The 49,752-nt window shown below is 56.9% G+C and carries 35 protein-coding genes, 2 rRNA genes and 4 pseudogenes (2 of these 41 running past the window's edge); 30 read left to right on the top strand and 11 right to left on the bottom strand.

Annotation, left to right across the window (positions count from 1 at the left end):
- Together DY250_RS12065 and rrf are read left to right on the top strand one after the other, a co-directional pair.
- A 23S ribosomal RNA gene (locus tag DY250_RS12065) occupies positions 1-1,177 on the top strand; it begins 1,682 nt to the left of the window's first position.
- 100 nt (positions 1,178-1,277) lie between these two features.
- Positions 1,278-1,393, top strand: a 5S ribosomal RNA gene (rrf, locus tag DY250_RS12060).
- A gap of 180 nt (positions 1,394-1,573) precedes the next feature.
- Here rrf and DY250_RS12055 read toward each other — a convergent pair.
- From DY250_RS12055 to queC, 4 genes and pseudogenes are all read right to left on the bottom strand, one after another.
- A complete protein-coding gene (locus DY250_RS12055; RefSeq protein ID WP_115612497.1) occupies positions 1,574-1,960 on the bottom strand; it encodes a transposase in 387 nt (128 codons plus the stop codon).
- A 9-nt stretch (positions 1,961-1,969) separates the two neighbouring features.
- Positions 1,970-2,320, bottom strand: coding sequence for an IS630 transposase-related protein (locus DY250_RS12050; protein WP_115612496.1), 351 nt, complete (start codon positions 2,318-2,320; stop codon positions 1,970-1,972).
- A 138-nt stretch (positions 2,321-2,458) separates the two neighbouring features.
- Positions 2,459-3,250, bottom strand: a pseudogene (locus DY250_RS12045) (IS5 family transposase).
- A 59-nt stretch (positions 3,251-3,309) separates the two neighbouring features.
- Positions 3,310-3,957 (bottom strand): annotated as a pseudogene (gene queC / locus DY250_RS14975) (7-cyano-7-deazaguanine synthase QueC).
- A 121-nt stretch (positions 3,958-4,078) separates the two neighbouring features.
- Between queC and argG the strand changes: the two are divergent.
- On the top strand, positions 4,079-5,416 hold the full coding sequence (argG, locus tag DY250_RS12035) for an argininosuccinate synthase (protein ID WP_115612495.1): 1,338 nt from the start codon (positions 4,079-4,081) through the stop codon (positions 5,414-5,416).
- 39 nt (positions 5,417-5,455) lie between these two features.
- Here argG and recO read toward each other — a convergent pair whose 3' ends face one another.
- Entirely contained in the window at positions 5,456-6,118 is a 663-nt protein-coding gene (gene recO, locus DY250_RS12030) for a DNA repair protein RecO (RefSeq protein ID WP_115612494.1), read from the bottom strand.
- 65 nt (positions 6,119-6,183) lie between these two features.
- On the opposite strand from recO, the gene DY250_RS12025 reads away from it, so the two are divergent.
- From DY250_RS12025 to DY250_RS11995, 6 genes are all read left to right on the top strand, one after another.
- The gene (locus tag DY250_RS12025) at positions 6,184-6,777 is read left to right on the top strand and encodes an anthranilate synthase component II (RefSeq protein WP_172542368.1); all 594 of its coding nucleotides are present in this window, start codon (positions 6,184-6,186) and stop codon (positions 6,775-6,777) included.
- The gene (gene pilB / locus DY250_RS12020; RefSeq protein WP_115612492.1) at positions 6,774-8,483 is read left to right on the top strand and encodes a type IV-A pilus assembly ATPase PilB; all 1,710 of its coding nucleotides are present in this window, start codon (positions 6,774-6,776) and stop codon (positions 8,481-8,483) included. The genes DY250_RS12025 and pilB overlap by 4 nt, the downstream gene beginning before the upstream one ends.
- A 16-nt stretch (positions 8,484-8,499) precedes the next feature.
- Positions 8,500-9,717: a type II secretion system F family protein gene (locus tag DY250_RS12015; protein WP_115612491.1), complete on the top strand. Its 1,218-nt coding sequence runs from the start codon at positions 8,500-8,502 to the stop codon at positions 9,715-9,717.
- Complete coding sequence (locus DY250_RS12010) at positions 9,717-10,595, top strand: prepilin peptidase (RefSeq protein WP_115612490.1); 879 nt, start codon at positions 9,717-9,719, stop codon at positions 10,593-10,595. Before DY250_RS12015 ends, DY250_RS12010 begins: the two co-directional genes overlap by 1 nt.
- Positions 10,596-10,600: 5 nt before the next feature.
- A complete protein-coding gene (gene coaE, locus DY250_RS12005) occupies positions 10,601-11,206 on the top strand; it encodes a dephospho-CoA kinase (protein ID WP_115612489.1) in 606 nt (201 codons plus the stop codon).
- A gap of 388 nt (positions 11,207-11,594) precedes the next feature.
- A complete protein-coding gene (locus DY250_RS11995) occupies positions 11,595-12,464 on the top strand; it encodes an IS4 family transposase (RefSeq protein WP_172542366.1) in 870 nt (289 codons plus the stop codon).
- A gap of 236 nt (positions 12,465-12,700) precedes the next feature.
- Here DY250_RS11995 and DY250_RS11990 read toward each other — a convergent pair whose 3' ends face one another.
- Entirely contained in the window at positions 12,701-13,420 is a 720-nt protein-coding gene (locus DY250_RS11990; protein WP_115612486.1) for an LOG family protein, read from the bottom strand.
- A gap of 109 nt (positions 13,421-13,529) precedes the next feature.
- Here DY250_RS11990 and polA point away from each other — a divergent pair, with 109 nt between their 5' ends.
- From polA to DY250_RS11940, 12 genes and pseudogenes are all read left to right on the top strand, one after another.
- Complete coding sequence (gene polA, locus DY250_RS11985; protein ID WP_115612485.1) at positions 13,530-16,232, top strand: DNA polymerase I; 2,703 nt, start codon at positions 13,530-13,532, stop codon at positions 16,230-16,232.
- Positions 16,233-16,295: 63 nt separating this feature from the next.
- Positions 16,296-16,469 carry a hypothetical protein gene (locus tag DY250_RS14095; RefSeq protein WP_006984598.1) on the top strand — a complete coding sequence of 58 codons (174 nt, stop codon included), beginning with the start codon at positions 16,296-16,298 and terminating at the stop codon, positions 16,467-16,469.
- Between the two features lie 160 nt (positions 16,470-16,629).
- Positions 16,630-18,654 carry an excinuclease ABC subunit UvrB gene (gene uvrB, locus DY250_RS11980; protein WP_115612484.1) on the top strand — a complete coding sequence of 675 codons (2,025 nt, stop codon included), beginning with the start codon at positions 16,630-16,632 and terminating at the stop codon, positions 18,652-18,654.
- 39 nt (positions 18,655-18,693) lie between these two features.
- Complete coding sequence (locus tag DY250_RS11975; protein ID WP_115612483.1) at positions 18,694-19,509, top strand: DNA adenine methylase; 816 nt, start codon at positions 18,694-18,696, stop codon at positions 19,507-19,509.
- A complete protein-coding gene (locus DY250_RS11970; RefSeq protein WP_218565591.1) occupies positions 19,499-20,314 on the top strand; it encodes a DNA-methyltransferase in 816 nt (271 codons plus the stop codon). The genes DY250_RS11975 and DY250_RS11970 overlap by 11 nt, the downstream gene beginning before the upstream one ends.
- Entirely contained in the window at positions 20,307-20,858 is a 552-nt protein-coding gene (locus DY250_RS11965) for a hypothetical protein (protein WP_115612482.1), read from the top strand. The genes DY250_RS11970 and DY250_RS11965 overlap by 8 nt, the downstream gene beginning before the upstream one ends.
- Positions 20,859-20,861: 3 nt before the next feature.
- The gene (locus DY250_RS11960) at positions 20,862-21,986 is read left to right on the top strand and encodes an NnrS family protein (RefSeq protein ID WP_115612481.1); all 1,125 of its coding nucleotides are present in this window, start codon (positions 20,862-20,864) and stop codon (positions 21,984-21,986) included.
- Positions 21,987-21,992: 6 nt separating this feature from the next.
- Positions 21,993-22,799: a phosphatase PAP2 family protein gene (locus tag DY250_RS11955; RefSeq protein ID WP_115612480.1), complete on the top strand. Its 807-nt coding sequence runs from the start codon at positions 21,993-21,995 to the stop codon at positions 22,797-22,799.
- Between the two features lie 83 nt (positions 22,800-22,882).
- On the top strand, positions 22,883-23,569 hold the full coding sequence (locus DY250_RS11950; protein ID WP_115612479.1) for a TIGR00266 family protein: 687 nt from the start codon (positions 22,883-22,885) through the stop codon (positions 23,567-23,569).
- Between the two features lie 117 nt (positions 23,570-23,686).
- Positions 23,687-23,914, top strand: coding sequence for a hypothetical protein (locus DY250_RS11945; protein ID WP_115612478.1), 228 nt, complete (start codon positions 23,687-23,689; stop codon positions 23,912-23,914).
- Positions 23,911-24,108, top strand: a pseudogene (locus tag DY250_RS15165) (PIN domain-containing protein); the annotation flags it as partial. The gene DY250_RS11945 and the pseudogene DY250_RS15165, both read left to right, overlap by 4 nt.
- Before the next feature lie 20 nt (positions 24,109-24,128).
- Positions 24,129-24,449, top strand: a pseudogene (locus tag DY250_RS11940) (transposase family protein); the annotation flags it as partial.
- 72 nt (positions 24,450-24,521) lie between these two features.
- Here DY250_RS11940 and DY250_RS11935 read toward each other — a convergent pair.
- Positions 24,522-27,935 carry a transferrin-binding protein-like solute binding protein gene (locus DY250_RS11935; RefSeq protein WP_115612476.1) on the bottom strand — a complete coding sequence of 1,138 codons (3,414 nt, stop codon included), beginning with the start codon at positions 27,933-27,935 and terminating at the stop codon, positions 24,522-24,524.
- Between the two features lie 385 nt (positions 27,936-28,320).
- Between DY250_RS11935 and DY250_RS11930 the strand changes: the two genes are divergently transcribed.
- On the top strand, positions 28,321-29,856 hold the full coding sequence (locus DY250_RS11930; protein WP_245951126.1) for a surface lipoprotein assembly modifier: 1,536 nt from the start codon (positions 28,321-28,323) through the stop codon (positions 29,854-29,856).
- Between the two features lie 4,603 nt (positions 29,857-34,459).
- Here the strand turns inward: DY250_RS11930 and DY250_RS11920 are convergent.
- Positions 34,460-36,952, bottom strand: a complete 2,493-nt coding sequence (locus tag DY250_RS11920) for a transferrin-binding protein-like solute binding protein (protein WP_147293519.1) — start codon at positions 36,950-36,952, stop codon at positions 34,460-34,462.
- Positions 36,953-38,241: 1,289 nt separating this feature from the next.
- Here DY250_RS11920 and DY250_RS11910 point away from each other — a divergent pair.
- Positions 38,242-38,484, top strand: a complete 243-nt coding sequence (locus DY250_RS11910; RefSeq protein WP_115612471.1) for a hypothetical protein — start codon at positions 38,242-38,244, stop codon at positions 38,482-38,484.
- Positions 38,485-38,695: 211 nt separating this feature from the next.
- Here DY250_RS11910 and DY250_RS11905 read toward each other — a convergent pair whose 3' ends face one another.
- Positions 38,696-39,715, bottom strand: a complete 1,020-nt coding sequence (locus DY250_RS11905; RefSeq protein WP_115612470.1) for an ABC transporter substrate-binding protein — start codon at positions 39,713-39,715, stop codon at positions 38,696-38,698.
- A gap of 136 nt (positions 39,716-39,851) precedes the next feature.
- Here DY250_RS11905 and DY250_RS11900 point away from each other — a divergent pair, with 136 nt between their 5' ends.
- From DY250_RS11900 to DY250_RS11875, 6 genes are all read left to right on the top strand, one after another.
- The gene (locus tag DY250_RS11900; protein ID WP_115612469.1) at positions 39,852-41,048 is read left to right on the top strand and encodes an efflux RND transporter periplasmic adaptor subunit; all 1,197 of its coding nucleotides are present in this window, start codon (positions 39,852-39,854) and stop codon (positions 41,046-41,048) included.
- Complete coding sequence (locus DY250_RS11895; RefSeq protein WP_115612468.1) at positions 41,048-43,012, top strand: MacB family efflux pump subunit; 1,965 nt, start codon at positions 41,048-41,050, stop codon at positions 43,010-43,012. Before DY250_RS11900 ends, DY250_RS11895 begins: the two co-directional genes overlap by 1 nt.
- A 21-nt stretch (positions 43,013-43,033) precedes the next feature.
- A complete protein-coding gene (locus DY250_RS11890; RefSeq protein WP_115612467.1) occupies positions 43,034-44,440 on the top strand; it encodes an efflux transporter outer membrane subunit in 1,407 nt (468 codons plus the stop codon).
- A gap of 22 nt (positions 44,441-44,462) precedes the next feature.
- Positions 44,463-44,705 carry an antitoxin gene (locus tag DY250_RS11885; RefSeq protein WP_115612466.1) on the top strand — a complete coding sequence of 81 codons (243 nt, stop codon included), beginning with the start codon at positions 44,463-44,465 and terminating at the stop codon, positions 44,703-44,705.
- Between the two features lie 140 nt (positions 44,706-44,845).
- Entirely contained in the window at positions 44,846-45,115 is a 270-nt protein-coding gene (locus tag DY250_RS11880; protein ID WP_245951125.1) for a PIN domain-containing protein, read from the top strand.
- A gap of 26 nt (positions 45,116-45,141) precedes the next feature.
- Positions 45,142-45,504, top strand: a complete 363-nt coding sequence (locus DY250_RS11875) for a copper resistance protein NlpE N-terminal domain-containing protein (protein WP_115612465.1) — start codon at positions 45,142-45,144, stop codon at positions 45,502-45,504.
- Between the two features lie 360 nt (positions 45,505-45,864).
- Here the strand turns inward: DY250_RS11875 and gcvP are convergent, their stop codons facing one another.
- Both gcvP and gcvH read right to left on the bottom strand, forming a co-directional pair.
- On the bottom strand, positions 45,865-48,699 hold the full coding sequence (gene gcvP / locus DY250_RS11865; RefSeq protein WP_115612463.1) for an aminomethyl-transferring glycine dehydrogenase: 2,835 nt from the start codon (positions 48,697-48,699) through the stop codon (positions 45,865-45,867).
- A 68-nt stretch (positions 48,700-48,767) separates the two neighbouring features.
- Positions 48,768-49,130: a glycine cleavage system protein GcvH gene (gene gcvH, locus DY250_RS11860; protein WP_115612462.1), complete on the bottom strand. Its 363-nt coding sequence runs from the start codon at positions 49,128-49,130 to the stop codon at positions 48,768-48,770.
- 129 nt (positions 49,131-49,259) lie between these two features.
- On the opposite strand from gcvH, the gene DY250_RS11855 reads away from it, so the two are divergent.
- On the top strand, positions 49,260-49,752 hold the 5' portion of the coding sequence (locus tag DY250_RS11855) for an adenylate kinase (RefSeq protein WP_115612461.1). The gene runs 44 nt beyond the window's last position; only the first 493 of its 537 coding nucleotides appear in the window; its start codon is at positions 49,260-49,262; its stop codon lies off the right edge, out of view.

The raw sequence follows: 49,752 nt of genomic DNA, 5'->3' as shown, positions 1-49,752 counted from the left end.
GTATGCCTCTGATGGTGAATAGCTGTTGGAGGCCGCAGAGAATAGGCCGCTGCGACTGTTTAACAAAAACACAGCACTCTGCAAACACGCAAGTGGACGTATAGGGTGTGACGCCTGCCCGGTGCCGGAAGGTTAATTGATGGGGTGCAAGCTCTTGATCGAAGCCCCGGTAAACGGCGGCCGTAACTATAACGGTCCTAAGGTAGCGAAATTCCTTGTCGGGTAAGTTCCGACCTGCACGAATGGCGTAACGATGGCGGCGCTGTCTCTACCCGAGACTCAGTGAAGTTGAAATCGCTGTGAAGATGCAGTGTACCCGCGGCAAGACGGAAAGACCCCGTGAACCTTCACTATAGCTTGACACTGAACATTGAAACAAGTTGCATAGGATAGGTGGGAGGCTAAGAAGCAGAGACTCTGGTTTCTGTGGAGCCATCCTTGAAATACCACCCTGCTTGTTTTGATGTTCTAACGCTAACCCGTGATCCGGGTTGCAGACAGTGTCTGGTGGATAGTTTGACTGGGGCGGTCTCCTCCCAAAGAGTAACGGAGGAGTGCGAAGGTGGGCTCGGTGCGGTCGGAAATCGCACCAAGAGTGCAAAGGCAGAAGCCCGCTTAACTGCGAGACATACAAGTCGAGCAGATACGAAAGTAGGTCTTAGTGATCCGGTGGTTCTGAATGGAAGGGCCATCGCTCAACGGATAAAAGGTACTCCGGGGATAACAGGCTGATTCCTCCCAAGAGTCCATATCGACGGAGGAGTTTGGCACCTCGATGTCGGCTCATCACATCCTGGGGCTGTAGCAGGTCCCAAGGGTATGGCTGTTCGCCATTTAAAGTGGTACGCGAGCTGGGTTCAGAACGTCGTGAGACAGTTCGGTCCCTATCTGCCGTGGGCGTTGGAGATTTGAGGGAAGCTGTTCTTAGTACGAGAGGACCGGAATGGACGAACCTCTGGTGTACCGGTTGTCACGCCAGTGGCACAGCCGGGTAGCTATGTTCGGAAGGGATAACCGCTGAAAGCATCTAAGCGGGAAGCCCCTCCCAAGATAAGATCTCCCTGAGACTGTAAGTCTCCTAAAGATCCGTTGTAGACTACGACGTTGATAGGCTCCATGTGGAAGTGTAGTAATATATGCAGCTAAGGAGTACTAATTGATCGTGAGACTTGATCATACAACGCTCAAGTTATTTTTAGTGCTCAATAAGTTTTAGATGATGGCTCTCTTAATTTAGATAAGAGAGAACGGTTTAATAATTGAATGTAACCGGTTTTCCTGACGGTCATAGAGCTGTGGTACCACCTGAACCCATGCCGAACTCAGAAGTGAAACGCAGTATCGCCGATGGTAGTGTGGGGTTTCCCCATGTTAGAGTAGGACACTGTCAGGGTCTTATCAAGCCTCCGTATCTAATGCGGAGGCTTTCTTTATTTAGTGATGTCTCTAAATATTGGGTAAAGGAAGTGTTATAATCGAATCGCTAATAAAGAGTAACGAGAGTAAAGAACCAAAACAGCAGGGCATTCACATCAGCCAACCGCCATTGTTTCCTCAACCGTTTGATCCATGCTCATGTCTTCTCTATCGGGTTGAAATCCGGGCTATAGGGCGGAAGCCACAGCACCGTATGTCCCTCAGCCTGCAATGCATCCAGCGTGTCCTGCCGTTTGTGGAAGGAGGCGTTGTCCATCACGATCACGCTGCAGGCGGGCAGTTCCGGCAGCAGTATTTCTGTCGCCCATGTATGAAAAACATCGCTGTCTATGCTGCAATCAAAGGCAGTGAAAGCAAATGGCACGGTGCCACACAGGGCGCCTATAACGTTGGTTTGTGCCTTGCTCCATCCCGGATACGCCTGCGCATTTTTGCCCGCGTGGTGCATAGCCGTAAGGACGGGAGATGTCTTTTCTGAAGCCGCTTTCATCGATATAAACGAATGGATGCAGGCGTGCTTCATAGACACTTTTTACTTCGAGGAATTCACGGCGTTTTTCTTCGTCTGCCTTGCGGTGGCGGAAGTCTTTTTTTTAACGGTGAAACGATAGCGCTTGAGCGCCTTGCAGATGCCGTTTTGCGAGCAGCCCAAACGTGCAGCCCTTTCCCATTGATAGTCATCAGGGTGCTCAGCCACGTCTTGCCGGATGACTTCTTCTGTGAGAAGGCGAGGCGTAGAACGGCGGCTGCCTTTGGGTTGTGGCTGTTTCTTCCAGGTAGCAAGGGTGTTGGGGCTGATGCGGTGTCCGGCTGCCACTTCGCGATAAGTGCTATCTTCGAGTTCTGCAAGGATTTTTTTACGGATATGGGCTGGATAGGTCATGATTTTGATGGTTACTGTTTTTTTGCTATTTAACTATATCGCTTGGGTAGGCTTTTTTGTTCATGCCCATAGCTTACAGCAGAGACGGAGACTATGAACACGTTCTTAGAGGCAACGTCGTGGGTTCTCAGAACGTGTTCATAGTCTTCGTAGCAGGACTCCTAAGAAAGCCAAAACGACCATTTGCAAACTGGTACTCAACTTACGCTCGCAGTTTTTCCAAAGCCGTCTGTTCTTTTCCAACCAGGAAAAACTGCGCTCTACTACCCATCGTTTCGGCAATACCGCAAAACGGTGCAATTCGTTTCGCTTGGCAATCTCTACCTCCGCACCCATCAACCCCTGTACCGATAAAGCAAATGCCTTACCCGTGTAACCACCGTCAGCAAGGACTTTTTGTACCGCACCAAGATTATCCCGCTCGCGTTCCAAGGCTAGCAGGCAGCCTTTTCTATCCGTAACATCCGCCGTCGTCACCGCAAGGGCATGCGGCAAACCCTGCATGTCAACCGCTATATGCCGCTTGATACCGCTCACTTTCTTGCCCGCATCGTAGCCTTTTTCCATGGCGGTATCCGTGTTCTTCACACTCTGCGCATCAATAATCAGGAAAGTGGTTTCTTAATGGCGTCCCTGCTTACGGCGCGCTGCTGCCACCTGATTTTTTTAACGCTTCCTCAAGGAGGCTAATGCCGTTTTCGCGGGGTTTGCTCCATCTCTGGAAGTAGGAATGAACGGTGCGCCATTTGGGGAAATCGCCCGATAAGGCACGCCAGGAACAGCCGGTACGCTGCAGATAGAGGATGGCGCAAAAGACATCGTACAAATCCACTTTGCGCGGTGCTGTGCGTTTACGGGCACTTTCCAAGAGAGGGAGAAGGGGGCAAATTGTGTGCGACTTATGTCGCTTGGATAGGCTTTTCTGTTCATACCGGTAGTTTACAGCAGAGACTATGAACACGTTCTCAGTAACGGTCCTATCCCCGCGCCTAGCGTAGAGTCTGATATTCACGCCAGCCGCGTTCTCGCAGTTCGCAGGCCGGGCATACGCCGCAGCCTCCGCGCACATCGCGATAGCAGCTGTGGCTGTATTCGCGGACGTAATCCAGTCGCCCCAGTTAGTCGACAAGCGCCCAGACTTCCGTTTTTTTGAGGTTCATCAGCGGTGTTTTCGATGCGGAAGTCGTAGGCCATCGCCAAGCTCAGACTGACGTTCATGGATTTGATGAAAATGTCGCGGCAATCGGGGTAGCGGAGAAATCTGCTTCCGATACGCCAATCATGATGCGGCGGATACCGCGCCCTTTGGCGTAAATTGCCGCATAGAGGAGGAACAGGGCGTTGCGCCCGTCCACGAAGGTGGTCGGCAGGCCGTCATCGCCTTGGGTAATCGCGGTGTTTTCATCCATCAGCGCGTTATGGGTTACGGCTTGCAGCTGAGGGATGTCCAGTACGGTTTGTCGTACCTGCAAATCAGCGGCTATCCGACGCGCGCATTCCAGTTCGATGGCATGTCACTGTCCGTAGCAAAAGGTTATTGTCTCGACTTGGGGCGCTCCATACGTCGCGATCGCTTGCAGTAGGCAAGTCGTCGAATCTTGTCTGCCGGAGAAAATGACCAAAATCTTCTCTTTCATGACGATTTTTCCTCAAAAAGTAGGTAATTATAGGGAATATATAATGTGCTATACGCTTTAGCTCTATCATCTGTGCCTTGTGGTGCTAGAATGCCCTTTCGTCTTTTTACCGGAATAATTCATGAGCCAAGCAACCATCCTGCAACGCCTGCCCGTCGGAGAAAAAGTCGGCATCGCTTTTTCCGGCGGGCTGGATACGTCCACCGCTTTGCTGTGGATGAAGCAAAAAGGCGCACGCCCTTATGCTTATACCGCTAATCTCGGTCAGCCCGACGAAAGCGATTATGCCGCCATTCCGCAAAAGGCTCTCACTTTTGGCGCTGAACGTGCACGCCTGGTGGATTGTCGTGCCCAGCTGGTGCGTGAAGGTATCGCTGCTATCCAGTGCAACGCTTTCCACATCACCACTGCCGGCAGTATTTATTACAACACTACTCCGCTTGGCCGCGCCGTGACCGGCACGAGGCTGGTCGCTGCGATGCAGGAAGACGGCGTCCATATCTGGGGCGACGGCAGTACGTATAAAGGTAACGATATTGAACGCTTCTACCGCTACGGTCTTTTGACCAACCCGCGTCTGAAAATCTATAAGCCCTGGCTGGATCAAGACTTCATTGATGAACTCGGCGGTCGCACAGAAATGTCGCAGTTCCTCAACGCCAACGGCTTCAACTATAAGATGAGTGCGGAAAAGGCGTATTCCACGGATTCTAATTTGCTCGGCGCCACCCATGAAGCGAAAGACCTGGAATATCTGAACAGCGGCATCCGCATCGTCGAGCCGATTATGGGCGTAGCCTTCTGGCAGCAGGATGTCGCCATCGCGCCGGAAGAAGTGCGCATCCGTTACGCTGAAGGGGTGCCGGTCGCCCTGAATGGACACGAATACAGCGATCCGGTTGAGCTGATGCTGGAAGCTAACCGCATCGGCGGGCGTCACGGCCTCGGCATGAGCGACCAGATTGAAAATCGCATTATTGAAGCGAAATCACGCGGTATCTACGAGGCGCCCGGCATGGCACTGTTGCACATCGCCTATGAACGTCTCGTCACCGGCATCCACAACGAAGATACGATTGAGCAGTACCGCATCAACGGCATCCGTCTCGGTCGCCTGCTCTATCAGGGTCGCTGGTTCGACCCGCAAGCACTGATGCTGCGCGAAACTGCGCAACGCTGGGTCGCTAAAGCCGTCACGGGTGAAGTTACCCTCGAACTGCGTCGCGGCAACGACTATTCCATCCTCAATACCGAATCGCCAAACCTTTCTTACGCGCCGGAACGTCTGTCGATGGAAAAAGTGGAAAATGCCGCATTTACCCCCGCCGACCGCATCGGCCAGCTGACCATGCGCAATCTCGACATCAGCGATAGCCGCAGCAAACTGGCGCTTTATCTCAAAACGGGGCTCATTGGTGATGGCAATGACAGCCCGATTCCGCAAATTGGCCACGAATAAATCATTGACCCTGGCGAAAGATGAGCGCCTTTCCAGCGCTTACCTTTGCAGGAGCTGTTTTAGCGCGATGGTGGTTTTACGGGTATTGCCGCGCCGTTGACTATAGAGATGCACAAGTTGCTGTAATAAATGTCGCGTATCCGGATGGGACCAATTAGGATCCCCCTGCAATAATCCCAGCAATATCTCACGGCGATAGCCCTGCGCTGCGGCACACAGTATCGCCGTATCTCCGCTGCTATCCAGGGAATAATAAGGTGCATGCCCCTGCATCTCCGGCAGCAAGCCCAAGTGCATCAACAAGGCGTATTCAAAGCGGCGCAACGCAGAGGCGTCTGGAGACTGCAGGGCTTGGGCATATTGATAAAACAGTTGCGGCGCAGGATCGTCCATCGGCAACAGGCCCAAAAGAATTTCGTTCAGGTAGTGAGCGTTTAGCAGAGGCTGACCGATCGGCGGGATAAAACTGCCCTGGATCTCCGCCTGCCACAAACAGGCAAGCTCCCCCTTACGCTGTCCTGATACTGCTAATAAGTGAAAAGGGGCATAAATATGGGTCTGGCGGTGCGTTCGCTGCTGCGGGATGCGCACACTGGCGCGAAAACAGCCATAATGCACGCTAAACACGTCAATTAAATAATGATTTTCCTTATAAGGACGGCGGTGCAAGATGAAGGCGGGTTCCTGTTCGATATGTATCATTTGCACAAAAGATGGTGCTATAATTGCAATTTGTTTAGATAGGGCGGGATTTTGCTGTGCTTTTGATGGTAGATAATTACGATTCGTTCACTTATAACCTCGTACAGTACTTTACTGAACTGGGGCAGGAGACAGTTGTCTATCGTAATGATGAAATTACCCCGGAACAAGCACGTACACTGTCGCCCGATTACATCGTTATCGGCCCCGGCCCCTGTTCCCCCGCTGAAGCGGAAGGGGCAAACGCCATCATCCGTGCCTTTGCCGGAAAAATTCCGATATTTGGCGTGTGCTTGGGTCACCAATGCATGGGGTATGTGTTTGGTGGCACGGTCACAAGAGCACCGATGGTGATGCACGGAAAAACCTCAACGGTTTTCCATAAGGGCGAGGGGGTTTTTCATGATTTGCCCAATCCCGTGCAAGTCGTGCGCTACCATTCATTAGCAGTACCGCCGCAGCAATTACCGCAGGGTTTCATGATGACCGCCTGGTCTTTCGATGGTGACCAGCAAGTCGTGATGGGAATGCGGCATCCCTCACTCTTGATGGAAGGTGTGCAATTCCACCCTGAATCGTTTATGACCGAATGCGGCCATCAAATGCTGGGCAACTTTCTTAAAACATTCGCAGGCGACAACAGGAAGGTTATGGCATGAGCGATTATGATCCCTTAATTGGTTATATAGTGCAGCACAAAATCTGTACCCCCGAGCAAATCAGAGAAGTACAGATTAGCGTGCAGAAAAAACGCGGCAATTTTCTCCAACAATTACTTAGTGATGGATTGCTGGACAGTTCACGTCTATCGAGGATTAACCGGGAAGTCTATAACCTTCCCTATGTCATGTTGCGGGAAATGGATATCCGCCGGGAATTAACAGCACAATTCAAAGAAGCCATTGTCCGCAAACATATGGCTCTACCGTTTTACGCAGCAGGCGGCCGCCTGTTTATTGCCACTTTTGATCCATCCAACCGCATGATGCTGGATGAATTCAAATATCAAGGAAAATTCACTTCCGTAGAACCCATTATTGCCGATATGGGCGTAATTGAAGCGCTCATCGAGGATCACTATGCCGGTGTGGGCGGTATGGAAGATATCCTCATTGAGGACGGGGACGCGAGTGATTCCGCCGCAAAAATTAACGAGGCCATCAGCGCAGCAGGCGTAGCCGGTGGCGATGGTACTGATGAAGCACCAGTGGTACGTTTCGTTTCAGGTATGCTGCTGGACGCCATTCGCACGGGCGCCTCGGACTTGCATTTTGAACCCTATGAAACCAGCTATCGGGTCCGTTTTCGTCGGGATGGCGTGTTGCAGGAAGTTGCCGCACCGCCACCCAATATCGCCAACCGGATTACCGCCCGCTTGAAAGTTATGGCCAGCCTGGATATTGCGGAAAAGCGGGTACCGCAAGATGGCCGGATCAAACTGCCGGTATCTGACACCAAAGCGATCGACTTCCGGGTCAGTTCACTGCCTACCTTGTGGGGGGAAAAAATCGTATTGCGTATTTTGGATAGCTCGGCTGCAAAACTGAATATTGATGTTTTAGGTTTTGAGCCCGATCAAAAACAGCATTATCTGGATGCGATCAGCAAGCCGCAAGGATTGGTACTGGTTACCGGTCCGACGGGTTCCGGTAAAACTGTATCCCTCTATACAGGTCTGTCTATCCTGAATAAGCCAACCGTTAATATCTCCACTGCAGAAGACCCGGTGGAAATCAACCTGCCCGGTATCAATCAGGTCAACGTCAATCCCAAAACAGGACTCGATTTCGCCGCTGCCCTCAAGGCTTTTCTGCGACAAGACCCCGATATCATTATGGTCGGGGAAATCCGGGATATTGTGACGGGTGAGATCGCTGTAAAAGCGGCGCAGACAGGACACTTGGTGCTTTCCACCCTGCACACCAACGACGTGCCGCAAACGATCGCCCGCCTCGTTAATATTGGCATTCCGTCCTATAACATCGCGGCGAGCGTCAACCTGATCATGGCGCAACGTCTGACTCGCCGCTTGTGCGGTAATTGCAAAATACGCGATCGTCGGCATAGCCATGACGAACTGGTGGCTTTGGGATTTGCCGAAGATGAAATTGATGATTTGCGTATTTATGCTCCCAAAGGCTGCGAGCGCTGCAGTTATCAAGGGTATCGCGGACGTGCAGGTATTTATCAGGTAGTCCCCATTTCAGAATCACTATCGGAAATGATCTTGCACAATGCATCAGCCGCCGATATAGCCGAACAATGCCAGAAAGAAGGATACTGGGATTTGCGCCAATCTGCGCTTAATAAGGTACGCCAAGGCCTCACCAGTATTGAAGAAATTTTACGCGTCACCACAGACTAACAGTTAAGGAGTCACCATGGAAACGAAAAAAGAACTAAAGACCTATCAATGGAAAGGCAGAAACAAACTGGGAAAAGAAATTTCCGGTGAAAACGATGCTAAAAATGATGCTGTATTGAAGGCATTTTTAGCCAAACAGGGATTGGTTAACGTCTCGGTTAAAGAGAAACCCAAACCTCTGTTTGAGTCCAAAGGAAGAATTAAAAGTAAGGATATTTTATTTTTTACCCGCCAGATGGCGACTATGCTGCGAGCAGGGATGCCGGTTTTGCGCGCCTTGGATCTGGTCGGTGAAAGTATTGAAAAGCCTTTGGCCATGCGGGAAATGGTTTTTGATTTGTACGAACGTATTCAGAACGGTGCAACTTTGGCAGAAGCGATGCGGGCACACCCCTTGCAGTTTGACGATCTTTATACGAGTTTGATTGCTGCCGGTGAAGATGCTGGTATGCTGGAATCTACCATGGACAATATTGCCCTGAACCTGGAAAAAGGTGAAGCTACCAAGAAGAAAATAAAGAAAGCATTAACATATCCATGTATAGTCTTGGTATTTGCTGCCGTAGTAACTGCAATTTTGCTAATCAAAGTGGTTCCTGTATTTGCTGAATTCTTCTCTGCCAATGGCGGCGAGCTGCCGGGATTGACGCAAATGGTTGTGGGAATGTCCAACTTTATGGTGCAAAAAGGAATTTACTTCTTTATTGCCTTCATCTTCTTCTGCTACCTGTTTTTCTATATGAAGCGGCGTAATAAGAACTTGCAGGAAAAAACCAATATTGTCATGTTCAAAACGCCCGTTATCGGTGGCATTTTGAAATGCGGCGCCAATGCCCGTTTCGCCCGTACCATGTCCACTTTGTTTAATGCCGGTGTCCCGTTAATGCGTGGCTTGCAGGCAACGGCGCCAGCAACCGGCAGTGTCCTCTTTGAAAGAGCGGTTTATGAAATTCGTGATGACGTGCAAAACGGTCAGCAAATGAGCTTTGCCATGAAAAATACCGGTTTATTCCCAACGATTGCCGTACAAATGACAGCTATCGGTGAGGAATCCGGTAACTTGGGGGAGATGCTGGGCCGGGTTGCAACTTATTATGAAGAAGAGCTGGATTGGCGTATTGATAACCTGACCGCCATGATCGAACCGGCAATTATGGCATTCATGGCGGTTGTCATTGGCGGCTTGATTATCGCGATGTACCTGCCTATCTTCAATTTGGGAACGCTTTTCTAATGCTGTCTTTGGACGCTGCTTTTTTCCAAACGCCTTTCGGCATTGCGCTGATTGGCGTTTGGGGTTTGATGGTTGGGAGTTTTCTCAACGTCGTTATCTATCGCCTACCCGTCATGATGGAGCGTGAAGAGAAAATGTACGCTTGGGAGATCCTGCATGGTGAAACGGAAGGTGGAGACAATAATCCTTTCAAAATAACAGAAACCTTTAATCTGATGTTTCCGGGGTCGCATTGTCCGAGTTGCGGTACCCACATTCGTTTTTGGCAGAATATTCCTATCGTGAGCTATCTCTTGCAACGCGGTCATTGTGTCGGCTGTGGCACAAAAATATCCATCCGTTATTTATTGGTGGAATTGCTGTGCGGCGTGCTGAGTATTCTGGTCGTGCTGCGTTACCCCGATCCATGGCAACTGATTTTTGCCCTGCTGTTGACATGGGCACTGCTCGCCATGATTTTCATTGATGCGGAAAAACAGCTACTACCTGATGTGATAACTTTGCCGTTTATGTGGCTTGGTATTATGGCAGCCTGCATTCAGGGTGGTCTCTTTGTCAGTTTGCATACCAGTGTGATTGGAGCCATTGTTGGCTATCTTTCATTGTGGTCGGTATATTGGGTATTCCGCCTGATAACCGGTAAGGAAGGAATGGGCTATGGTGATTTCAAACTGCTGGCGCTGCTTTGTGCCTGGCAGGGGATTGCCATGCTGCCGTTTATTCTGTTCTTCTCGGCAGTGACCGGGCTTATCTTTGCCATGATTAATCGTATTGGCCGCAGTATCCCGATGGCCTTTGGTCCTTATCTAGCCATCGCCGGCTGGCTTACTTTCATGTATGGCGGACGAATTGCAGCGGTAACCGGCCTGTCCCTCTAGCATTCATGATTATCGGATTAACGGGCGGCATAGCCAGTGGCAAGACTTTATGTAGCGACTGGTTTGCCGCCCGTTCTGTTACCGTAATTGATGCCGATATCATTGCGCGGGAAGTCGTCGCTAGCGGCTCTCCGCTGTTGCAGGAACTGGCCGACGTATTTGGCCGCGATATTCTAACCGCCGATGGCGATCTTAACCGTGGTGTGCTGCGGGTGCGCGCCTTTGTAAACGATGCTGCCCGCAACCGCCTGAATGCCATCATGCAGCCAGCCATTCATAGCCGCTTGCTGCAACAATTGCAGGCTGCACCGCCTAAACCTTACCGCTTGCTTAGTGCTCCCCTGTTATTGGAAAACGAACTGGATGTACTCTGTGATCTTGTCCTGGTCGTGGATGTCTCCGCAGCCACACAGCTGTCGCGCGGCAGTCAGCGTGACCGGCAAAGGCGCGACGCTATCGCCGCCATCATCGCCGCACAAATTTCACGTGAAGAACGCTTACGTCGCGCCAATTTCATCGTCAACAACGAAAGCGGCATCCCCGCAACTTATCGCCAACTCGCCGCGCTACATCAGCGCTTTCTTGGTTGGGTGCAGCAGCACGATTCCTGAAACCTGCGCGTAAAATCTCATACCAACCTCCCTTCGCATACGGCAAGAAAATCGCCCTCGTGGATGCTTAGCGGAGTCAATGTTTTCGTTGCTTGGCAAGCCCAGTATTTCCGCCGCTTGGCTGGTCCAGTGTTTATGCTGCTTGGCCATTGGTATCTACACATCTCCACCCTAAACAACCCATGCGGCCCCCCTTTATCTCTTCCGGTGTCATAAACTCCAATAATTCCTGTGCTGACAACAGTCTAAGCATCCCTTCCAGAAGCGCAGGGGCGGTAATCTCACGCCCCTTCTTCGTCTGTCGGCCCGATAGCCGCATCAGAAACTCACACAGCCGCCGCCCCGCTTCGCTCCGGTCACTTTGCAGCCGCCATACCTGCAGGCAGCTTTGCGCCACAATCAGCAACCGCTTGCAAATCCTTTCCCCTGTCTCCTGCTACCAGCCCTCCACCCGGTAGCCCGCTTCGTCTTCCCGGTTTTCGGCTGGCAAAACGTCCGCCTCACCCTCGACCGCACAACATGGGAATACAGCAAATCCTGTATCAACATCCTGGTACTGGCCGTCGTCTGGCGTGGTGTCGCTATCCAGGTACTGTGGGAAACACTGGATAAAAAGGGGAACTCCAACACAGGCGAACGAATGGTTTTGCTGGAACTTTTCCGTGAGACCTTTCCCGAAGTCCATATCGAAACCCTCTATGCTGACCGGGAGTTCATTGGCAATGGATGGCTGGCGTATCTGCGTCAAGCAGGGATTTCTTACTGCATCCGCTGCAAGGAAAACGCGCAGATAGCGGGAAAAGGTGGCACAAGGCAGGCGTTGAATAGCCACTTTCGGGCGCTGAAAACAGGTGAAGGGAAAAGATTGGGGCCGGTGATGCTGTATGGGCAACAACACTATCTTGAGGCGACCCGTCTGACCGACGGGCAACTGCCGGTGGTTTGCAGTGAAGAGGGCAAGGGGATTGAAGCATACGGCGAGCGTTGGCAGATAGAGACACTGTTTGGCAGCCTGAAAAGCAAAGGGTTCAACTTGGAAGACACACATATGACCGCACCGGCGAAGATAGACAGGTTGATGTCAGTGCTGGCGATAGGCTTTGTGCTGTCCTGCCGCGCGGGGGAAGCAGAAGATAAACGGCGACCGATCAAGGTGAAGAAGCATGGCAGACCTGCGCAAAGTTTATTCCGGGCGGGATTGGACCGGCTGGTTTCTGTGTTATTCAGGGGGATCAGGCTGTTGGAGTTCAGGCGGTGAGGTGATGGATTTACTGGCGGTCAAGGAGGATGTGGGATGAAGGTTTTTTTGTCGTGTACGAAGTATCAAGGGTAGGCTTTAGCTCACCGAGCAGGTACAGCCTGCTTTTTGCAATCTTTACCGTAGCCTGGAAGCAATGCCGTCAAGCGGCATAAACACAGGGTTCACCAAGTGGGAAAACCTCACGCTTTCGCCGCCCGCAAAAAAGCCCGCTGTAGCGGGCTTTCGCAACGGCATCACAAATGCCGCAGCAAATGCTCCTCCTCCGCGCTGGGGGCAAACTCGCGATCTGCATAAAAATCGCGGATGACCTGAATCACCGCTTCCGTGTCATCGACCAGTGACACCAGCGCCATATCCTCGGCGGTAATCAGCCCGCCGGCGACCATCGTTGTTTCCATCCAGGCAAGCAGCCCGCGCCAGAAATCGCTGCCGACGAGAATCACCGGAATCTTGCGCGATTTCCCCGTCTGAATCAGCACCAGGATCTCCGCCAGCTCATCGAGCGTGCCAAAGCCGCCCGGCATCACCACATAAGCGTTGGCATAGCGCACAAACATCACCTTGCGCGCAAAAAAATGGCTGAACAGCAGCGAAATATCCTGAAACTCGTTTGACGACTGCTCATGCGGCAACACGATATTCACCCCCACCGATAGCCCCTTCTCACCCGCATACGCCCCCTTGTTTGCCGCTTCCATCACGCCGGGGCCACCGCCGGAAACTACGGAGAACCCCGCATCCGACAGGCGTTTCGCAATCTCCTGCGTCTGCTGGTAGACCGGATGATCCGGTGGGATGCGCGCCGAGCCGAAAATACTTACCGACGGCGGAATCACCGCGAGGCGCTCAAAACCTTCCACAAATTCCGACATAATGCGGAACACCCGCCATGCTTCCCCATCCATCGCGTGCCGTTCGCCGTGCAAATCCTTTGGCGGATGACGTTTACTCATTAAATAGCCCTCTCACAAATTGACAACACCCGCTGCCAGCGCCTATAACGCCGCGCAACAGAAAAGCGCGCATTGTGCCGCAAAGCCCGCATCACAACCAAGGACACCCATGCAACACCCCGACCCGAACCACCTCGTCGTCCTCGTGGACGGCTCGTCCTACCTCTTCCGCGCCTTCCACGGCCTGCCGCCGCTCACCACCCGCGACGGCCACCCCACCGGTGCCCTGCATGGCGTCGTCAAAATGCTGGCCAAACTCTACGACGACCACCAACCCGCCTACATCGGCGTCGTCTTCGATGCTCAGGGCAAAACCTTCCGCCACGACCTCTACCCCGCCTACAAAGCGCACCGCCCGCCGATGCCGGACGATCTGCGCGCGCAAATCGGGCCGCTGCACCGCCTCATCGAAGCGCTCGGCTTCCCGCTCATCATCGAAGACGGCGTCGAAGCGGACGACGTCATCGGCACCCTCGCCATGCAGGCGCTGGCGCAGCACTACCAGGTCGTCATATCGAGCGGCGACAAAGACATGACGCAACTGCTCGTCCACGCCGACATCACCCTGCTCGACACCATGAAAAACGCCATCACCACCGCCGACGACGTGGCGGCGCGCTTCAAAGTCGATGCCCTGCGCGCCGACCAAGTTATCGACTACCTCGCCCTCGTCGGCGACAGTGCCGACAACATCCCCGGCATACCCAAAGTCGGGCCGAAAACCGCCGCCAAATGGCTGGCCGAATACGGCAACATCGACAACCTCATCGACAACGCCAGCAAAATCCCCGGCAAAATCGGCGACAACCTGCGTGCCGGCATCCCCACCCTGCACCTCGCGCGTGAACTCGCCACCATCAACACCCGGCTCGAACTCAGCACCACCATCGCCGACCTCGCCCTGCAACCGCGCCAGCCGGACAAACTCGCCGCCCTCTGCGACACCTACGAACTCGCCAGCATCAAAGCCCAATACCTCAACACCACTACGCCTGCCGCGCCGCCCGCGACTGTCACCACCCACTACCGCGCCATCACTACCCTGGCAGACCTCGACGCCCTCCTGCCGCAACTCGCAGGCGGCTTCGCACTCGACACCGAAACCGACAGCCTCGACTACATGCGCGCCCGCCTCGTCGGCATCAGCATCGCGGTGCAGGCGGGCGAAGCGTACTACCTGCCGCTCGCGCACCAGCTCACGGCAAACCTGCCCTGGGACGCCACCCTCACCCGCCTCAAACCCATCCTCGAAAACCCCGCCATCGCCAAAACCGGCCAGCACCACAAATACGACCGCCACATCCTCGCCCACGCCGGCATCACCCTGCGCGGCGTCACGGACGACACCATGCTGATGAGCTACACCATCAACAGCACTGCCACCCGCCACAACCTCGACGATCTCGCCGACTACTACCTCAACCACAAAACCACCACCTACGAAGACCTCGTCGGCAAAGGCGCCAAACAACTCACCATCGACCAAATCCCGCTGGAAGCCGCCAGCGACTACGCCTGCGAAGACGCCGACATCACCCTGCGCCTGAAAGAACACCTTGCGCCCAAACTCGCCGCCGCACCGCGCCTTGCAGCCCTCTACCGCGACCTCGAACTGCCGCTGGCCGAACAGCTCTACCGCATCGAAGAACGCGGCGTGCGCATCGACCCTGCCGCGCTTGCCGCCCACAGCGCCGAAATCAGCGACCGCCTCGCCACCCTCGAACAACAGGCGCACGACCTCGCGGGCGAAGCCTTCAACCTCGGCTCACCCAAACAACTGCAAAAAATCCTCTACGAACAACAAAACCTGCCCATCATCCGTAAAACCCCGAAAGGCCAGCCCAGCACCGACGAAGAAACCCTGGCCGAACTCGCCGAAACCCACGGCGCCGAACTACCGCGCCTCATCCTCGAACACCGCAGCCTCGCCAAACTGAAAAGCACCTACACCGACCGCCTGCCCGAACTGGTGAACCCGCAGACGGGGCGCATCCACACCAGCTACCACCAGGCCGTAACCAGCACCGGCCGCCTCTCATCGAGCGACCCCAACCTGCAAAACATTCCGGCGCGCAGCGACGAAGGCCGCCGCATCCGCCAGGCCTTCATCGCCGCCGACGGCATGCAAATACTGGCCGCCGACTACTCACAAATCGAACTGCGCATCATGGCGCACCTCTCGGCCGACCCCGGCCTGCTCGCCGCCTTTGCCAGAGGCGACGACATCCACCGCGCCACCGCCGCCGAAATCTTCGGCGTCGCGCCGGATGCCGTCAGCCGCGAACAGCGCCGCGACGCCAAAGCCATCAACTTCGGCCTCATCTACGGCATGAGTGCCTTCGGCCTCGCCCGCCAGCTCAACATCCCGCGCGGTCAGGCGGCGGACTACATCGACACCTACTTCGCGCGCTACCCGAAAGTGCGCGACTACATGGAAATGACACGCGAAACCGCGCGTCGTCAGGGCTACGTCGAAACCCTCCTGGGACGCCGCCTCTACCTGCCGGACATCAACAGCAAAAACCCGCAACGACGGCAGGCCAGCGAACGCCTCGCCATCAACGCGCCGATGCAGGGCAGCGCCGCCGACATCATCAAGCGCGCCATGCTCGACCTCGACCGCGCCCTCGGCAGCAGGGACGACCTGCACCTGATCATGCAGGTGCATGACGAACTCGTCTTTGAAATCGCGCCGGAAAGCAGCGCCGCCCTCATCCCGCAAATCAGGACACTGATGGAAAATGCCGCACAACTGAGCATCCCGCTCATCGTCGATACCGGCCTCGGCGCCAACTGGGATGAGGCACACTGACTGCCTGGAAGACATATCGTTTTGGACTGCAATCACCCTTCAGAAACCACCCGGAGAACCCATATGACGGATTTACTACACTTCGTGCATGACAAAACGCGCCCAGGCAAACGCAAGGCAACATTGCCGGAGACCCCCAACCCATTAACCGCAGAAACCCTGACCAAAGCCGAACGCGGCGAAGAATTGCTTGCGGCAGAAAATGCCGAGGACCTGTTCAAAAAGCTGGGGATTTAATGGCGCTGTGACCGCTACGCACAAAACAATTCGGCAGACATGCCGATTTATTCGGTTAGGGAAAACCAACCTGCCTGAAGTGCGACTTTTCCCCGCTTGGCGGTAACCCGCCCACAGCCCTCGTATAATCCCCCGCCAATCCCATTCCCTGCCCCACACCATGCGCGACCCCAAACCCGCCGCCAGCGGCGACCTTTTCCAACTCGTCAGCAACTACCAGCCCTCCGGCGACCAGCCGACCGCCATCGCCCAACTCCTCGAAGGGCTGGAAGACGGCCTTGCCAAGCAGACCCTGCTCGGCGTGACCGGCTCCGGCAAAACCTTCACCATGGCGAACGTCATCGCCCGTGCGCAGCGCCCCGCGCTCATCCTCGCGCCGAACAAAACCCTCGCCGCGCAACTCTACGGCGAAATGCGCGAATTCTTCCCGCATAACGCCGTTGAATACTTCGTTTCCTACTACGACTACTACCAGCCGGAAGCCTACGTCCCCGCTTCGGACACCTTCATCGAAAAAGACGCCTCCATCAACGAACACATCGAGCAGATGCGCCTTTCCGCCACCAAAGCTATCCTGGAGCGGCGCGATACCATCATCGTCGCCTCCGTCTCCTCCATCTACGGCCTCGGTGACCCCAGCCAGTACCGGCAAATGCGCCTGCACCTCTCCAGAGGCGAACGCATTGACCCGCACGACGTACACGCCCACCTTGCCGAACTGCAATACACGCGCAACGACATCCAGCTCGCGCGTGGTACCTTCCGCAGCAAAGGCGACACCATCGACATCATGCCTGCCGAATCCGACTGGTACGCAGTGCGCATCGAACTCTTCGACGACACCATCGAAAACATCCGCTACTTCGACCCGCTCACCGGCGAAATGCTCGACCCCGTGCCGCGCGTCACCATCTACCCGAAAACCCACTACGCCACACCGCGCGACACCATCCTCGCCTCCATCGAACTCATCAAGGTAGAACTGCGCGAACGCGTTGCCGCCCTCGTTGAGCAGAAAAAACTCGTCGAAGCGCAGCGCCTCGAACAGCGCACAAGATTCGACCTCGAAATGATGAACGAACTCGGCTACTGCTCCGGCATCGAAAACTACTCGCGCTACCTCTCCGGACGACAAGCGGGCGAACCGCCGCCGACCCTACACGACTACCTGCCTGCCGACGCATTGCTGATGATTGACGAAAGCCACGTGACCATCCCGCAGCTAAACGGCATGTACAGGGGTGACCGCTCGCGCAAAGAAACCCTGGTTGATTACGGTTTCCGCCTGCCATCCGCGCTGGACAACCGCCCGCTGCGCTTCGAAGAATTCGAAGCCCTCGCGCCGCAGACCATCTACATCTCGGCCACACCGGGCGACTACGAACGCGAGCACAGCGGCCAGACCGTCGAACAAGTCGTGCGCCCGACCGGCCTGCTCGACCCCGAAGTCGAAATCCGCCCGGTAGAGAGCCAGGTTGAAGACGTGCTCGGCGAAATCCGCACCCGCGTCGCTGCCGACGAACGCGTCCTCATCACCACCCTCACCAAAAAAATGGCGGAAGACCTCACCGACTACCTGATGGAACACGACGTGCGCGTGCGCTACATCCACTCAGACGTCGGCACCGTCGAACGCATGGAAATCATCCGCGACCTGCGCCTCGGCACCTTCGACGTCCTGGTCGGCATCAACCTGCTGCGCGAAGGGCTGGACATGCCGGAAGTCTCGCTGGTCGCCATCTTCGACGCCGACAAAGAAGGCTTCCTGCGCGGCGAACGCGCCCTCATCCAGACCATCGGCCGCGCCGCGCGCAACGCCAAAGGCAAAGCCATCCTCTACGCGGCGCACATCACCCGCTCCATGCAGGCAGCGATGGACGAAACCAGCCGCCGCCGCGAAAAACAGCAGGCCTACAACGCCGCGCACGGCATCACCCCGCAGACCATCCGCAAAAAAATCACCGACGTGATGGAAGGCGCGCACGTCGCCATCAAAGCCAAAAAAGCGCACCGCGAACGCGACAAAGAAACGATGCCCGCCGACCCGAAAGCCGCCGCCAAACTCATCAAACAACTCGAAAAAGAAATGCTCACCCACGCCAAAAACCTCGAATTCGAACAGGCCGCTGCCCTGCGCGACCGCATCAAGCATATCGAGCAGACGGTGTACATCGAGCAGGCGTGACAACATGCACACCATTCCCTCCCTCTCTTTCTGAACACCATGTCAAGCAAACCCTTCCTCAAATGGGCAGGCGGCAAGCACAAGCTTGTGCCCTTCCTCACCTCCCACCTGCCGCAGCAACGCAGCGGGCGGCTCATCGAACCCTTTGCCGGTTCCGCCGCCCTCACCCTCGCTACCGACTACGACGCCTACCTCATCAACGACACTAATCCCGACCTCATCACCCTTTACACCATCCTCAAACAGGAAAAACAGGGCTTTATCGACTACGCTCGCCGCTACTTCATCCCGGATAACAACGAAGAAAGCCGCTACTACGCCCTGCGCGAGCAATTCAATGACAGCCACGAGCCCGCTGAACGCGCCGCCCTCTTCATCTACCTCAACCGCCACGCTTTCAACGGCCTGTGCCGCTACAACAGCAAAGGCGGCTACAACGTCCCCTTCGGCCGCTATCGCGCCCCCTGCTTCCCCGAAAAAGAAATGCAGGCCTATCTCGGCAAAGCCGGACGTATCGAGCTCAGTTGCGGCGACTTCCATGACGCTCTCGCCAAAGCGACGAATGACGACACCATCTACTGCGACCCGCCCTACGTCCCGCTCAGCGATACCGCCTCATTCACCGCCTACCACAAAGACAGCTTCAACCGTGACGAACAACAGCGTCTCGCTGACACTGCCCGCATCATCGCCCCGCGCACACGCGGCATCCTCATCTCCAACCACGACACTGCTTACACCCGTGCCCTCTACCACGATGCCCGTCTCGCTACCGTCCACGTCCAGCGCAATATCGCCGCAAGTGGCGCCAGCCGACAAAAAGTTGGGGAAATCCTCGCCATCTATGCTCCCTGAACCCCTCACCCTCGCTGAAGAAGCGGCAGCCTACGGCAATCTGAACAAACAGTACGGCCCCGGCTACATCACCTACAACGCCGACGCCCTGCACCTCATGCGCCGCATCCTCGACAAACACCCACAGGGCCGTTTCGACATGATCTTTGTGGATCCGCCCTACTACCTGTCCAACGACGGCATCACCTGCCACAACGGCCAGGCCGTGTCCGTCAACAAAGGGAACTGGGACAAATCACGCGGCATTGCCGCCGACATGGAGGCCTACGAAGAATGGCTGCGTCTGTGCTATGCCCTGCTACGCCCCGATGCCACCATCTGGGTCTGCGGCACCCAGCACAACATCTATCTCATCGGCTACCTCATGCAGACCATCGGCTACCACATCCTGAACAACATCACCTGGGAAAAGCCCAATCCGCCGCCGAACCTGAGCTGCCGTTATTTCACCCACGCTACCGAAACCCTGCTCTGGGCAAAAAAACACAAAAAAGCGCGCCACACCTACCATTACGAGCTCATGCGCGCCGAAAACTACGGCAAACAAATGAAAAGCGTCTGGCGAATTGCCCCACCGCCACGTGCGGAAAAACAATACGGCAAACACCCGACACAAAAGCCGCTGGCACTCGTCGAACGCTGCATCCGCGCCGCCAGCAATCCGGATGACCTCATCTTCGACCCCTTCATGGGCAGCGGCACCACTGGCGTCGCCGCAGTACGTCATGGCCGCCGTTTCTGCGGCTGCGAACGCGATTCCATCTACTACGAACTGGCCAATCAAAGGATAAAACACCATGATTAAAGACGGCATCGGCGGGGCAAACACCCGCACTGGTTTACAATTCGAAGCAAAGGCAGACCTACGCCAACTCTTTACCGCCATTCCGGGCTACGAACTGCGCGAAACCGCTGATAACGCCGGATACGAAGTCTGGTTTGCCGGAAAACTGTTGGCTCACTGCTTCAAGAAGCGCGAGTTCTACCGTTTCCTGAAACGCTACCAAATCAACTGGCAAGACCACCTATCGAAGCGGCTGGAACCCGATAACGGCCTCTTCGTCATTGTGCGCGATACTCTGTTTATCATCGAAGTTAAATACCAAAAAGTTGAAGGCTCCGTTGACGAAAAACTGCAAACCTGTGATTTCAAGCGCAAGCAATACACCAAACTAGTACACACACTCGGTTGGCGGGTGGAATACGTTTACGTTCTGAATGCCGAATGGTTCGACAAACCCAAGTATCGCGATACATTGGATTACATCCACAGCGTCGGCTGCCATTATCTGTTTGACCAAATCCCCCTAAAATGGCTGGGACTGCCCGACGGCACAACAGAGGACTAGTCCATGCCCATCCTCACCCTGCGTAACCGCGAACACCCCTTCCGCCTTTTCTTCCCGCTCGCCTGTCTCGGTGCCTGGGTTGCCCTCCTGCCGTGGCTGGCGCTCCTGCTTGCCCCCGCACACGCCGCTTATCCGCTGCACTGGCACGCTTTTGCCTTCCTGAACCTCTGCGCCGGGGCGGGCTTTGTCGGTTTCCTCATGACCGCCCTGCCTGCCTGGACGGACGACCCTGCGCCGCGCCGCTACCACAGCACCATCCTGCTCGTCCTCTGGGCCGCCATCCTCGTCGCCCTGCCTTACCCCGCGCCTGCCGCCTGGACCAGCGGCGTTTTCTGGCTCTATCTCACCGCTTACACCGCGCTGCGCGTCATCCGTAACCGTAACAGCCGCCTCATCAGTTTTATCCTCATCCTCACCCTGCTCACCACCTGCGCCGTTGCCTACAGCCTGCGGCCCACAGGCGACATCCTGCACCGCATGGTGGACGTGATGCTCATCGCCGTGGCGCTGGTCAACTTCCGTGTTGGCCGTGCTATCGGCAACCAGGCGCTGGAAGATGGCGGTCACAGCGCCCTGACCTTCCTACCCAATCCCTATACCAAAAATATCAGCGCCCTCATCCTCGGCCTTTATGCCGCCGTTGCCACCTGCGGTGCCGCTGAACCCATCCAGGGCTGGCTGGCACTCGCCACCGCCGCTGCCTTTGCCGCCCGCCTGCAAGAATGGCACAGCCTCATGCTGCTGCGCGCGCACTACGTCCGCGCCCACTACGCCGTCAGCCTGGCGCTGGTCGCGGGCTATGCCCTGCTCGGCGTCGCCCAGCTCGGCCTGCCCGTGCTCTTCAGCCCGGCGCGGCATTTGCTCGCCATCAGTGCCATGCTGGCGATGGTGCTGGTCATCATGAGCATCGCCGGCGTGCGCCACAGCGGGCTGGATCTGCGCTTCTATCCGGATACCCGCCTCGCCCTCGTCCTGATTCTTGCGGGCGGCATCAGCCGCTGCCTCGGCGCCCTGCTGCTGCCGAACCTCATCACCATCTACGCCATCCCCACCGCCTGCATCGCTGCCGCCTTTACCCTCTACGCCCTGCGCTACCTCGGCATCTTCCGCCGCACCGAACCGCATTGACCACCCATGAACCGCACCCTTATCCATCTCCACCTCGCCCTGCTTGCCGTCATCCTCGCCCTTGCCGCCTGCGCCACCCTCCGCGCTGCCGACAGCGGCAGCCTGCCACTCTTCGCCGCCTGCCTCATCTTTTGGGGCTGGACGGCGTATCACCGCCGCAGCGACTGGGTGGGCAGCAATCTTTTCCTCCTCACCTGGCTCGTCTTCCCGTTGCTGAAAGACATCAACCGCCACCTCCTGCCCTGGCACGCAGACACCCTGCTCACCACCATTGACCGCCATCTCTGGGGCGGGCGCATCCTGCCCGCCTATTTCCGCTATGAAACGCACCCGCACCTCACCGACCTGCTCGCCGCCTGCTATTTCAGCTTCTACGCCATCGTCCTCGGCAGCGTCGCCTGGTACGCCTACACGCGGGCAATGCCGGCTGCGCGCCGCTATTTCAACGGTCTCATCTTCCTCTACAGCGCGGGCTTCATTGGCTATTTTCTTCTGCCCGCTGCCGGTCCTGCCTTCACTACCCATCCCGACGGCGGCGCAGGCGGCATCATCGCGCCGCCGCTCATCGCCATCATCAAGGACGGCGTGACCGGCATGGACGTCTTCCCCAGCCTGCACACCGCCCTCACCCTCTACATCACCACCTACCTGTGGCGCGACGGCAAACACACGGCGGCGCTCATCTGTGCTCCGCTCACCGCCGGCACCATCGCCGCCACCATCTACCTGCGCTACCACTATGGTGTGGACGTCCTCGCCGGCATCCTCCTCACCATCCTCACCCTCGTGCGGCAGCAGCGGCAAAAAGCCTAGTCCGACAACTTGCCGCCCATTCGGTACAATCCCGCCTAGATCCGCCACCGGGCGGGAAACCCGCTTATCCATAAGGAACCCCCATGCCTATTTTTACCCCCACCGGAGAACAAGACCCTTTCCTGCACGTCCACCTGCGCCGTGGCGAAGAAATCTACTGCGAAAGCGACGCCATGGTCATGATGGACAACACCCTCGAACTGCGCGGCAAAATGCAGGGCGGCTTCATGAGCGCGCTGGTGCGTCGCCTCGCCAACGGCGAAAGTTTCTTCCAGCAGCATATCCGCGCCGAACGTGGCGACGGCGACTGCCTGCTCGCCCCGCTCATGCCGGGCGACCTGGAAATCCTCGACATCGGCAAAACCCAGTACAACCTGAACGATGGCGCCTATCTCGCCGCGACCAGCGGTGTCTCCCTCACCGCACGGATGCAGAACATCGGCTCGGCGCTCTTTGCCGGCACCGGTGGCTTCCTCATCGGCCAGACGGCGGGCGAAGGGCAACTGGTGGTCAACGGCTTCGGCACCCTTTTCACCCTGGATGTCACGGCGGACAACCCGGTCATCATCGACAACGGCCACGTCGTCGCCTGGGACAGCCGCCTGCACTACGAAATCTCGGTAACCACCGGCAACAGTCGCGGCCTCATCGGCAACCTCGTCAACAGCGTGACGAGCGGCGAAGCGGTAGTACTCAAATTCAGCGGCAACGGCAAAGTCATCCTCAGTTCGCGCAACCCGACAAGTTTCCGCGCCTGGGTCAAGGCCTGAGGGCATACAAAACATTTCAGGAGAGCAGTATGCACACCATCACCGCACAACAACCCCGATGCCGCGCAACAGGCAGCAGACAACATCACCCGCGCCGGACAACCACCGCAAGTTCTGATGCGCTACGACGAATATCAACGTATCAGTGGTGAGCGACACACCATCGCCGACGTCTTGCGCGGCCTCGAAAGTAAGCTTGATATCCCGCCGCACCGCAGTACAGAGAAAACCGCACTGGAAGCGCTGACGCCACCGCCGGAACTGGCAGCGGCACTGAACGATATCGAACTCGAAATCCCGCCGCGCAGCAAGGCGCAACGCCGCCCCGTGGACTTCGAGGAATGAACGTGTATTTGTTGGATACCCATATCATCAGCGAAACACGCCGTCCCGAACGCATCAATACCAATGTGGAAAAATGGTTAAGCAAAACTGATTCCGGCGCGCTCTATACCAGCGCCATCAGCACAATGGAACTGGAGCGCGGTGTGTTGCGGATGGAGCGTAAAGACGACAAACAAGGGCGCATATTGCGCGCATGGCTGAGAAGCACCGTTAAACCAATAGAAAAGGCTGCCTGCCGGCATTGGAACGTGACAGGGATAAGCTTGGCGCGGTACAAAAAATCCTTGCGGACGGTGGTTACACGGGTAAGGCATTTGCTTTGTCGGTACAGGGGTTGATGGGTGCGGAGGTAGGGATTGCCAAACGAAACGAATTGCACCGTTTTGCGGTATTACCGAAGCGGTGGGTAGTAGGGCGCAGTTTTTCCTGGCTGGAAAAGAACAGGCGGCTTTGGAAAAACTGCGGGTGTAAGCTGAGTACCGGTCTGCAAATGGTCGTTTTGGCTTTCTTGGGAGTCCTGCTACGAAAACTATGAACACGTTTCTAAAGCGTCCATAAAAACAGCCGCCCGGAGGCGGCTGTTTTGCGGATCCACGACGGTGTCGCGTTACGGTGCGTAACGGTCGGCGACGTTGGGAGTTTGTGCCGGGGCACTGCCTCCGCCGTAGCTTTGGCCGCCATCATCACCCTGGAAGGTGTTGGTGCCGACTTTGGTGGCGCCGAATACGCCGCCCCAATCGCCCACTTCGTAAGCAGAGCCGTATTTATTGGTGGCTTTCACGGAGTTGAAGCTGCCGCCCATTTCATCCGCCTGGCTGCCGTAGAAGGCGGCGCGGAAGTCTGCCTCATCGTTGCCGGGGGCATAGGTGCGGTCGGCGGTGCCGATGACGGTGTTGCCGATTACATTCCCGCTGAAGGTGACGAGTTTGTCTTTATACACGCCGGGTTTGTCCAGTTGCTCCAGCCAGGCGTTATAGACATCGCCGGTCACTTTCTTGGTACCGAAGTTCACCTCTGCTTCAACGAAGTTACCCAAACCAAGGGTGTGAGCGGTCGCGTTCTGGCCGCCGGTACCGTCGAAGGCGTTCGGCAGGTCTTTTTGACTGCGATTGGTGCGGATGCCGTGGAAGCTGTTGTCAATGCCGTACATCAGCGCGTGGCCTTCGTAGCGCGCGACCTGGTTGGACGGCAGAGCATTCATTTGCTCAATGGTGGTTTCATCCACACCACGGAAGAAGTAGTTATCAACGCTGTCGCCGGTGCCTTTCTTCTCAAACGGTGCACGCAGGAAGCCGTTCGGCAGGAGTTTGGTACCACTCGCGGTGAGGTCGAGATTGGTGGTTACCCGGCCATATTGCACTTTTTTCAGGGTGATCGGTTTCGCGCCGAGGCTGTATTGGGTCGGCTTGCTGTCCAGATCCGCACGGTAGCCTTGCGCTGTGGGCGTTGCCAATGTGCCTTCCACTTTGGAGACAAACGAGCGTGCGCCCGAATAGCTGTTCATGCTCATCGCCTTGACGGAGCGGTCGTCCTGGTCGGCGTAGGCAAGGTGGTAGTGGCCGAAGATGCGGGTCGTGGTCTTGTGGTGATCGTTCCAGCGGGCGCCGTCAAACGTCAGCTCTTCGCCGAGGGTTTTCATTTGCAGCGCCCCATTCCCTGCCGACGGCTGGCCTTCGCCATGATTGCCGTAGCCACCGATACGGATCAGGCCGTTGGTGATGTCGCCGGTCGGCTGGATTTCCACATCGCGGTCGCGGGCGTTAACGCCGCGTGGGAATGTGTCTTTACCCCAGACCAGGTCTTCTTTACCCTCGCCGCATTTGTCACCGCCGGGGCAATTCTCGGTATTGATATCGACACGACGGGCGCGCGGGTTCCAGCCTTCACTGGTTGCCCAGTTTTCAAAGGCGCTGTCCTGGGTGCTCCACCAAATGAGGTTGGCGCCGTATTTATTTTCATATTCGGGCTTGTAGCCGGGGGTACCCGGTTTCCAGATGCGGTTATCGGCAAAACGGACGACGCGGTCATCTTCTTTCCAGCCGATGTAGGGCGGGCCACGGAATTCGCCGCGCACTCCGCCGCCGGTGTTGATGGGCTTAATCCATTCGGCGCTGATCAGGTGCTTGACCCAGCTCTTCTCTTCGCCTTCGCCACCTGGACGGATCGTGCATAAGATTGCCCCGCCGTCACATACCGTACCGTCAGTTAACGTCCTATTGTTGAGGTTTGACACGGTTCCGTTTGCAGTGATAGTGGTATGCGCATTATCTTCGACAGGTGGTTTAACCTCTTCAGACAGTGGCGTCCCTTCTTTAACCGTGCGAGAAGCACCATCATTTTCCCACCTATAGTAACCATCTCCAGGATTTGGACCATTCTGCACCCACACCTGTTTCCTCTTCTGCACATCTATATTGTAGGTAACCCCCCACACCTGCTTCAGCGTCCAATCCCATTCATTCGGGACGGGATTCACCAGCGGGCGAATGCCTTTTATTTGACGGATGGCGGTATATTCCTCGCGTTCCAGATAGATATGTTCGTGATCCATCGGGTTGGTATCTGCGCTGCCCCTTTTCCTGGTATCAATGGCATTGTTGTTTGCTTCGTCATAAGGTCTGTTCGGATAGGCAAACAACGTTTTTGGATGTTTGGGGTAAGCACCGTTGGGATAAGCCCGCCTGTAATCTGGCTCCGCGTCCTGCGGGGTGATGCCGCCGGCATCAATACGTTTATCACCCCGTTGCGTACCGGCGTAAGCGCCCCAATGATCGGGATCTTTGGAGTCGTTTGCACTGCTACCGTTCCAGTCCACCCGGTTATATTTGCGCGCAGTGTCGTCAATATTACCGGTATCATCGGCGATATTGCCGCCGTTATATTTGTATGACCAGTGGTTGATGTCGTTGTTGGGTGTTCTGTCCGGAAGTTGCGTCAGGTTGTTGCGCCATGAAGTTGCCGGGAAATGACCGTCTCCGGCGGTAGGGCTGTCATCATAGTGATTATCGGCAGCTGGATTGGGGGAACCGGTTGCCGGGAAATTACCGTAACGGTCTTGGTCGTTATAGATCTCCCCACTTGCATAGGTAGTGCGGGTGCCGATATTGGTGATCCAGCGGGAATTGTCGTTCACGTTGCGAGTTGCCCATAGAAGATCGCCTTTCAGTTTTTTTTCTAGATCGTTAATGGAAGTAACCCTGTCTTCCGGTCGTTTTTCCGGGTTATTAAAAATCGGCGGTGGTGGCGCGGTGGTGAAGCTTGTGCCTTCCGGACCGATCCGGTTTTCCGTGTGTTCTTTGTCAATATCCTCCCTCTTTTTAGCGTGGGGATAATCCACATAGGGCTGGCGGTATTCGTAACGCGGGGTATAGACGTGGGTGACCCGTTCGCGGGTAAATTCGCCGTCTTTATCGGTGTTGTTCTGGATATGGGTATCAATGTTATGGGTGGTGCCGTTAAGGCGGTTATTCGGATCACTGAATACCGCCGAGCCAACCTGCTTGAATGCCCCGGCGAGGACATCCACGTTTTTGAAGTTTTCTACCTGCAAGCTATCGTCTTCACGCGGCTTGCCTGCAGCGGTTAGCGGCTCAACATCGGTGCCGCCGGCAAATTGGGCGCGGACGGCCCGGCCATCGTGATAGTCAAGGTCCCGGCGGGCGAGGACGATGTTGGTCAGTTTCGGGTTCTGTCGGTTCAGGGAAACGCCGAGCAGCGGGGTGGCGGATGCCATTTTTTCGGGGTTGTTGGCGCGGTCGTATCCTGAGCCATCGCGGCGGATGTATTGCAGCCCGCCGACGGTGCTTTCTTTGCTGAGGTCGCGGTTATCCACCACGTGGGTATTGGTCGGGTCAACCAGGGCTTTGTCATCGCGGCCCGGCTGGTTCTTGCCGTTATCCGGCTGCGGGGCCGGCTTCGGCTGCGGGTCAACGTGGGGTGGTTTGGCGGCATCACCACTGCCACCGCAGGCGGCGGTGCCGAGTGCGATGAGGACGGCAATAGTCAGGTTGTTTAGTTTCATTATGTTCTTCCATTTGATTAGGTTTGTCCCGCAATGGCGCGGGCTCCGGTTTGAACGCCGGCAAGCGGCGCGTGCGCTGTCCGTTATTTTGTATTGCCCTGTTTTGGCGGCATACGCTGCCAATCCCGGACTCCCTCCTCTTATATAATTAAAAGAGTTTTACATGAACATTCAGCCATATGATTATAACGCCTTTGTCATGTTTTAGGTGTTTTGTCTATGTTCCGGCTTTGCCCCGATTTTGCCGCTCTTGTCACGAAGACCACTTTCCCACGGCCTGATTGCCACGATACGAACAGCAGGCCGCGCACGCGTGGCGCCCTTGTGCAGCCCTATGAATTGAAACATAATGCCGCGCTTTCATCGCCAACACAGGAATCTCAAGATGACCACAAAAACCACTATAACCCTGCAACTCACACTCGCTTCCGGCATCCTTTTCGCCGCTATGCCTGCTGTTGCCCAAAACGCGCCTCCGCCATCGCGCGCCCTCCCGGTAGATATTGACCGGGGCAACGAGCGCCTGTCCGAGGATGATGTCGGCAAGAATGTACGGCTGCCACAAGTGCCTGCTGTCAAACCCGCCGCCCCCACCACCCTGCCGAGTGATGCCCAGGCTGCCAAAGAAGATGTCGTTTACACTCCCGAAGAACTCGTCAACAACCCGGAACAACTGGAAAAACTCCTGGTTGAGGCTATCCGTCTCAACGAAGTCGAAGGCCTGAAGGTACTACTGCCGCTGTACGCTAAAGTGGATGCCGGCCGCCGTGATGATTCCCTCATTGACTGGGGTAATGCCATCATCGCCATGAACGAGGGCCGCACCGCCGAAGCTGTTACCCTTTACCGCAAACTTATCGCCAACCTGCCGGATAACCGCATGTTGCGCTTCCAAACGGCCCTTGCGCTCTACCGCAACAACGAACTCCTCGCCGCCAAAGAGCAACTGCAAAAACTGCGCAGTGGCGATGTTTCCGAAGCCGACCGCAAAACCCTGGATGAATTCATCGCCGCCATCGACCGCCGTGATTCCTGGTCGTTCAGCGGCAGCCTGAGCTACATTCACGACAACAACGTCAACAACGTCGCCCCGAAAGGCACCCGCTTCCGCCTCAGTAATGGCCGTTCCCTCGAGAGCAATCGCGATCAGGAAAAGGCCAACGGTATCAGCTATAACCTGGATGCAGACAAAAAATGGTCCATTACCGACAACTACTACGCCTCATTGCACGGCTCGCTGAGCGGCTCCTACTACTTCCACAAAAGAAACTATAACGATGTGACCACACGCGTGGCAGCCGGCGGCGGCTTCCGCAACAACAAAATTGACCTCGAAATCACCCCGTTCGTGCAAAAACGCCTCTACGGACGCGGCAGCAACGGCGACAACAAACTGCATGCGTATTCCAACAGCGCCGGCTTGAGCGCCTCCAACTCCTACTGGATAAACCCCAAATGGCGCCTGAACACCAACGCCGAATTCAGCTACGACAAATACGTCAGAACCTATGACTACCTGGACGGTAAGCGCATCAGCCTGAGTAACACCCTGACGTACACACCCAACCAAAAACAATACTGGTTCGCCGGGCTTGACCTCAGCCACAAAGGCGCACGCAGCGCCAGCGATGCCTATGACCGCTTCAACACCCGTCTTGGCTGGGGACAGGAATGGGGCAAAGGCGTCTCCACCCGCCTGATGGGCAGCTACGGCAAGCGTTACTCCAAAGGCGTGGATTTCTTCAACATTGACCGCGAAGACAAAGAATACAACGCCAACCTGTCCGTTTGGCACCGTGGCATCCACTTCTTCGGCATCACCCCGCGCCTCGTCTTCTCGTACAGCAAAATTGACAGCAATAACCGCTTCTATAGCTACGACGCCAGCAAAATCTATATGGACTTCACCAAGACCTTCTAGGGGGCTCTGGACATTCGGCTTGCGTGGCCGGATTTATCAAAACAAAAACGGCAGAGGCGGGAATCTGAACAAAAACCCACCGCTCTGCCAAAGATAATAAACCCTGAAAATCTGCTGCCCGGCAAGGATCTGTGTCCTGACGCTTTATCCGGCGGCGCGATTGTCGGGGTTTATTGCTATTGCGGTTTGTTCCAATGTTCTCCCCGCCCAAGGCGTATGGACCGGACACTTTATCCGTGTCAACCAACGATAACCCCGCGTCCTGGAGAACCATATAACGTTGCCGATCTGCTTGGAGTGCAAAGACGTACCACTTGCGGCACAACCACGAACACTCGGATCAGGCATGGCGGCGCCGACGGAAAGCTACCGGCGCAGTTAGCTGCAGCAGAAGCCCCAGGCGATAATTTTATGCGCAGAGTGCAGTAACGTGATTGAGTGAGCTTTCAGGAAAAGGAACTGCCTACTAGCAGCGCGCTGGTAAGCCAGTTGCCCTGTGACCGGTGGTTGGGGAAGGCGGAGTTTTTACCCCGTATTTTTATCCTTCGACTTCGTACACGACAAAAAACGCCCCCAGCGGCCACTTGGTGGGCCCAGTGTTTACGCCGCTTGACGGGCGTAGGGCGGGCTTCAGCCCGCCGCAACAACTGCTTCATCTTCATCATGAGGCTGAAGCCCATCATGCGCAAAATCCAGTAGTCACGCCGCTTGGCGGGCGTAGGGCGGGCTTCAGTCCGCCGCAACAACTGCTTCATCTTCATCATGAGGCTGAAGCCCAGCATGCGCGAAGCCCAGTAATCACACCGCTTGGCGGGCGTAGGGCGGGCTTCAGCCCGCCGCAACAACTACTTCATCTCTATAGGCTGAGGCCCAGCATGCGCGAAGCCCAGTAATCACACCGCTTGGCGGGCGTAGGGCGGGCTTCAGCCCGCCGCAACACAGCTTCATCTTCGTCATGATAGGCTGAAGCCCATCATGTGCGAAACCCAGCAACCACGCCGCTTGGCGGGAGTAGGGCAGGCTTCAGCCCGCCGCAACAACACAGCTTCATCTTCGTCATGATAGGCTGAAGCCCATCATGCGCTAAACCCTGCAATCACGCCGCTTGGCGGGCGTAGGGCGGGCTTCAGCCCGCCGCAACAACACAGCTTCATCTTCATCATGAGGCTGAATCCCATCATGCGCGAAACCCAGTAGTCACGCCGCTTGGCGGGCGTAGGGCGGGCTTTAGCCCGCCGCAACAACTGCTTCATCTCATCATGAGGCTGAAGCCCATCATGCGCGAAACCCAGCAACCACGCCGCTTGGCGGGCGTAGGGCGGGCTTCAGCCCGCCGCAACAACTGCTTCATCTTCATCATGAGGCTGAAGCCCATCATGTACGAAACTCAGTAATCACGCAGCTTGGCAGGCGTAGGGCGGGCTTCAGCCTGCCGCAACAACTGCTTTATCTTTGTCATGGTAGGCTGAAGCCTATCATGCGCGAAACCCTGCAATCACGCCGCTTGGCGGGAGTGGCAGGCTTCAGCCCGCCGCAACAACACTGCTTCATCTTCATCATGATAGGCTGAAGCCCATCATGCGCGAAACCCAGTAATCACGCCGTTTGGCGGGCGTAGGGCGGGCTTCAGCCCGCCGCAACAACTGCTTCATCTCTATCATGAGGCTGAAGCCCATCATGCGCGAAACCCAGTAATCATCCCCCCTTCCGCCCTTCGGGCACCTTCCCCCGCAAGCGGGGGAAGGTGTTTGGGGCTTGTCCATGGGTATCTACCCATCTCGCAACAAGAGGAAATTTTTTAGAAGACAACTAACCATCCCTTCTCCCACCTGCGGGAGGGCGGGGTACCCATGAAGAAATGCTCACATTTTTTCATGGGTACCCGGTAGGTGTCGCGATGCGACGGAGGAGGACAAAAAACACCTGTCTATCCCGCTTGATGAGATTCATCCTGCGGATGAACGCCCTTACCCCTGCCTCTTTCTCGCTGCGCGAGCTGCTCCAGTCCCGCAAGCGGGTGGGGGGAGTTCTCTCTGTTTTTTCAGCCATTTTGCAACTATCGAGATGGGTAGATACCTATGACCAAGCGGTATAGACACTACGCTCGCCAAGCGGTGTGATTGCAGGGTTTTGCGCATGATAGGCTTCAGCCTCATGATGAAGATGAAGCTGTGTTGTTGCGGCGGGCTGAAGCCCGTCCTGCGCCCGTCAAGCGGTGTGATTGCTGGGCTTCGCGCATGATGGGCTTCAGCTTCATGATGAAGATGAAGCTGTGTTGTTGCGGCGGGCCGAAGCCCGCCCTGTGCCCGTCAGGCGGTGATGGCTGGGTTCGGCGGGCTGAAGCCCGCCCTACGTCCGCTAAGCGGCGTGATTACTGGGTTTCGCGCATGATAGGCTTCAGCCTCATGATGAAGATGAAGCCGTGTTGTTGCGGCGGGCTGAAGCCCGCCCTACGTCCGTCAAGCGGCGTAGTGGCCGGAGTTCGCACATGATGGGTTTCAGCCTATCATGATGAAGATGAAGCAGTTGTTGCGGCGGGCTGAAGCCCGCCCTGTGCCCGTCAGGCGGTGATGGCTGGGTTCGGCGGGCTGAAGCCCGCCCTACGTCCGCTAAGCGGTGTGATTGCTGGGCTTCGCGCATGATGGGCTTCAGCCTCATGATGAAGATGAAGCAGTGTTGTTGCGGCGGGCTGAAGCCCGCCCTACGCCCGCCAGGCGGCGTGATTACTGGGTTTCGCGCATGATGGGCCTCAGCTTAATGATGAAGATGAAGCAGTGTTGTTGCGGCGGGCTGGAGCTTGCTCTGCGCCCGCCAAGCGGTGTGATTGCAGGGTTTCGCGCATGATAGGCTTCAGCCTCATGATGAAGATGAAGCAGTGTTGTTGCGGAGGGCCGAAGTCTGCCCTGCGCCCGTCAAGCGGTGTGATTGCTGGGCTTCGCGCATGATGGACTTCAGCCTCATGATGAAGATGAAGCAGTGTTGTTGCGGCGGGCTGGAGTCTGCCCTGCGCCCGCCAAGCAGCGTGATCGCTGGGCTTCGCGCATGATAGGCTTCAGCTTCATGATGAAGATGAAGCTGTGTTGTTGCGACGGGCTGAAGTCCGCCCTGTGCCCGTCGGCGGTGATGGCTGGGTTCGGCGGGCTAAAGCCCGCCCTACGCCCAGCAAGCGGCGTGATTACTGGGGTTCGCGCATGATGGGATTCAGCTTCATGATGAGATGAAGCAGTGTTGTTGCGGCGGGCTGGAGTCTGCCCTGCGCCCGTCAAGCGGTGTGATTGCTGGGCTTCGCGCATGATGGGCTTCAGCCTCATGATGAAGATGAAGCTGTGTTGTTGCGGCGGGCTGAAGCCCGCCCTACGCCCGCCAAGCGGCGTGATTGCTGGGTTTCGCGCATGATAGGCTTCAGCCTCATGATGAAGATGAAGTAGTGTTGTTACGGCGGGCTGAAGCCCGCCCTGTGCCCGTCGGCGGTGATGGCTGGGTTCGGCGGGCTAAAGCCCGCCCTACGCCCGTCAAGCGGCGTGATCGCTGGGTTTCGCGCATGATGGGCTTCAGCTTCATGATGAAGATGAAGCTGTGTTGTTGCGGCGGGCTGAAGCCCGCCCTACGCCCGTCAAGCGGTGTGATTGCTGGGCTTCGCGCATGATGGGCTTCAGCCTCATGATGAAGATGAAGCTGTGTTGTTGCGGCGGGCTGGAGTCTGCCCTGCGCCTGTCAAGCGGTGTGATTGCTGGGCTTCGCGCATGATGGGCTTCAGCCTCATGATGAAGATGATGCAATATCGTTGCGGCGGGCTGGAGTCTGCCCTGCGCCCGCCAAGCGGCGTGATTGCTGGGCTTCGCGCATGATGGGCTTCAGCCTCATGATGAAGATGAAGCTGTGTTGTTGCGGCGGGCTGAAGCCCGCCCTACGCCCGTCAAGCGGCGTGATCGCTGGATTTCGCGCATGATGGGCTTCAGCCTCATGATGAAGATGAAGCTGTGTTGTTGCGGAGGGCCGAAGCCCGCCCTACGCCCGCCAAGCGGCGTGATTGCTGGGCTTCGCGCATGATGGGCTTCAGCCTCATGATGAAGATGAAGCAGTGTTGTCGCGGCGGGCTGAAGTCCGTTCTACGCCCGCCAAGCGGTGTAAACACCGGCCTGCGCGAAGTTTATTCCGCGCGGGGGAAGTTATAGTTGAATAGATAAAAGAACGTAGCAAGACACGTCGCCGCAGACGGTACAGTTAGTACGACGAGTTCCCATAGGAATCGCGTAGCGATTTTTATGGGGTCCAGTCAGGCGATGCAACGCCGTTACGATTTTTGGTGGTGTTCTAAAAAGTATGCTCGGCAAATCTGTCAATAGTGCAGAAAGATAAATATGAAGGAGAATTTCCTTTGTTTTCACTGTTGGGAGAATCTGTCAGACCTGCTCGAATTCTAAGCAGCATACATTTCAGGCCACCGATTTTTTAGATGTTTGACTATAGGAAAGGGCGTTTTCGCGGTAGCACCCATGGGTTTCTCCGCGTGCCGCATTCATGTATAAAAAAACGGCTACTTGCGTAGCCGTTTTTCTGGGTAACAATCAAGCTGTAAGAATGGCTTGATATATTTTGGCGATTAGTCGGTGTATACGTTTTTACCGTCATCACCTTGGAAGGTGTTGGTTTCGCCACGGGTTGCACCGAATACACCACCCCAGTCGTTAGTGCCGTAAGCGTCGCTGTATCTATCGGTATCTTTGACGCTGTTGAAGGAACCACCCATTTCTTGGGCTTTATCACCGAAGAAGGAGGCCTTGAAGGTTGCATTGTCATCACCAGCGAGGTACGCACGGTCAGCAGAACCAACCACGGTGTTACCGGTAATTTTACCCTGGAATTGAACCAATTTGTCTTTGGTCGTTACGTTCTTGGTCGGGTCAAGCAACCAGGTGTTATAGACTTCACCGGTAACCCGCTTGGTGCCAAAGTTAACACGGGCTTCGACGAAGTTACCCAAACCGATACCTTTCGCGGTGCTGCCGGCAGGGGCAAAGGCGTTCGGCAGATCGCGGCCTTTGTTGCCGGTGCTGCCGTGGAAGCTGTTGTCAATACCGTACATGAGGGCGTGGCCATGATAAACAGCACTTTGGTTGCTCGGCAATGCAGCCATTTGTTCAATAGAGGTCGCATCAACACCACGGTAGAAGTAGTTATCTACACCACCGTCATTGTTCTTGCGAACAAAGTCGCTGCGCATAAAGTTATCCCGATATCCGGTTTGTCCGGCATCCAGGTCAAGGTTGTTGCTGACACGGCCATACTGGACGCGGGTCAGGGTCATCGGCTTCGCACCCAGGCTGTATTGGGTCGCGCGGTTTTCATTTTTAGCATCGTATTCGGCAACGAAAGTTCTCGCACCGGAGTAGCTGTTCAGCGATACTTGCTTGGTGGTGTTATCTTTGGAATAGGCCAAGTGATAACGACCAAAGATACGGGTCGTGGTATTGTGGTGGTCTTCCCACTTGCCGGTTGCCGAGTTAAATTTGGTTTCCTCGCCCAGGGTTGACAGACCGCCACCGATACGAACCAAACCGTTGGTTGCTGCGCGGCTATCGCCTTTCAATTCTGTTATACCGGCATTATCTTTACCGAGCAGTTTGTTAGCATCATCTAGATCGTTAGTTGCTATTCTGTCAGTACCGCGACGGGTAAATTCGTTTTCGAACGCGGTTTCCGGGGTACTCCACCAAACCAAACCTTTACCATAACGGCTGCCGTTTTGGTGAGTGTGGGCAAATTTTGCCGTTACTGTTTTTCTTATCGGCTCAAGTTTATTTCCGTCTTTATTTGCTGCTTGTGTTATACCTCTGTAATAGTAGATATCTTGACCTTTACCATCTTTCGTGTTGACGCCACTTTCCAGCGTCTTTTCTGCTATAGCTTTTTTCCACGTCGCCGGATCAATAATTGCGGTATAGCCTTCTTTTCCGTCAGTAGAGTACACGCCCGGACCTTTATATTTATCCAAAGGACTATTCAAGGTAGACCACTCTCTTGGGCTCATGTTGTAGGCTTTATCTTTATCACCGGCTGCGATATTACTTATGTCATCAGGTTTAATTGGTGATGTTAGATCTGAAAATTTCCGTGGATAATTATCCCCTGCAGGTGAACCAGTAGTTGTTACTACCGCATTAAAAACTTTCTTACCATCTGTTAAGGGACGAGTATTAATTGCGCCGTTTGCATCTACGTTATTGGTAACTTGCTTGCCTGCTTTTCCTTCATCTGGCGATCCAACAGCAGTAACGCCATCGCGTGCTTGGTACATACCGGCCAGTACGTCAACGTTCTTGAAGTTTTCTTCTTGCAAGCTGACGCTGCCCAAATCGCCTTGTTGGAATTCGCCGTTAGACTTCAGCGGGTTCGGGTTACTGCTACCGGCAAATTGTGCTTTTACCGGCTGGCCATCGGCGCGGGTCAGTTCCTGACGGGCAAGGACAATGTTGGTTAGGCTCGGGTTTTGGTTATTCAGGGTTACACCCAGGAGCGGAGAAGCCGAAGCTGCTTTGCTCGGGTTGTTGGCGCGGTCGTACTGGGAACCTTCACGACGGACATATTGCAGGGTACCGACGGTAGAGACTTTGGTCAGGTCTTTGTTATCCACAACGTTGGTACCGGTCGGGTCAACAGTCTGTTTGCTATCGGCCTGGTTGTTCTTATTGTTATTGTTGTTACGCGGATTTGACGGGGCTTTCGGATCCATCGGACGGTTGCTGTTGTTGTCATCGCTGCCACCGCAAGCGGCAACGCCTACTGCTACCAAGATAGCGAGAGAGAGATTAGTCAGTTTCATACAGGATGTACCTTCTTGAACTTGAGTTGAAAGAAAATTTTCCATAGCCACAACTTGGCTGGCGAGCATATTAGCGAAAGCGTTTTTGCTTTGCAAGTTTTCCGATGGGGTTTTTGTAGTTTTTTTGAGACGTGTCGTCTGGCAAGGCGGTGGGTTTTGTTGTTTTTCAGCAGGGTAGCTTTTGTTGTATCCGGCTTTTTGCTGTCGCATGACGGATACAGGCCGAGGCCATTCGGGTGCGGCAATTGCGTTTTTCGCCAGAATGGGGGGCATGCGCGCTTGGAATGGTGTCGGCAGATGGCATCTGCCCGGCGGGCTGAAGCCCGCCCTACGTCCGTCAGGCGGCGTAGTGGCCGGGGTTCGCGGATAGATGGGCTTCAACCTCATGATGAAGATGAAGCTGTTGTTGCGGCGGGCTAAAGCCCGCCCTACGTCCGTCAGGCGGCGTGATGGTCGGGTTTCGCGTACGATGGGATTCAGCCTCATGATGAAGATGAAGCAGTTGTTGCGGCGGGCTGAAGCCCGCCCTACGTCCGTCAGGCGGCGTGATGGTCGGGTTTCGCGTACGATGGGATTCAGCCTCATGATGAAGATGAAGCAGTTGTTGCGGCGGGCTGAAGCCCGCCCTACGTCCGGCAAGCGGTGTGATGGCCGGGTTTCGCGTATAGATGGGATTCAACCTCATGATGAAGCAGTTGTTGCGGCGGGCTGAAGCCCGCCCTACGTCCGGCAAGCGGCGGATGGCCGGGTTTCGCGTATAGATGGGATTCAACCTCATGATGAAGATGAAGTAGTTGTTGCGGCGGGCTGAAGCCCGCCCTACGTCCGTCAGGCGGCGTGATGGCTGGGTTTCGCGTATAGATGGGATTCAGCCTCATGATGAAGATGAAGCAGTTGTTGCGGCGGGCTGAAGCCCGCCCTACGTCCGGCAAGCGGCGTAGTGGCCGGGGTTCGCACATGATGGGTTTCAGCCTATCATGATGAAGATGAAGCAGTTGTTGTGGCGGGCTGAAGCCCGCCCTACGTCCGTCAGGCGGCGTGATGGCCGGGTTTCGCGTATAGATGGGATTCAACCTCATGATGAAGATGAAGCAGTTGTTGCGGCGGGCTGAAGCCCGCCCTATGTCCGTCAGGCGGTGTGATGGCCGGGTTTCGCGTATAGATGGGATTCAGCCTCATGATGAAGATGAAGCAGTTGTTGCGGCGGGCTGAAGCCCGCCCTACGTCCGGCAAGCGGTGTGATGGCCGGGTTTCGCGTATAGATGGGATTCAACCTCATGATGAAGATGAAGCAGTTGTTGCGGCGGGCTAAAGCCCGCCCTACGCCCGGCAAGCGGTGTGATGGCCGGGTTTCGCGTATAGATGGGATTCAGCCTCATGATGAAGATGAAGCAGTTGTTGCGGCGGGTTGAAGCCCGCCCTACGCCCGTCAAACGGCGTGATAGCCGGGTTTCGCGTATAGATGGGATTCAACCTCATGATGAAGATGAAGCAGCTGTTGCGGCGGGCTAAAGCCCGCCCTACGCCCGTTAAGCGGCGTAATGGCCGGGTTTCGCGTATAGATGGGATTCAACCTCATGATGAAGATGAAGCAGTTGTTGCGGCGGGCTGAAACCCGCCCTACGCCCGTCAAGCGGCGTGATGGCCGGGTTTCGCGTATGATGGGCTTCAACCTCATGATGAAGATGAAGCTGTTGTTGCGGCGGGCTGAAGCCCGCCCTACGTCCGTCAGGCGGCGTGATGGCCGGGTTTCGCGGATAGATGGGATTCAGCCTCATGATGAAGCAGTTGTTGCGGCGGGCTGAAGCCCGCCCTTGTTATAAGCAAATACAGGTAAAGAGAGGCCCCGTCAAAGGGTTGCCACGACGGGGCCGGATAAGGCGGAGCTGAGCCCACCCCGGTCGCTTACAGACACGAGACGTAGATGTAATCCGCCTTGTCCGTCCATAACAAACCCCGAATGGTCTCTACGCGAACTACGCAAGAATTCGGTAATTACGCCGCTTGGCGGCTGTTTTATTCCCCGTCTTTCACTTCCCGCTGCCATTTGTCGGTGAGGCGTTTGCCTTCTTTGGCCGCGCCAAAACGGTCGATGAAGTCAATATCAATCAGTTGCAGTTCGGCGGCAGGGTTCATTTGCGGCGGAGCTTTGGCGTGGCGGTTGGTCGGCAATTGGTAGTAGTTTGTTTCGCGCCAGGCGAGTTCCTGCGCTTCAACGCCGAGTGCCCAGTCCACGAATTTCACCGCGTTGTCACGGTTACGCGCACCTTTGATGATGCTTACCGCGCCCAGGCCGTAGCCCACGCCTTCGCAGGGGAGGATGCCTTCAACCGGCGCGCCTTGTTCTTTTTCGTGCATGTAGTTGTGCAGGAAGCCGATGTCCACCGCAACTTCGCCTGTCGCGAGGTTTTTGGTCGCAAGCCCGCTTTTGACGTATTCGGCGATGTTCGGGCGCAGGGCTTTGAGGTAGGCAAAGGCCTCTTCTTCACCCCACAGGGTGATGAGGGTAGCGAGGGTGGTGTAGCCGGTGCCGGTGGTACGCGGATCGGCGTACTGGATGAGGTGTTTGTATTTGGGGTCTTTCAGGTCGGCGAAGCATTTGGGCGGGGTGATGCCGAGTTCGGCCAGTTTTTTGGTATTGACGCCGATGCCGAAGGGCATGAGGTAGATGAGGGAGAGATGGCGTCCGTGCGGTTGTTCGGCGAGTTTCCGGAACTGTGGCAGGATGTCCGCTTGCCCAGGCGAGGTGACGCTCAGGTCAAGCAGGTCTTCGTCGGCCGCCTGCAGATGCGGCTCAACGGTGCCGCCGTACCACACGTCCGCCTGCGGGTTGTCTTTTTCGCTTTTGATTTTGCCGAGGATGGTGCCGGTACTTTGCCGGATGAACCGGGTTTCCACGCCGTTTTCTTCGGCAAAGCGTTTGGCGGCTTTTTCGCAGACTTCGTTCTGCATGCTGCAATAGATGGTGAGACGGCCTGCGCCCTGGGCGGCGGGCAGGGTAGCAGCGAGGGCGAGGGTGAGGAGGGTGCGTTTCATGAAGGTTTTCCTGTGGTCTGGTTAATACTGGGCAAGTTTACGCCGCACATGGCGCTTTCTAATTATCCGCTAATTTTCGTTTTGAGGCTTTCCGCTACAATCCGTGCTTTCTAATGGACTTTACAAAGGGGTCATTATGCTGCGTCAGCAATTCGGTCGCGTTTCTTTGAAGTTTTTGTTCTTCCTGCTCGTGTTGGGCGCGGGTGGATTTTGGTATTGGCAGGCGAGCCGCAAGCCCGCCGATGATGACGGCGGCATCAAGTACATCACCGCGCCGGTCGCAAAAGGCGATATTGCCCACACGGTGCTGGCCAGCGGTTCGTTGCAGCCGCTGAAATCAGTCAAGGTCGGCGCACAGGTGTCCGGCGAGATCAGCGCGCTTTATGTGCAGATTGGCGATCAGCTGAAGCAGGGCGATCCGGTTGCGGAGATTGATGCCAGCACGCAGCAGAACACGCGCGACAGCGCCGCCGCTTCGCTCGCCTCCAGCAAGGCCGCGCTGACCTCGGCGCAGGCGAAGTTGCGTGAGGCGCAGCAGAATTTCAACCGCCAGCAGTCGCTGGTGAAGAAGGGCGCGGCGGCGCAGGAAACGCTGGATACGGCGCAGGCGACGTTGAAAGCGGCGCAGAGCAGCGTTGAGCAGGCGAAGGCGGACATCCGCCGTAACCAGTTGGAACTGGATAATGCCGGGCTGCGCCTCGGTTATACGAATGTGACGGCGCCGATGGACGGCGTGGTGATTTCGGTCGCGGTCGAGAAGGGACAGACGGTGAACGCGGTGCAGGACAGCCCGACGCTGGCGACTATCGCCCAGACGAAGACAATGACGGTTGAAGCGGAAATCGCCGAAGCCGATGTCGGCGAGCTGAAACCCGGCATGAATGCCTATTTCACCCTGCTCGGCAGCGACAAGACCCGCTACGAGGGCAAGTTGAAGAGTATCGACCCTGCCCCGCTCGCCACCTCGAAAAACACGGCCAGCAACAGCAGCAGTGGCAGCAGCGAGACCGCCGTCTATTACTACGGCAAGATGGATGTGCCCAATCCCGACGGCAAGCTGCGCATCGGCATGACCGCAAACATGGTCATTTCCGTGGAAGAAGCGAAAGATGTCATCACCATCCCGATGACCGCACTGCAAACCAACGCCCAGGGTGAGGACGAAGTGCAGGTGATGGTTGGCGGCAAACCGCAGCCGCGCGTGGTGAAACTCGGTATCAACGACGGCGTCAACACCGAAGTGAAAGAAGGGCTGCAAGTCGGGGAAGAAGTCGTGATCAGCTCAGGCAGCGGCGAAGGCAGCATTCCGATGGGACCGGGAGGCCCGTTCTAATGGCAGAACCACTCATCCGCATCAAAAACCTCTACCGCCGCTTCAAGAGCGGGGAAGGGGAAGTGACCATCCTCAACGATCTCAACCTGGAAATCGAAGCGGGGGAAATGGTCGCCATCATCGGTCAGTCGGGGTCAGGCAAATCCACCCTGATGAACATCCTCGGCTGCCTTGACCGCCCCAGCGCCGGCGAATATTACATCAACGGCAAAAACGCCACCGATCTCAGCCCGCAGGAACGCGCCGCACTCAGACGCGAATATATCGGCTTCATCTTCCAGCGCTACCACCTCCTGGCCGACCTCAAAGCCTGGGAAAACGTCGCCATCCCCGCCATCTACGCCGGCACAGACGGTGAAGCGCGGGAAAAACGCGCCAAAGCCCTCCTGACCCGCCTCGGCCTCGGCGAACGCACCGAACACAAACCCGGCCAACTCTCCGGCGGCCAGCAACAGCGCGTCTCCATCGCCCGTGCGCTCATGAACGGCGGACAAATCATCTTCGCCGACGAACCCACCGGCGCGCTCGACAGCCATAGCGGCGAAGAAGTGATGAAGATACTTGGCGAGCTGCACGCCGAAGGCCACACCATCATCCTCGTTACCCATGACCGCCACATCGCCGGACACGCTGACCGCATCATCGAAATCAAGGACGGAAAAATCATCGCCGACCACCGCCAGCAGGGTGATACCGCAGAAGCTGGCAAGACAGATACCGTCCCTACTGGCAGAAAAACCGCCTTCGGCGCGGCCGGACGCTTCACCTCAGCCATCCACATGGCATGGCGCGCCATCCTCGGCCACAAACTGCGCGCGTTTCTCACCATGCTCGGCATCATCATCGGTATCGCCTCCGTTGTCAGCGTTGTCGCCCTTGGCCAGGGGGCACAACAACAAGTCCTTGACCAAATCAGCGACCTCGGCTCCAGCACCATCGAAATCTTCCCCGGCCGCTTCGGCGACCGCCGCGCTGCGCGTATCCGCACCCTCGTGCCGGCGGACGCCGACATCCTCGCGCAGCAGAGCTTCATTGACAGCGCCACCCCGACCGTCAACGCCAGCCCGACCATCCGCCACGGCAACAAAGACTACACCGGCAACCTGACCGGTGTCGGCGAACAATACTTCCAGGTGCAGAACATCCCCATCACGGCGGGGCGGGCTTTCAGCGCGCGCGACATCAATGACTACGCCGCCCTTGCCATCCTCGACAAAAAAGGGGCGGAAACCCTCTACAACAGCAGCGAAGCCGACAACTACGCGAACGCCATCGGCCAGACCCTGCTGCTCAACAACGTTCCCGTGCGCATCGTTGGCATCGCCGACACCGAAAAACAAAACCGCTTCGGCGGCAGCAACAGCATCAACCTCTACATGCCCTACACCTCGGCGATGAACCGCCTGCTGGGGCGTAACAACGTCTCCGGCATCACCCTGCGCATCAGCGACGACGCCGACCCCGTTGCCGCTGAAGACGCCATCACCCGCATCCTCACCCGCCGCCACGGCAGCCAGGACTTCTCGCTCTTCAACAGTGACAGCCTGCGCAAAGCCATCACCGGCAGCACCCAGGTATTCACCCTGCTCATCTCGGCCATCGCGGCTATCGCCCTCGTCGTCGGCGGCATCGGCGTGATGAACATCATGCTCGTCTCCGTCACCGAACGCACCCAGGAAATCGGCATCCGCATGGCCGTCGGCGCGCGCCAGGGCGACATCCTCATGCAATTCCTCATCGAAGCGCTGATGCTGTGCCTGCTCGGCGGCGCACTCGGCATCGCGCTGGCCTACGGCATCGGCTGGGTATTCAACCAGAGCGGCGCGGAAATCCACCTCATCTACTCAACCAGCTCCGTCATTGCCGCCGTCATCTGTTCCAGCACCATCGGTATCCTCTTCGGCTACCTGCCCGCGCGCAACGCCGCCCGCCTTGACCCCGTCGAAGCCCTCAGCCGCGAATGACACGAACACAAAGGACAACACATGAACAACAGCAAACCCCTCATCCTTGCCCTCATCCTCAGCGGCTGCGCCATCACCCACGCCCCCGACCTGCAACAAGACATTGAGGCCGGCGCCATCCCGCAACAATGGATGTTCGCCCATGCCGACAACAAAAACGGCCAGGCCGAATGGTGGCGCGACTACGGTGACCCCGCCCTTGACCAGCTCATCCGCCACAGCCTCGCCCACAACCAGAACCTCGCCGCCGCCGGCTACGCCTGGCAAAAAAGCCGCCTGGCGCTGGAAAACGCCGGCGCGAACCGGGGCCCAGAATACAACGGCAGTCTCGGCGCGGGTGCCAACCGCAACCTCAGCAAAGGCGGCAGCACCAAACAAAACTACAATACCGGCCTCGGCATCAACTACCAGACCGACCTGTGGGGCAAACTGCGCCTCGCCGAAAACAACGCACACTGGGAAACAGAGGCCAGCGCCGAAGACCTGCTTGCCACCCGCCTCAGCCTCATCGGCGACATCACCAACCAATACCTGCAAATCGCCTACACCAACGACCAACTCGTCCTGAATGCCGCCTACCAGAAAAACGCTGCCGAAACCCTGCGCCTCACCCGGGCCAAAATGAACGCGGGCAGCGCCTCACACCTCGAACTGCGCCAGGCCGAACAAAACCGCACCAACCTCGAAAACACCCGCAACACCCTCGAAAACCAGCGCCAGCAGGCCGAAACCACCCTTGCCAGCCTCAGCGGCCAGCCATTGAAGCGCGTCATCACCCAAGAACCCAGCCTCAGCCGCCTCACCATCCCGCCAGTTGATACCGCCATCCCCGCTCACCTGCTGGCACAACGCCCCGACCTGCGTGCTGCCCAATACCGCCTGCAACAAAACATCGGCAACATCCAAATCGCCGAACGCGACTACTACCCCGACCTCAACCTTGGCGCGAACCTGACAACCGGCGCCGACCGCATCCTGCAAATCCTGCAAAACCCCGTCGCCGCACTGAGTGCCAACATCACCCTGCCGTTTCTGAACTACCACAAAAAAGACATCGCGCGCCGCGAAGCCGAAACCGCTTACCAGCAAAGCCTTGCCAGCTTCCGCCAGACCCTCTACCGCGCCCTCGGCGAAACACAAAACGCCATCCTGAACCTCGCGCAAAGCCAGAAAGAAGCACAAAACCTGCAAGAACGCCTGGCACAAGCCAAAGACATCGAAGTCCTCACCCGCATACGCTACCAGGCGGGCGCGGCCAGCCTGCAAGACGTGCTGGAAAAAGAAGACGCCACCAGAGGCGTCGAAGAAGCCCTGCTTGCCAACCGCTACCAGCAACTCACGCGCAGCGTGACCCTGCACCTCGCCCTCGGCGGCAGCCTGCAAGACAACGCGGCGGCACGGCCGCAGGCGGCAGCGGACAGACCATAATGCAGACAAAAGAGGAACAACCATGCCAACCACAGCCAAACTCACCACCAGCGGCCAGGAACAGATACTGCGTCTGCCGCCCGCCTACCGGTTCAACAGCGAAGAAATCTATATCCGCCGCGACCCATTGACCGGCGACATCATCCTTTCCGCCAAACTGCCGGATTGGCAGGAATACTTTGCCCTGGCCGACGCTGCCCAAATAGCGGAAGACTTCATGAACGACCGCGACACGCGTCCTGCCGACGACAAGGATCTGTTCTGATGCTGTACATGCTTGATACCAACACTGTCAGCTACCTCATCAAAGAGCAGCCGCCAACCGTGCGTTAGCACCTGACCGCGCTGCCAGCGGAAACCCGCCTTGCTGTTTCTGCTGTTACCCAGGGCGAGTTGCTGTACGGCGTGGCACGCAAAGGCAATCCGCCGGCCTTGCTGCGCGTAGTACAAGAATTTCTGATGCGCGTGGAAATCCTGCCGTGGGATATGCAGGTTGCGCCAACATATAGCGGGCTGCGCGCCCACTGCACGGCAAACGGCATCACCCTGAGCGCGCTGGACATGATGATTGCCGCTCATGCCGTTGCGGCAAAGGCCGTACTGGTGACACATGATCACATCTTCGCGCGTATACCGGACGGCCTCCTACAAACAGAAGATTGGGCGGCAGCATAAGATCCTGCCAGAAAACCGGAAAAACCATGACAAAACCCATCCTTGCCCTTGCCCTCTTTGCTGCAGCCGCCGCCCATGCTGCCGAAGACTATGCCGGTACATACAGCGGCATTCTGCCCTGCGCCGTCTGCGAGGGACTGCAAACCGAACTGACCCTTGCCGATGGCAACTACACCCTCACCCGCATCCGCCTCGGACTGGATGAAGACAGCGAAGAAACCAGCGGCGTGTACCGCACCACCACCGACAAACAATACCTGCAACTCGACAACCAGACGGACAGACTCACCTTCTACATCGGCAACGGCTATCTCGAATTGCGCCAACCCGACGGCGAAAAAATCGCCCCGGAACTGCCGGACGAAGATTTCCGCCTTGAACGGCAATAATGCGACTTCCGCGACCCGGCGGGTGAATCCGGGCTCGCCTCAAGCGGGATAAACACTGGTCCCGCCAAGCGGCGTCATTGCTGGTTCCGCCAAGCGGGATAAGCACGGGGTTTTCATCCCCCCCCTTCCGCCCTTCGGGCACCTTCCCCCGCAAGCGGGGGAAGGGATTTTTTGTGCGGGATTCAATATTGGGCAATCAACAGGCGGCATGTGCCGGGCCCGCCAAGCGGCGTCATTACTAGGCCCGTCAAGCAGCGTCATTACTGAGCCCGTCAAGCAGCGTCAATGCTGGGCCCGGCAAGCTGCAATGAAAAAGCCCGTCTGGTGACGGGCTTTGTTGTGGTTGCTGCACGGCGGCGCTTATTGGTAATCCAGCGGCGACGGGCAGGTGCAGATGAGGTGGCGGTCGCCATAGACGTTGTCCACGCGGTTCACCGGCGTCATGTATTTCGACGGGTTCATGCCTTCGACCGGATACACCGCTGTCTTGCGGTCGTAGCAGTGGTTCCAGTCGCCGGTGAGGTCGGCCATGGTGTGCGGCGCGTTGACCAGCGGGTTGTCTTCGTGTGTCCATTCGCCGTTTTCGACGCGGCGGATTTCTTCGCGGATGGCCAGCATGGCGTCGCAGAAGCGGTCGAGTTCGCCGAGGTCTTCGCTTTCGGTCGGCTCAACCATCAGGGTGCCGGGGACGGGGAAGCTCATGGTCGGCGCGTGGAAGCCGTAGTCCATCAGGCGCTTGGCGAAGTCGTCCACGCTGATGCCGGCGCTGTCCTTGAACGGGCGCACGTCGATGATGCATTCGTGGGCAACGTGGCCGCCTGCATCGCTGTACAGCACTTCATAGGTGCCTTTCAGGCGGGCGGCGATGTAGTTGGCATTCAGTATGGCGACGGCGCTTGCCTGTTCGAGGCCTTTTGCGCCCATCATGCGGATGTACATCCATGGGATGACGTTCACCAATGCGCTGCCCCACGGCGCGGCGCTGACAGTCATGCCGCCGCGGTGTTCGAGCGGGACGACGCTGTGTCCGGGCAGGAAGGGTTTCAGGTGTTCTTTGACGACGATGGGGCCGACGCCGGGGCCGCCGCCACCGTGCGGGATGGCGAAGGTTTTGTGCAGGTTGAGGTGGGAGACATCCGAGCCGTAGTGGCCGGGCGCAGCGAGGCCGACTTGCGCGTTCAGGTTCGCGCCGTCCAGATAGACCTGGCCGCCGTAGCCGTGGATGATGGCGCAGAGTTCGCGGATGTTGCGCTCGAAGATGCCGTGGGTGGAGGGGTAGGTGACCATCACGGCGGCGAGGCGGTCTTTGTGTTCTTCGGCTTTGGCGAGCAGGTCGGCGATGTCGATGTCGCCGTCTTCGTCACAGGCGACAACGACGACCTGCATGCCGGCCATGGCGGCGGAGGCGGGGTTGGTGCCGTGCGCGGACTGCGGGATGAGGCAGATGTCGCGGTGGCTGTCGCCCCGGCTGTCATGGTAGGCGCGGATAGTGAGCAGGCCGGCGTATTCACCCGAGGCGCCGGAGTTCGGTTGCAGCGAGGCGGCGTCGTAACCGGTCACTTCGCAGAGCATGGCTTCGAGCTGGCCGAACATTTCCCGGTAGCCTTCAGACTGATCCAGCGGGGCAAACGGGTGGATGTCGGTGAATTGCGTCCAGGTGACGGGCATCATTTCGCTCGCCGCGTTCAGTTTCATGGTGCAGGAACCGAGCGGGATCATGGTGCGGTCAAGCGCCAGATCCCAGTCGCTCAGTTTGCGCAGGTAGCGCATCATCGCGGTTTCGCTGCGGTATTGTTTGAAGACGGGGTGGGTGAGGTAGGTGCTGCGGCGCACGGCAAAGGCGGGCAACATCGCCTGCGGCTTTTCCAGCTTGATGTCGTCGTCGGTGCGGCCGCTGAAGATGGCAATGAGCAGTTTGACTTCGGCCTCGGTGCTTTGTTCGTCCAGCGAGATGCCGATGCAGTTGGCGTCTATGCGGCGCAGGTTGTAACCCGCTTCCAGTGCGCGCTGCATGATGGTGTCCGCACGCGAGCCGACATCAATATGCAAGGTGTCGAAGAAGTGTTCGTAGGTGAATTTGAAGTGGTGTTTTTCCAGCGAGAGGGCCAGTTGCGTGGTGAGCTGGTGCACGCGCACGCCGATGTCGCGCAGGCCTTCCGCACCGTGCCAGGCGGCGTAGAGGCCCGACATGATGGCCAGCAGCGCTTGTGCGGTGCAAAGGTTGCTGGTCGCTTTTTCGCGGCGGATGTGCTGTTCGCGGGTTTGCAGGGCGAGGCGATAAGCGGGTTTGCCGTGGCTGTCCTGCGAGATGCCGACGAGACGGCCCGGCATGGAGCGCTTGAAGCTGTCGCGGGTGGACATGAAGGCGGCATGCGGGCCGCCAAAGCCGAGCGGCACTCCAAAGCGCTGGCTGTTGCCGACGACGATGTCGGCGCCCCATTCGCCGGGCGGGGTGAGGATGGTCAATGCCAGGAGGTCGGTGGCAACGACGACGACAGCGTCTTTGCCGTGCACTTTTTCCACCAGTTCGCGGTAATCGGCGACGTGACCGTGTGTGTCCGGATATTGCACGAGGATGCCGAAGTAGTCGTCCGGCAGCTCGCCGCTGCAATCCAGGACGGAGATTTCAATGCCCTGGTAGCCGGCGCGGGTGAGGAGGACGTCAATCGTCTGCGGGTGCACGCGCTGATCGACAAGGAAGACGTTCGATTTTGCCTTGCTCTGCCGGTGCGCCAGCGCCATCGCTTCGGCAGCGGCGGTCGCTTCATCCAGCAGTGAGGCGTTGGCAATGTCCATCGCCGTCAAGTCGCAGACCATCGTCTGGAAATTGAGCAGCGCTTCCAGGCGGCCTTGCGAGATTTCCGGCTGATACGGCGTGTAGGAGGTGTACCAGCCCGGGTTTTCCAGCACGTTGCGCAGAATCACCGGTGGCACGACCGTGCCGTAATAACCCTGACCAATGAGCGAGCGGAAAACCTTGTTCTTGTCGGCAAGCTTGCGCAGTGCAGCCAACGCGTCCGCCTCGTTGAGCGGGGCGGGCAGCTTCGCCATCCCGTCTTTGCGGCGAATATCTGAGGGCACGACCTCATCAATAAACGCATCCAGACTGGAAAACCCCAGTAACTTCAACATTTTTTCCTGCTCGGCAGGAGAAGGCCCGATATGGCGGGCGACAAAAGGCGCGAAAGCGGACATGACAATCCCTCACTGAAAATTAAGAAAACAAAGCGCCACTGGACGCGGCGCTGGTAAAAGACATTACGTTACTTCGCAAAATCGCGGTAGGCGGCCTCATCCATCAGGCTGTCCAACTCGGACGGATTGGCGAGTTTGACCTTATAAACCCAGCCGTCGGCTTCCGGGGAAGAATTGAGCAGGCTCGGTTCATCCACCAGCTTCTGGTTGACTTCGACGACTTCGCCGGCAACCGGATTCTTCACATCGCCAGCGGCCTTGACCGATTCAATGGTAGCCGCTTCATCACCGACAGCCAGCACGCGGCCAACTTCCGGCAATTCAATAAACACAATGTCTCCTAACGCATCCTGGGCATAATCGGTGATGCCGATCGTACCGATACCGTCGTCAACGGCGATCCACTCATGATCTTCTGTAAACTTTTTCATAAGACACCTCATAAAATAAACATACTTGTACAGAAAGCATCCACATTCTAGCACAGGAAAAACACAAAAAAGCACACGGGTCCTATGCTACCCTAGCCTCATCCAAACCCACAATCGTAAGGAAAAACCATGAATATCATCCTGCTCGGCGCCCCCGGTTCAGGTAAAGGCACCCAAGCCGCCTTCCTCATTGAAAAACACGGCCTGACCCACCTCTCGACAGGCGACATGCTGCGCGCCGAAATCGCCGCCGGCAGCGACCTCGGCAAACAGGCCAAAGCCATCATGGAAAGCGGCCAGCTCGTTTCCGATGAAATCGTTATCGCCATGATTGCTGCCCGCCTCGGCGACAAAGGCGCACTCTTTGACGGTTTTCCGCGCACCATCGCCCAGGCCGAAGCGCTGGACAAACTGCTCACCGGACGCGGCAGCCAGATTGATACCGTCATCGAACTGCAGGTAGGAAACGAGGAAATCGTGCAACGCATGCTCACACGTGGCCGCAGCGACGACAACGAAGCGACCATCCGTCAGCGTCTTGCCGTCTTCGAAGCACAAACCAAACCGCTCACCGACTACTACCAAAAACAGGGCAAACTGCGCAGCATTGACGGCAGCGGCG

It is taken from the genome of Cardiobacterium valvarum (assembly GCF_900460955.1).
Taxonomy (GTDB): domain Bacteria; phylum Pseudomonadota; class Gammaproteobacteria; order Cardiobacteriales; family Cardiobacteriaceae; genus Cardiobacterium; species Cardiobacterium valvarum.
Note: the sequence above shows the minus strand (reverse complement) of the source record. Positions and strands in the feature narration are given on the sequence as shown.

Bases quoted from the DNA above. Each gene is read 5' to 3' on its own strand.
- DY250_RS12055 (WP_115612497.1), bottom strand. From the start codon at position 1,960: ATGAAGCACGCCTGCATCCATTCGTTTATATCGATGAAAGCGGCTTCA.
- DY250_RS12050 (WP_115612496.1), bottom strand. From the start codon at position 2,320: ATGACCTATCCAGCCCATATCCGTAAAAAAATCCTTGCAGAACTCGAA.
- argG (WP_115612495.1), top strand. From the start codon at position 4,079: ATGAGCCAAGCAACCATCCTGCAACGCCTGCCCGTCGGAGAAAAAGTC.
- recO (WP_115612494.1), bottom strand. From the start codon at position 6,118: ATGATACATATCGAACAGGAACCCGCCTTCATCTTGCACCGCCGTCCT.
- DY250_RS12025 (WP_172542368.1), top strand. From the start codon at position 6,184: ATGGTAGATAATTACGATTCGTTCACTTATAACCTCGTACAGTACTTT.
- pilB (WP_115612492.1), top strand. From the start codon at position 6,774: ATGAGCGATTATGATCCCTTAATTGGTTATATAGTGCAGCACAAAATC.
- DY250_RS12015 (WP_115612491.1), top strand. From the start codon at position 8,500: ATGGAAACGAAAAAAGAACTAAAGACCTATCAATGGAAAGGCAGAAAC.
- DY250_RS12010 (WP_115612490.1), top strand. From the start codon at position 9,717: ATGCTGTCTTTGGACGCTGCTTTTTTCCAAACGCCTTTCGGCATTGCG.
- coaE (WP_115612489.1), top strand. From the start codon at position 10,601: ATGATTATCGGATTAACGGGCGGCATAGCCAGTGGCAAGACTTTATGT.
- DY250_RS11990 (WP_115612486.1), bottom strand. From the start codon at position 13,420: ATGAGTAAACGTCATCCGCCAAAGGATTTGCACGGCGAACGGCACGCG.
- polA (WP_115612485.1), top strand. From the start codon at position 13,530: ATGCAACACCCCGACCCGAACCACCTCGTCGTCCTCGTGGACGGCTCG.
- DY250_RS14095 (WP_006984598.1), top strand. From the start codon at position 16,296: ATGACGGATTTACTACACTTCGTGCATGACAAAACGCGCCCAGGCAAA.
- uvrB (WP_115612484.1), top strand. From the start codon at position 16,630: ATGCGCGACCCCAAACCCGCCGCCAGCGGCGACCTTTTCCAACTCGTC.
- DY250_RS11975 (WP_115612483.1), top strand. From the start codon at position 18,694: ATGTCAAGCAAACCCTTCCTCAAATGGGCAGGCGGCAAGCACAAGCTT.
- DY250_RS11970 (WP_218565591.1), top strand. From the start codon at position 19,499: ATGCTCCCTGAACCCCTCACCCTCGCTGAAGAAGCGGCAGCCTACGGC.
- DY250_RS11965 (WP_115612482.1), top strand. From the start codon at position 20,307: ATGATTAAAGACGGCATCGGCGGGGCAAACACCCGCACTGGTTTACAA.
- DY250_RS11960 (WP_115612481.1), top strand. From the start codon at position 20,862: ATGCCCATCCTCACCCTGCGTAACCGCGAACACCCCTTCCGCCTTTTC.
- DY250_RS11955 (WP_115612480.1), top strand. From the start codon at position 21,993: ATGAACCGCACCCTTATCCATCTCCACCTCGCCCTGCTTGCCGTCATC.
- DY250_RS11950 (WP_115612479.1), top strand. From the start codon at position 22,883: ATGCCTATTTTTACCCCCACCGGAGAACAAGACCCTTTCCTGCACGTC.
- DY250_RS11945 (WP_115612478.1), top strand. From the start codon at position 23,687: ATGCGCTACGACGAATATCAACGTATCAGTGGTGAGCGACACACCATC.
- DY250_RS11935 (WP_115612476.1), bottom strand. From the start codon at position 27,935: ATGAAACTAAACAACCTGACTATTGCCGTCCTCATCGCACTCGGCACC.
- DY250_RS11930 (WP_245951126.1), top strand. From the start codon at position 28,321: ATGACCACAAAAACCACTATAACCCTGCAACTCACACTCGCTTCCGGC.
- DY250_RS11920 (WP_147293519.1), bottom strand. From the start codon at position 36,952: ATGCCCCCCATTCTGGCGAAAAACGCAATTGCCGCACCCGAATGGCCT.
- DY250_RS11910 (WP_115612471.1), top strand. From the start codon at position 38,242: ATGGGATTCAACCTCATGATGAAGATGAAGCAGTTGTTGCGGCGGGCT.
- DY250_RS11905 (WP_115612470.1), bottom strand. From the start codon at position 39,715: ATGAAACGCACCCTCCTCACCCTCGCCCTCGCTGCTACCCTGCCCGCC.
- DY250_RS11900 (WP_115612469.1), top strand. From the start codon at position 39,852: ATGCTGCGTCAGCAATTCGGTCGCGTTTCTTTGAAGTTTTTGTTCTTC.
- DY250_RS11895 (WP_115612468.1), top strand. From the start codon at position 41,048: ATGGCAGAACCACTCATCCGCATCAAAAACCTCTACCGCCGCTTCAAG.
- DY250_RS11890 (WP_115612467.1), top strand. From the start codon at position 43,034: ATGAACAACAGCAAACCCCTCATCCTTGCCCTCATCCTCAGCGGCTGC.
- DY250_RS11885 (WP_115612466.1), top strand. From the start codon at position 44,463: ATGCCAACCACAGCCAAACTCACCACCAGCGGCCAGGAACAGATACTG.
- DY250_RS11875 (WP_115612465.1), top strand. From the start codon at position 45,142: ATGACAAAACCCATCCTTGCCCTTGCCCTCTTTGCTGCAGCCGCCGCC.
- gcvP (WP_115612463.1), bottom strand. From the start codon at position 48,699: ATGTCCGCTTTCGCGCCTTTTGTCGCCCGCCATATCGGGCCTTCTCCT.
- gcvH (WP_115612462.1), bottom strand. From the start codon at position 49,130: ATGAAAAAGTTTACAGAAGATCATGAGTGGATCGCCGTTGACGACGGT.